This window comes from Streptomyces luteolifulvus (assembly GCF_008806595.1).
In the GTDB taxonomy this organism is placed as follows: Bacteria; Actinomycetota; Actinomycetes; order Streptomycetales; family Streptomycetaceae; genus Streptomyces; species Streptomyces luteolifulvus.
In genome coordinates, this window is sequence record NZ_VZRB01000018.1 from 115344 (window position 1) to 172761 (window position 57418).

At 70.6% G+C, this 57418-nt stretch carries 51 protein-coding genes and 5 tRNA genes (2 of these 56 only partly in view); 35 read left to right on the top strand and 21 right to left on the bottom strand.

The window, feature by feature from the left end; genetic code table 11:
- A protein-coding gene (locus F7R91_RS24590; protein WP_150951293.1) for a lectin crosses the window boundary here: on the bottom strand, window positions 1-588 show its 5' portion. It extends 1290 nt beyond the left edge of the window; the window shows 588 of its 1878 coding nt (coding positions 1-588); its start codon is at window positions 586-588; the stop codon falls past the left edge of the window.
- A 249-nt stretch (window positions 589-837) separates the two neighbouring features.
- Between F7R91_RS24590 and F7R91_RS24595 the strand changes: the two genes are divergently transcribed.
- Together F7R91_RS24595 and F7R91_RS24600 are read left to right on the top strand one after the other, a co-directional pair.
- Window positions 838-3867 carry a glycoside hydrolase family 3 protein gene (locus tag F7R91_RS24595; RefSeq protein WP_150951294.1) on the top strand — a complete coding sequence of 1010 codons (3030 nt, stop codon included), beginning with the start codon at window positions 838-840 and terminating at the stop codon, window positions 3865-3867.
- 74 nt (window positions 3868-3941) lie between these two features.
- Window positions 3942-5303 carry a hypothetical protein gene (locus F7R91_RS24600; RefSeq protein ID WP_150951295.1) on the top strand — a complete coding sequence of 454 codons (1362 nt, stop codon included), beginning with the start codon at window positions 3942-3944 and terminating at the stop codon, window positions 5301-5303.
- A 90-nt stretch (window positions 5304-5393) separates the two neighbouring features.
- On the opposite strand, the gene F7R91_RS24605 is transcribed toward F7R91_RS24600, so the two are convergent.
- Window positions 5394-6176 (bottom strand): serine protease, encoded by a 783-nt coding sequence (locus tag F7R91_RS24605; RefSeq protein ID WP_150951296.1) that lies wholly within the window; start codon window positions 6174-6176, stop codon window positions 5394-5396.
- Between the two features lie 212 nt (window positions 6177-6388).
- On the opposite strand from F7R91_RS24605, the gene F7R91_RS24610 reads away from it, so the two are divergent.
- Window positions 6389-7018: a YdeI/OmpD-associated family protein gene (locus F7R91_RS24610; RefSeq protein ID WP_150951297.1), complete on the top strand. Its 630-nt coding sequence runs from the start codon at window positions 6389-6391 to the stop codon at window positions 7016-7018.
- On the opposite strand, the gene F7R91_RS24615 is transcribed toward F7R91_RS24610, so the two are convergent.
- Complete coding sequence (locus F7R91_RS24615) at window positions 7005-7628, bottom strand: YceI family protein (RefSeq protein WP_150951298.1); 624 nt, start codon at window positions 7626-7628, stop codon at window positions 7005-7007. The two genes, F7R91_RS24610 and F7R91_RS24615, sit on opposite strands and share 14 nt — an antisense overlap.
- A 497-nt stretch (window positions 7629-8125) precedes the next feature.
- On the opposite strand from F7R91_RS24615, the gene F7R91_RS24620 reads away from it, so the two are divergent.
- Together F7R91_RS24620 and F7R91_RS24625 are read left to right on the top strand one after the other, a co-directional pair.
- Window positions 8126-9658, top strand: coding sequence for an acyl-CoA carboxylase subunit beta (locus F7R91_RS24620; RefSeq protein ID WP_191971616.1), 1533 nt, complete (start codon window positions 8126-8128; stop codon window positions 9656-9658).
- A 65-nt stretch (window positions 9659-9723) separates the two neighbouring features.
- A complete protein-coding gene (locus tag F7R91_RS24625; protein WP_150951300.1) occupies window positions 9724-9912 on the top strand; it encodes an acyl-CoA carboxylase subunit epsilon in 189 nt (62 codons plus the stop codon).
- A 144-nt stretch (window positions 9913-10056) separates the two neighbouring features.
- Here the strand turns inward: F7R91_RS24625 and F7R91_RS24630 are convergent, their stop codons facing one another.
- The 8 genes from F7R91_RS24630 to F7R91_RS24665 form a co-directional block, all read right to left on the bottom strand.
- On the bottom strand, window positions 10057-10638 hold the full coding sequence (locus F7R91_RS24630) for a GTP-binding protein (RefSeq protein WP_009314218.1): 582 nt from the start codon (window positions 10636-10638) through the stop codon (window positions 10057-10059).
- A complete protein-coding gene (locus tag F7R91_RS24635; protein WP_150951301.1) occupies window positions 10619-11200 on the bottom strand; it encodes a DUF742 domain-containing protein in 582 nt (193 codons plus the stop codon). The genes F7R91_RS24630 and F7R91_RS24635 overlap by 20 nt, the downstream gene beginning before the upstream one ends.
- Before the next feature lie 96 nt (window positions 11201-11296).
- On the bottom strand, window positions 11297-11710 hold the full coding sequence (locus tag F7R91_RS24640; protein WP_030948713.1) for a roadblock/LC7 domain-containing protein: 414 nt from the start codon (window positions 11708-11710) through the stop codon (window positions 11297-11299).
- A gap of 10 nt (window positions 11711-11720) precedes the next feature.
- Window positions 11721-14984, bottom strand: a complete 3264-nt coding sequence (locus F7R91_RS24645) for a sensor histidine kinase (protein ID WP_150951302.1) — start codon at window positions 14982-14984, stop codon at window positions 11721-11723.
- 373 nt (window positions 14985-15357) lie between these two features.
- The gene (locus F7R91_RS24650) at window positions 15358-15933 is read right to left on the bottom strand and encodes a GTP-binding protein (protein ID WP_015657619.1); all 576 of its coding nucleotides are present in this window, start codon (window positions 15931-15933) and stop codon (window positions 15358-15360) included.
- Window positions 15914-16309: a DUF742 domain-containing protein gene (locus tag F7R91_RS24655; RefSeq protein WP_016432454.1), complete on the bottom strand. Its 396-nt coding sequence runs from the start codon at window positions 16307-16309 to the stop codon at window positions 15914-15916. Before F7R91_RS24655 ends, F7R91_RS24650 begins: the two co-directional genes overlap by 20 nt.
- Window positions 16310-16420: 111 nt before the next feature.
- Window positions 16421-16834: a roadblock/LC7 domain-containing protein gene (locus F7R91_RS24660; RefSeq protein ID WP_037654657.1), complete on the bottom strand. Its 414-nt coding sequence runs from the start codon at window positions 16832-16834 to the stop codon at window positions 16421-16423.
- 9 nt (window positions 16835-16843) lie between these two features.
- A complete protein-coding gene (locus F7R91_RS24665; protein ID WP_150951303.1) occupies window positions 16844-20509 on the bottom strand; it encodes a sensor histidine kinase in 3666 nt (1221 codons plus the stop codon).
- A gap of 602 nt (window positions 20510-21111) precedes the next feature.
- On the opposite strand from F7R91_RS24665, the gene F7R91_RS24670 reads away from it, so the two are divergent.
- The 9 genes from F7R91_RS24670 (at window position 21112) to F7R91_RS24710 (ending at window position 25035) form a co-directional block, all read left to right on the top strand.
- On the top strand, window positions 21112-21300 hold the full coding sequence (locus tag F7R91_RS24670; protein WP_150951304.1) for a hypothetical protein: 189 nt from the start codon (window positions 21112-21114) through the stop codon (window positions 21298-21300).
- A 91-nt stretch (window positions 21301-21391) separates the two neighbouring features.
- Window positions 21392-22168 carry a fumarylacetoacetate hydrolase family protein gene (locus F7R91_RS24675; RefSeq protein WP_150951305.1) on the top strand — a complete coding sequence of 259 codons (777 nt, stop codon included), beginning with the start codon at window positions 21392-21394 and terminating at the stop codon, window positions 22166-22168.
- Window positions 22161-23645 (top strand): glutamate--tRNA ligase, encoded by a 1485-nt coding sequence (gltX, locus tag F7R91_RS24680; protein WP_150951306.1) that lies wholly within the window; start codon window positions 22161-22163, stop codon window positions 23643-23645. The genes F7R91_RS24675 and gltX overlap by 8 nt, the downstream gene beginning before the upstream one ends.
- Window positions 23646-23751: 106 nt before the next feature.
- Window positions 23752-24483 (top strand): HAD family hydrolase, encoded by a 732-nt coding sequence (locus tag F7R91_RS24685; RefSeq protein ID WP_150951307.1) that lies wholly within the window; start codon window positions 23752-23754, stop codon window positions 24481-24483.
- 90 nt (window positions 24484-24573) lie between these two features.
- Window positions 24574-24645 (top strand) — tRNA-Gln (locus F7R91_RS24690).
- Window positions 24646-24667: 22 nt separating this feature from the next.
- A tRNA-Glu gene (locus F7R91_RS24695) sits at window positions 24668-24740 on the top strand.
- A 29-nt stretch (window positions 24741-24769) separates the two neighbouring features.
- Window positions 24770-24842 (top strand) — tRNA-Glu (locus F7R91_RS24700).
- Between the two features lie 20 nt (window positions 24843-24862).
- A tRNA-Gln gene (locus tag F7R91_RS24705) sits at window positions 24863-24934 on the top strand.
- A 28-nt stretch (window positions 24935-24962) separates the two neighbouring features.
- Window positions 24963-25035: transfer RNA gene (locus tag F7R91_RS24710), tRNA-Glu, on the top strand.
- A gap of 247 nt (window positions 25036-25282) precedes the next feature.
- On the opposite strand, the gene ndgR is transcribed toward F7R91_RS24710, so the two are convergent.
- Window positions 25283-25999, bottom strand: a complete 717-nt coding sequence (gene ndgR / locus F7R91_RS24715; protein ID WP_150951308.1) for an IclR family transcriptional regulator NdgR — start codon at window positions 25997-25999, stop codon at window positions 25283-25285.
- 206 nt (window positions 26000-26205) lie between these two features.
- Between ndgR and leuC the strand changes: the two genes are divergently transcribed.
- The 4 genes from leuC (at window position 26206) to F7R91_RS24735 (ending at window position 29526) form a co-directional block, all read left to right on the top strand.
- A complete protein-coding gene (gene leuC / locus F7R91_RS24720; protein ID WP_150951309.1) occupies window positions 26206-27636 on the top strand; it encodes a 3-isopropylmalate dehydratase large subunit in 1431 nt (476 codons plus the stop codon).
- Between the two features lie 5 nt (window positions 27637-27641).
- Entirely contained in the window at window positions 27642-28235 is a 594-nt protein-coding gene (gene leuD, locus F7R91_RS24725) for a 3-isopropylmalate dehydratase small subunit (RefSeq protein WP_150951311.1), read from the top strand.
- Window positions 28236-28501: 266 nt separating this feature from the next.
- Complete coding sequence (locus tag F7R91_RS24730) at window positions 28502-28732, top strand: SCO5555 family protein (protein ID WP_150951312.1); 231 nt, start codon at window positions 28502-28504, stop codon at window positions 28730-28732.
- Window positions 28733-28869: 137 nt separating this feature from the next.
- On the top strand, window positions 28870-29526 hold the full coding sequence (locus tag F7R91_RS24735) for an HU family DNA-binding protein (RefSeq protein WP_150951314.1): 657 nt from the start codon (window positions 28870-28872) through the stop codon (window positions 29524-29526).
- A gap of 72 nt (window positions 29527-29598) precedes the next feature.
- Here F7R91_RS24735 and F7R91_RS24740 read toward each other — a convergent pair whose 3' ends face one another.
- Both F7R91_RS24740 and cofC read right to left on the bottom strand, forming a co-directional pair.
- On the bottom strand, window positions 29599-29802 hold the full coding sequence (locus F7R91_RS24740) for a hypothetical protein (protein ID WP_150951316.1): 204 nt from the start codon (window positions 29800-29802) through the stop codon (window positions 29599-29601).
- A 50-nt stretch (window positions 29803-29852) separates the two neighbouring features.
- On the bottom strand, window positions 29853-30536 hold the full coding sequence (gene cofC / locus F7R91_RS24745) for a 2-phospho-L-lactate guanylyltransferase (RefSeq protein WP_150951318.1): 684 nt from the start codon (window positions 30534-30536) through the stop codon (window positions 29853-29855).
- Between the two features lie 144 nt (window positions 30537-30680).
- On the opposite strand from cofC, the gene F7R91_RS24750 reads away from it, so the two are divergent.
- The 3 genes from F7R91_RS24750 to F7R91_RS24760 all read left to right on the top strand — a co-directional run bounded on the left by F7R91_RS24750 (window position 30681) and on the right by F7R91_RS24760 (window position 33711).
- Complete coding sequence (locus F7R91_RS24750; protein ID WP_150951320.1) at window positions 30681-31457, top strand: lysophospholipid acyltransferase family protein; 777 nt, start codon at window positions 30681-30683, stop codon at window positions 31455-31457.
- Window positions 31454-32464 (top strand): NAD(P)H-dependent glycerol-3-phosphate dehydrogenase, encoded by a 1011-nt coding sequence (locus F7R91_RS24755; RefSeq protein WP_150951322.1) that lies wholly within the window; start codon window positions 31454-31456, stop codon window positions 32462-32464. The genes F7R91_RS24750 and F7R91_RS24755 overlap by 4 nt, the downstream gene beginning before the upstream one ends.
- 71 nt (window positions 32465-32535) lie before the next feature.
- On the top strand, window positions 32536-33711 hold the full coding sequence (locus F7R91_RS24760) for a D-alanine--D-alanine ligase family protein (protein WP_150951323.1): 1176 nt from the start codon (window positions 32536-32538) through the stop codon (window positions 33709-33711).
- A 50-nt stretch (window positions 33712-33761) separates the two neighbouring features.
- On the opposite strand, the gene F7R91_RS24765 is transcribed toward F7R91_RS24760, so the two are convergent.
- Together F7R91_RS24765 and F7R91_RS24770 are read right to left on the bottom strand one after the other, a co-directional pair.
- A complete protein-coding gene (locus tag F7R91_RS24765; RefSeq protein WP_150951325.1) occupies window positions 33762-34262 on the bottom strand; it encodes a DUF3515 domain-containing protein in 501 nt (166 codons plus the stop codon).
- Between the two features lie 20 nt (window positions 34263-34282).
- Window positions 34283-34516: an Lrp/AsnC family transcriptional regulator gene (locus F7R91_RS24770; protein WP_013000441.1), complete on the bottom strand. Its 234-nt coding sequence runs from the start codon at window positions 34514-34516 to the stop codon at window positions 34283-34285.
- Window positions 34517-34722: 206 nt separating this feature from the next.
- Here F7R91_RS24770 and F7R91_RS24775 point away from each other — a divergent pair, with 206 nt between their 5' ends.
- Together F7R91_RS24775 and thiD are read left to right on the top strand one after the other, a co-directional pair.
- Window positions 34723-35688 (top strand): thiamine-phosphate kinase, encoded by a 966-nt coding sequence (locus F7R91_RS24775; RefSeq protein ID WP_150951327.1) that lies wholly within the window; start codon window positions 34723-34725, stop codon window positions 35686-35688.
- Complete coding sequence (thiD, locus tag F7R91_RS24780; protein WP_150951329.1) at window positions 35685-36485, top strand: bifunctional hydroxymethylpyrimidine kinase/phosphomethylpyrimidine kinase; 801 nt, start codon at window positions 35685-35687, stop codon at window positions 36483-36485. Before F7R91_RS24775 ends, thiD begins: the two co-directional genes overlap by 4 nt.
- Window positions 36486-36638: 153 nt before the next feature.
- Here the strand turns inward: thiD and rpmB are convergent, their stop codons facing one another.
- A complete protein-coding gene (gene rpmB / locus F7R91_RS24785; protein ID WP_004924906.1) occupies window positions 36639-36824 on the bottom strand; it encodes a 50S ribosomal protein L28 in 186 nt (61 codons plus the stop codon).
- A gap of 256 nt (window positions 36825-37080) precedes the next feature.
- Here rpmB and F7R91_RS24790 point away from each other — a divergent pair, with 256 nt between their 5' ends.
- The gene (locus tag F7R91_RS24790; RefSeq protein ID WP_150951331.1) at window positions 37081-38853 is read left to right on the top strand and encodes a DAK2 domain-containing protein; all 1773 of its coding nucleotides are present in this window, start codon (window positions 37081-37083) and stop codon (window positions 38851-38853) included.
- Between the two features lie 383 nt (window positions 38854-39236).
- On the opposite strand, the gene F7R91_RS24795 is transcribed toward F7R91_RS24790, so the two are convergent.
- Entirely contained in the window at window positions 39237-42182 is a 2946-nt protein-coding gene (locus F7R91_RS24795; protein WP_150951333.1) for a tetratricopeptide repeat protein, read from the bottom strand.
- Entirely contained in the window at window positions 42179-44050 is a 1872-nt protein-coding gene (locus tag F7R91_RS24800; protein ID WP_150951335.1) for an HSP90 family protein, read from the bottom strand. The genes F7R91_RS24795 and F7R91_RS24800 overlap by 4 nt, the downstream gene beginning before the upstream one ends.
- A gap of 166 nt (window positions 44051-44216) precedes the next feature.
- On the opposite strand from F7R91_RS24800, the gene F7R91_RS24805 reads away from it, so the two are divergent.
- The 8 genes from F7R91_RS24805 to mutM all read left to right on the top strand — a co-directional run bounded on the left by F7R91_RS24805 (window position 44217) and on the right by mutM (window position 52688).
- Window positions 44217-47441, top strand: coding sequence for a helicase-related protein (locus tag F7R91_RS24805; protein ID WP_150951337.1), 3225 nt, complete (start codon window positions 44217-44219; stop codon window positions 47439-47441).
- Between the two features lie 106 nt (window positions 47442-47547).
- A complete protein-coding gene (gene rsmD, locus F7R91_RS24810; protein ID WP_150951339.1) occupies window positions 47548-48135 on the top strand; it encodes a 16S rRNA (guanine(966)-N(2))-methyltransferase RsmD in 588 nt (195 codons plus the stop codon).
- Between the two features lie 26 nt (window positions 48136-48161).
- Window positions 48162-48641, top strand: coding sequence for a pantetheine-phosphate adenylyltransferase (gene coaD, locus F7R91_RS24815; protein WP_191971614.1), 480 nt, complete (start codon window positions 48162-48164; stop codon window positions 48639-48641).
- A gap of 98 nt (window positions 48642-48739) precedes the next feature.
- Window positions 48740-49813, top strand: coding sequence for a cell division initiation protein (locus tag F7R91_RS24820; protein ID WP_150951343.1), 1074 nt, complete (start codon window positions 48740-48742; stop codon window positions 49811-49813).
- 179 nt (window positions 49814-49992) lie between these two features.
- Window positions 49993-50649, top strand: a complete 657-nt coding sequence (locus tag F7R91_RS24825) for a YceD family protein (RefSeq protein WP_150951345.1) — start codon at window positions 49993-49995, stop codon at window positions 50647-50649.
- A 2-nt stretch (window positions 50650-50651) separates the two neighbouring features.
- A complete protein-coding gene (gene rpmF / locus F7R91_RS24830) occupies window positions 50652-50825 on the top strand; it encodes a 50S ribosomal protein L32 (protein WP_003951102.1) in 174 nt (57 codons plus the stop codon).
- A gap of 7 nt (window positions 50826-50832) precedes the next feature.
- Complete coding sequence (gene rnc, locus F7R91_RS24835; RefSeq protein ID WP_408056059.1) at window positions 50833-51630, top strand: ribonuclease III; 798 nt, start codon at window positions 50833-50835, stop codon at window positions 51628-51630.
- A gap of 197 nt (window positions 51631-51827) precedes the next feature.
- The gene (gene mutM, locus F7R91_RS24840) at window positions 51828-52688 is read left to right on the top strand and encodes a bifunctional DNA-formamidopyrimidine glycosylase/DNA-(apurinic or apyrimidinic site) lyase (RefSeq protein WP_150951347.1); all 861 of its coding nucleotides are present in this window, start codon (window positions 51828-51830) and stop codon (window positions 52686-52688) included.
- On the opposite strand, the gene F7R91_RS24845 is transcribed toward mutM, so the two are convergent.
- Both F7R91_RS24845 and F7R91_RS24850 read right to left on the bottom strand, forming a co-directional pair.
- Window positions 52661-53062: a winged helix-turn-helix transcriptional regulator gene (locus tag F7R91_RS24845; protein ID WP_150951349.1), complete on the bottom strand. Its 402-nt coding sequence runs from the start codon at window positions 53060-53062 to the stop codon at window positions 52661-52663. The genes mutM and F7R91_RS24845 overlap by 28 nt on opposite strands.
- 97 nt (window positions 53063-53159) lie before the next feature.
- Window positions 53160-54257: a CAP domain-containing protein gene (locus tag F7R91_RS24850; protein WP_150951350.1), complete on the bottom strand. Its 1098-nt coding sequence runs from the start codon at window positions 54255-54257 to the stop codon at window positions 53160-53162.
- 165 nt (window positions 54258-54422) lie between these two features.
- Here F7R91_RS24850 and F7R91_RS24855 point away from each other — a divergent pair, with 165 nt between their 5' ends.
- The 3 genes from F7R91_RS24855 to F7R91_RS24870 form a co-directional block, all read left to right on the top strand.
- The gene (locus F7R91_RS24855; RefSeq protein ID WP_150951352.1) at window positions 54423-54704 is read left to right on the top strand and encodes an acylphosphatase; all 282 of its coding nucleotides are present in this window, start codon (window positions 54423-54425) and stop codon (window positions 54702-54704) included.
- A gap of 384 nt (window positions 54705-55088) precedes the next feature.
- Window positions 55089-55292: a hypothetical protein gene (locus F7R91_RS24860; protein ID WP_016432419.1), complete on the top strand. Its 204-nt coding sequence runs from the start codon at window positions 55089-55091 to the stop codon at window positions 55290-55292.
- Window positions 55293-55534: 242 nt separating this feature from the next.
- Window positions 55535-57418, top strand: the start of a protein-coding gene (locus tag F7R91_RS24870) for an AAA family ATPase (RefSeq protein ID WP_150951354.1). The gene runs 2250 nt beyond the window's last position; 1884 of the gene's 4134 nt are visible here — the first part of the coding sequence; its start codon is at window positions 55535-55537; its stop codon lies beyond the right edge, outside the window.

Consider the following 57418-nt stretch of genomic DNA (forward strand, 5'->3'; position numbering starts at 1 on the left):
CGCGGTCCACGGGGAGGCCATGACGGTGAGGGACGGGTTCAGCCGGAGGGCCTGCTCGGTCAGGGGGACGACGTCCGCGAGGTCGTGCGCGATCGAGAACCCGGACAGGGAGGGGTCGGTCTGCCCGGCCGGCATGTCGTCGTACGTGTACCCGTACCGCGCCAGATCCGACCCGCCCATCGGATTGCGCAGGAACGACAGCCCGATCCCGTCCGTCGGCGAGAACAGCTTCCGCATGGCCGTGTCCCGGGTCGTCTGTGACAGCGCCCCGCCGCTGTTCATCAGCCAGGCCGCAGTGTCCGTGAAGGACGCTCCGCCCCCGGTGAAGGTCTGGTAGCGGGTGTTCTCGTCGACGGTGATGTTCTCTCCGCTGCCGCCCGCGCCCGCCTGGAAGGCGAACGGTGTCTGGGCCTGCAGCCCGCGGACCACATGCCGTCCGCTGTCGTCGTCGGTCGTGGTCAGCCAGGTCGTGACCTGCTCGCCGGCCGCCTGTGCGGTGCCGGCGGCGGTCGTCAGGCCGGCGGACAGTCCGCCGACGGTGAGCAGCCCGGCCAGCGCGAGCCGGACGGTCCGCAGAGCTCTCCTCATGGTGCGCCGCCCTTCGGGAGGTGGGGGGATGGGGGCGTTGCGAGGCGTGAGTAAATGACGGCTGAGTGACCGCGTCAAGAGGGTGGGCGTTCATTTCCTGAAACAACAACACCCCTGATCCGCCTGGACGTTACGTCTGTAGCAGCTCTGACGTGAAGTCTTGACGGCTGGGCGGGGGCCCAGTTAACTCACGCCGTGAGCTAAGTCATGAGTGGAACCCGTGGACTCACGAGAGCCGAGGGAAGGTCCATGCGAAGAACCGCCCTGCTCGTCTCCGCCGCCCTGCTGACCGCACTGCTCCCCCTGGCGTCCGCCCAGGCGGCCGCCGCCGACGATCCCGCCCCCGTGCCCGTCGACCGCTTCGAGGGCGAGGTGCCCTTCGCAAGCCAGCCGGCCGAGGGCATCTTCACCTGGGGCAGCGACAGTGACGACCCGCCCGCCCTTCAGCTGACCGCCCGCGCCGACGCCCCCGAGGGCGGGAAGGTCCTCACCGGCAGCTACGACATCAGCGGCTGGGGCGGCTTCACCCACGACTACGCCGCCGACGCGCCCGCCCACGACTGGTCCGCCCACCAGGGCATCCGCTTCTGGTGGGACGGCCGCAACAGCGGCAGGAAGATCGCCTTCGAGCTCAAGGACGGCGGCGCCCACGGCGAGGCCTCCGAGCTCTGGACGACCTCGTTCACCGATGACTTCACCGGCTGGAAGCAGCTGGAGATCCCCTTCACCGACTTCGTCTACCGCACGGACTACCAGCCCGTCGGCGGCATCGACCACGTCCTCGGCCTCACCCGGATGTGGGGCTACGCCGTCACCCTCCCGACCGGCGTCAAGGGCGAATTCGCCATGGACGGCGTCGAGTTGTACGGCAAAGCCGACCAGTCCCTGCGCGCCCGGGTCACCACCGACTCCGCCGTCCACCCCGTCGACGAGGGCCAGGCCGCGGCCGTCCGGTTCACCGTGGCCACCACCGGCGGCGCCGCGATCGACGAGCCCGTGACCGTCACCTACGAAACCACCGGCGGCACCGCAGAGTCCGGCACGGACTACACCCCGGTCACCGGCACCCTCACCTTCCCCGCCGGCACACCCTCCGGCACCTCCCGCACCCTGCACGTCCCCACCCTGAAGGACAAGGCCGCCGAGCCCGCCGAGACGATCCCGCTGAGGCTCACGGTCACCGGAGCCAAGCCTCCGGCCGAGACCCCGCAGATCGTGATCGACGCGCACGGACTGCCGTATCTGAACAGCAAGTTGCCGGTCAGGAAGCGCGTCGCCGATCTGGTCTCCCGGATGTCCCTGGCGGAGAAGGCCGGCCAGATGACCCAGGCCGAGCGCGGCGCCGTCGGCACGCCGGGCGACATCGCCACGTACGGCCTCGGTTCGCTGCTCTCCGGCGGCGGCTCCACCCCGACGCCCAACACCCCCGAGGGCTGGGCGAAGATGATCGACTCCTTCCAGCTCAGAGCACAGGCGACGCGCTTCCAGATCCCGCTGATCTACGGTGTCGACGCGGTGCACGGCCACAACAACCTGGTCGGCGCCACGGTCCTGCCGCACAACATCGGCATCGGCGCCACCAGGGACCCCGGCCTCGCCCGGAAGGCAGGCGCGGTGACCGCCGCCGAGGTCCGCGCCACCGGCATCCCCTGGGACTTCGCCCCCTGCCTCTGTGTCACCCGCGACGAACGCTGGGGCCGCTCCTACGAGTCCTTCGGCGAGGACCCGGCCCTCGTCGAGTCCATGGAGACGATCATCCAGGGCCTCCAAGGCGCCCGCAGCGGCAAGGACTTGGCCGACGGCGACAAGGTCCTCGCCACCGCCAAGCACTTCGTCGGTGACGGCGGCACCGCGTACGGCTCCTCCTCCACCGGCACCTACACCATCGACCAGGGCGTCACCAGGGTCACCCGGCAGCAGCTGGAGGCCGTCCATCTGGCGCCGTACCGGGAGGCCGTGGAGCGCGGGGTCGGCTCGGTCATGCCCTCGTACTCCTCCCTCGACCTCCTCGGAGACGGGCGGGGCCCCGTCAAGATGCACGCCCGCGCCGACATGATCAACGGGCTGCTCAAGGACCGCATGGGCTTCGACGGCTTCGTCATCAGCGACTGGGCCGGCATCGACCAGATCCCCGGCGATTACGCGTCGGACGTCCGTACAGCGGTCGATGCGGGCGTCGACATGATCATGGTCCCGTACGCCTACCAGGACTTCCACGCCACGCTCGTCGACGAGGTGAAGGCCGGACGCATCAGCGAGGGGCGCGTGGCCGACGCCGTGTCCCGCATCCTCACGCAGAAGTTCCGGCTCGGGCTGTTCGAGAAGCCGTACGCCGACACCGGCGGCGCCTCGCGGATCGGTTCCGCCGGACACCGGGCCGTCGCACGCGAGGCGGCCGCCGAGTCGCAGGTCCTCCTGAAGAACTCCGGCGGCGTCCTGCCGCTGAAGAAGGCGCAGAAGGTGTACGTCGCCGGTTCCAACGCCGACGACATCGGCAACCAGAGCGGCGGCTGGACGGTCACCTGGCAGGGCTCCTCCGGGGACATCACGCCCGGCACGACGATCCTGGAGGCGATGCGGAAGAACGCCGCGCACCTGACGTACTCCAAGGACGCCTCGGCGCCCACCGACCGCTACGACGCCGGTGTGGTCGTCGTCGGTGAGACCCCGTACGCCGAGGGCGTCGGCGATGTCGGCAACGGGCACGACCTGGAGCTGTCCGCCGGGGACAAGGCGGCCGTCGACAGGGTGTGCTCGGCCATGAAGTGCGCGGTGCTGATCGTCTCCGGGCGCCCCCAGCTCATCGGCGACCGGCTCGACGGCATCGACGCCCTCGTGGCCTCCTGGCTGCCGGGCACGGAGGGCGACGGCGTCGCCGACGTCCTCTACGGGAAGCGGCCCTTCTCGGGACAGCTCCCGGTCACCTGGCCCAGGTCCCTGGCCCAGCTGCCGATCAACGTCGGCGACGCCGCGTACGATCCGCAGTTCCCGTACGGCTGGGGCCTGACCACTCTCGGCAAGGTGCCGCACGGCGGCGCGACGACACTGAAGGTGCTCGCCGCCGCGGCCCGGGCGGCCGAGCGGGCCGGCGCGCGGGAGGCGGGCCGTGCGCTCGTCACCAGGGCACGGCTGATCGTCCAGCAGCGGGCCGGGCAGCACATCACCGCGGCGGTGGCGAAGCCCTTCGCCGACGCGGACCATCTCCTGCTGAGCGGGCGGTACGGGGCGGCCGTGGACAGGCTCACGGCGGCCTACCGGGCGGCGCCCCGGGAGAGCTGAGGCAGCGGCTCAGGCAGCACCCCTCCCATCAGCAATAATGTCCATCTTTGGGAGGCTTCGGGTAACTTCGAACCATGAAGGCCGTCCTCCGGACCCGAAGCCTCCCGGGGTTGCTGCTGGCCCTGGTGCTCGCGGCCCTGACCGTACTGTCGGTGGGCCCCACACCCGCCTCCGCCGACACCAGCGTCTCCACTGTCGCCCAGGCGCTCCGCAAGAGCCCGGTCTACATCGACCCGGCCGCGAGCGAGCAGCTGTCCTCCGCGGACGCCGGCAACCTCGCGCAGCAGATCAAGGACGCCGACAAACCGCTCTTCATCGCGGTCCTTCCCGCCGGCTATCCCACGGAGGACCTCTTCACCAAGCTGCGCACCGCGACCGGCATCACCGGCCTGTACGCGATCCGCCTCGGCGACCGCTTCGACGCCCGGGCCGATGCCGTCGTGATGCCGCCCACCGCCGTGCGGAACCTCGTCACCAGCGTCCAGGGCGAGGACGCCAAGGCCCAGCTCAACGACTTCACCGACAGCGCGGTCACCAACATGGGCGGTTCGGCTCCCTCGACCTGGAACACCTCCGACACCAGCGGCGGGGTGTCGACCACCGCGCTGATCACCGCGGGCGTGGTGCTGGTGGCCGGCGGTGCGGGCGCCTACGGCCTGGTCCGGCGCAACCGTCGCCGCCACGAGCGGGAACAGCGGGCCGCGCTGGAGAGGCTGCGGGTCGTCGTCGACGAGGACATCACCGCCTTCGGCGAGGAACTGGACCGGCTCGACTTCCACCCTGCCGAACCGGGCGCCGACGACGCCATGCGCGCGGACTACGAGCGGGCGCTCGACTCCTATGACCAGGCGAAGACGTCCATGGCCGAGGCCGCCAGACCCGAGGACGTGCGAGGCGTCACCCAGGCCCTGGAGGACGGCCGCTTCTCGCTCACCGTGCTCGCCGCCCGCCGCGAGGGCAGGCCGCTGCCCGAGCGCCGGCCGCCCTGCTTCTTCGACCCGCGCCACGGCCCGTCGGTCGCCGACGCCCCCTGGACACCACCGGCCGGCGCACCCCGCGAGGTCCCGGTCTGCGCCGCCGACCGCACCCGCCTGGCCGACGGCCGCGATCCTGTGATCCGCGAGGTCGACACCGACTACGGACGCCGCCCGTACTGGGACGCCGGTCCGGCCTACGGCCCCTGGGCGGGCGGCTACTTCGGCGGCGGCATCCTGCCCGGTCTGCTCGTCGGCACATTGCTCGGCAGCATGATGGCCACCCCGGCCTACGCCGCCGACTACGGCTCCGGATACGGCGACTTCGGCGCCTACGAAGGCGGCGACCTGTCCGGGGCGGACTTCGACTCCGGTGACTTCGGAAGCTTCGGAGGCGGCTTCGACGGCGGCGGCGGAGGGGACTTCGGCGGGGGAGGCGGCTTCGACGGAGGCGGGTTCTGAGGGGGCTGCGAACGGGCACGGGCCCGGCGCGGGGCGGCGCCGGGCCCGTGGACGTCGTACGAGAAGGTCCCGCGTCCTGCGAGGTGTGCGTCAGAGCGTCGACGCCGCCGAGGCGATGGCCGAGGCGAACGTGGAGACCTCGCTGTAGACACCGGGGGCGTTGGGCCGGGCGCACCCTATGCCCCAGCTGACGATACCGACCTGGATCCACGCACCCGCGTTGTCCCTGCGGAACATGGGGCCGCCGGAGTCGCCCTGGCAGGTGTCGACCCCGCCCGCCGTGTAGCCGGCGCAGATCTCGTCACTGGCGACCAGACCGCTGTAGCCGCTGTAGGTGCGGCAGGTGGCGTCGCTGACGAACGGCACGGTGGCCTTGAGGAGGTAGCGCTGCTGGGAGCCGCCCTCGCGGGCCGCACCCCAGCCGGCGACGGTGAAGGTGCCGTTGTTGTACTGCGGGGTGGTGGCGATCTTCAGCGTCGGCAGATTGATGGGCTGGGCGAGCTTGATGAGCGCCCAGTCCTTGCCGTTGCCGTTGTAGCCGGGGGCCCGGTAGACCTTGGTGGACCGCACCTGGACCCGGCCGTTGGGGGACTGGAGGTCCACGACACCGGCGGTGGCGGTGATGCTGGTGTTGTTGCCGGTGGCGCCCACACAGTGCGCGGCGGTGAGCACGATCTGCTGGGTGTAGAGGGCGCCGCCACAGCCCATGGAGAGCCGGACCATGAAGGGGAACTCGCCCTGCGCGGCGCGGGTTCCGCCGACGACGGGCGACGGGGCGGCCTGTGCGGCCGATACGGGCTGAAGACTGGCGATCGCGAGTGCGGCGGCACCGAGGGCCGCGCATCTCTTGAGAGCCGTGAGGAGTCTCTTCAACGTGATGCCTTCCGTGGGGGGTTGGCTAATGACACGCGCATGCCAACGGCGGCAGCAAAGAGATGCCCATTGGCTGGCATGGGCAGGTCAAAATCAGTTGCTGGATTATCTGAGCGCCTCACGCACTCGCACAAGAGGGGCGATTCAGCCAGGCGAGACCCGGACCGGTCATGAGGACAGAACCTGGCCTACTTCGGTCCTACGGTCGTTCCATGTCCGACACCGACAGGCACCCCACCGACCTGCCCGAACCGCGGGCCTTCGCCTCCGTGGACGAACTGGACGCGTGGCTCACCGGCCATCCGGCCCCCGGTCCCGGCCTCTGGGTGAAGGTGGCCAGGAAAGGGGCGGGCGTGGACTCCGTCACCGCCGGGGATGTCAACGACGTCGCCCTCTGCCACGGCTGGATCACCGGCCGGCGCAGAGGGCTGGACACGTCGTACTTCCTGCAGAGGATCACCCCGCGCAGGCCCCGCAGCGTCTGGTCGGCGGTCAACGTGCGGCGCGTGGGGGAGCTGACCGCGGCCGGCCGTATGCGCCCCGCCGGGCTCGCCGAGGTCGAGGCGGCGAACGCGGACGGGCGAGGGGCTGCCGCGTATGCGTCGCAGAAGGAGGCCGTCGTTCCCGAGGACCTCGTCGCCGCCCTGGAACGCAGTCCCCGCGCCAGGGCGGTCTTCGACGGGCTCGGCCGGACCGACCGGTACCTTGCCATGCTCGGCCTGCTCCGGGCGCGCACCGCCGAGAGCCGCAGGGCTCAACTGGCGGCGGCGGTCGCCAGGTTGGAGTCGGCGGGGGCGCCGCACGCTCACCCGGCGAGGCCGCCGAAGGTCACGCGTTCCTGATCGCCGAGATGTCGAAGTTCAGCTTGATCTTGTCGGAGACCAGGACCCCGCCCGTCTCCAGCGCGGCGTTCCAGGTCAGGCCCCACTCGGAGCGCAGGATCTCCGCCCTGCCTTCGAAGCCGACGCGCTCGTTGCCGAAGGGGTCCTTCGCGGCGCCGTTGAACTCGAGGTCGATGATGAGCGGCCGGGTGGTGCCGAGGATCGTCAGGTCACCGGTGATGCGGTAGTCGTCGCCGCCGAGGGCCTCCGCCTTGGTGGAGCGGAAGGTCATCGTGGGGAACTCTTCCGTCTTGAAGAAGTCCGCGCTCTTCAGGTGGCCGTCGCGGTCCGCGGAACCCGTGTCGATGCTGTCCATCTTGACGTCGATGGACGCCGTGGACTGCGCGGGATCGGTGCCGTCGAGGTGCAGCGAACCGCTGAAGTCGAGGAACTTGCCCTTGACGTTGGTGACCATGGCGTGGCGCGCGACGAAGCCGATCGTGGTGTGGGCGGCGTCGATCGAGTAGTCGCCGGTCAGCGCGGCGAGCTCGGGGCTCACACCCGCGGGCGCCGCGGCGGTGTCGGTCGTGACGGTGGTGTCGGTCGTGTTCCTGCGGCCGAAGAGACCCATGGTGTGCTCCCAGAGAGAGGAGGTTGAATGTTCAACGAGCTCAACAGGGGCGACGGTAAACCTATTCCCGTTCAACTTTCAACTTCATCGGGAACTTCATCGAGAACTTCGTACGGAACTTCACCGGGCCTTCGCCCGGGGCTCCCCTGACGCCGGGGTTCCGCTACGCTCTGGGCGGCCCGTCCGCCGACTGCGTCTCCGCGTCACTCCGGGGAGGGCATCTGCCACCCGGGGATATGAGGCGGCTCCCGGCCGACGGCTTTGTGCGACCCCCACAAGCCAGACGCCCTCTGAGCAGTCGGAACGCCTGCATACCGCTGTGGTTCTGTTCAGTGGTACCAGGAAAACGGGCCGGAGACTGTACGGAGTCAACGGCTCGCTTTCCTTGCTCCACTTCGTAAGGTCGCTACATGACCGTTTTGGAAGAGGCGCCGGGTGAGGCGACGAGCGAGTCGACGGGTGAGCCGGCGGTAGAGCCGGCGGACGCGCGCGGGCGAGTGGCCGAGCTGCACGAGATCCGTGCCCAGGCGCTGGCCGGGCCGAGCGAAAAGGCGACCGCCGCGCAGCACGCCAAGGGCAAGCTGACCGCGCGGGAGCGGATCGAGCTGCTGCTTGACCCGGGCACCTTCCGCGAGGTCGAGCAGCTGCGCCGGCACCGGGCGACCGGCTTCGGCCTGGAGGCCAAGAAGCCGCACACCGACGGTGTCATCACCGGCTGGGGCACGGTGGAGGGCCGTACGGTCTTCGTCTACGCCCATGACTTCCGCATCTTCGGCGGCGCACTGGGCGAGGCCCACGCCACCAAGATCCACAAGATCATGGACATGGCCATCTCGGCGGGCGCGCCCCTGGTGTCCCTGAACGACGGCGCCGGCGCCCGTATCCAGGAAGGCGTCTCGGCCCTGGCGGGCTACGGCGGCATCTTCCAGCGCAACACCAAGGCGTCCGGGGTCATCCCGCAGATCAGCGTGATGCTCGGCCCGTGCGCGGGCGGCGCGGCCTACAGCCCCGCCCTCACGGACTTCGTGTTCATGGTCCGCGAGACCTCGCAGATGTTCATCACCGGCCCCGACGTGGTCAAGGCCGTCACCGGTGAGGAGATCACCCAGAACGGCCTCGGCGGCGCCGATGTGCACGCCGAGACCTCCGGTGTGTGCCACTTCGCGTACGACGACGAGGAGACGTGCATCGCCGAGGTGCGCTACCTCCTGTCCCTGCTCCCGCAGAACAACCGGGAGAACCCGCCGCGCGTGGAGTGCACCGACGCCGTGGACCGCCGCAGCGATGTGCTGCTGGACCTGGTCCCGGCGGACGGCAACCGCCCCTACGACATGGCCAAGGTCATCGAGGAGATCGTCGACGACGGCGACTACCTCGAAGTCCACGAGCGCTGGGCCCGCAACATCATCTGCGCGCTGGCCCGTCTGGACGGCCAGGTGGTCGGCATCATCGCCAACCAGCCGCAGACGCTGGCCGGGGTCCTCGACATCGAGGCCTCGGAGAAGGCCGCGCGATTCGTCCAGATGTGCGACGCGTTCAACATCCCGATCATCACTCTTCTGGACGTCCCCGGCTTTCTCCCGGGCGTCGACCAGGAGCACGGTGGAATCATCCGCCACGGCGCGAAGCTGCTGTACGCCTACTGCAACGCGACCGTTCCGCGGATCTCGCTGATCCTGCGCAAGGCGTACGGAGGTGCCTACATCGTCATGGACAGCCAGTCCATCGGTGCGGACCTGACGTACGCGTGGCCGACGAACGAGATCGCGGTGATGGGCGCGGAGGGTGCCGCCAACGTCATCTTCCGCCGCCAGATCGCCGAGGCCGAGGACCCCGAGGCCATGCGGACCCGCATGGTCAAGGAGTACAAGTCAGAACTCATGCACCCGTACTACGCGGCCGAGCGCGGCCTGGTGGACGACGTGATCGACCCCGCGGAGACCCGTGAGGTGCTGATCCAGTCGCTGGCGATGCTGCATACCAAGCACGCCGACCTGCCCTCCCGCAAGCACGGCAACCCCCCGCAGTAATCCAGCGGATCCGCGGTAACCCAGCGGTTCCCCCGCGGAAACCTCTCTCACGGAGACTGAGACCTATGAGCACTCCTGACATCCGCGTCGAGAAGGGCCACGCCGAGCCCGAGGAGGTCGCCGCCATCACGGCCGTCCTGCTGGCCCGCGCCGCGGCCGCCCCGTCGGCCCCGGTCCACCGCGGCCGCCTCAAGGCCGGCTGGCGCCGCCTGGAACGCGAGCCGGGCTTCCGCGCCCCGCACAGCTGGCACTGAGCCAATACGAACAAGGAGGGCCCCTCTCGAGAGGGGCCCTCCTTCAGTGCGCCCAAAAGGGGCGCGGGGAACTGCGCGATCAGCCACAGAGCTGCCGCAGACGGCCGACAACCGCCCGGGGCAGCCCAGTGGCCGCACATCCAATTACCGCAACCGCGCCATCAGCGCATGCTCCACGAGAGTGATCAGCGCGGACTTGGCGTCAGCCCGATGCCTCGCATCCGTCGTGATGATCGGCGTGTCCGGACCGATCTGAAGGGCCTCCCGGACCTCGTCCGGGTTGTACGGCTGCTGCCCGTCGAACCCGTTGAGCGCGATGACGAACGGCAGCCCGCTGTTCTCGAAGTAGTCGACCGCGGGGAAGCAGTCGGCCAGACGCCGGGTGTCGACCAGCACGATGGCACCGATCGCGCCGCGCACCAGGTCGTCCCACATGAACCAGAAGCGGTCCTGGCCGGGCGTGCCGAACAGGTACAGGATCAGGTCCTGGTCCAGGGTGATACGGCCGAAGTCCATGGCGACCGTGGTGGTCGTCTTGTCTCCGGTGTGGGTGAGGTCGTCGATGCCCGCCGAAGCAGACGTCATGACGGCCTCCGTGCGCAGCGGGTTGATCTCCGAGACGGCGCCGACGAACGTGGTCTTGCCCACGCCGAAGCCGCCCGCCACCACGATCTTCGCGGAGGTGGTGGAGCGGGAAGGACCGCCGCTAGAGCTTGCGAAGTCCACTGAGCACCCTTTCGAGCAGTGTCACGTCTGGCTGGCCGCCGGCGTTCTCGTCGCCGCCGGGCTGATGGATCGCGACCAGTCCCGCCTCCGCCAAGTCGGCGACGAGAATTCTGGCCACGCCGAGAGGGATCGTCAGCAGGGCCGAGATCTCGGCCACCGACTTGATCTCCCGGCAGAGATTGCAGATCCGCTGATGCTCGGGCAGCTGGCCCTGCATCTGGTGCGGTTGCGCGGTGGTGTGCACCAGCGCCTCGATGGCGAGCTGGTAGCGCGGCCTGGTGCGGCCGCCCGTCATGGCGTACGGGCGCACCAGGGGGTTGTTCGCGGCTGCGGCGGGTGCCGGCTCAGGGGTACGGCGCTGCGGCTGCACGGGCTGGATGCGCGGCGCGGGCGGCTGGTCGTACGGCGAGGGCCCGGGGCCCTGGGGGGCGTACGGCTGCCGCGGCTGGCTCGGTGCGGAGGGGAAGTTGTAACGGTTCGGGTTCCGGGAACCGTCGCCCTGGCCCTGTCCGGGACCGTACGACCAGTTGCCCGAGGGCGAACCGCCTGGGGGTGTTGCCACTTTCTCTCCTCCTCCGACTGTGCCTGGCACCCATGACCTTGATGCCGCGTCCCGAAACCTTACGGCCCCGGGACGCCAAAACGCACCGTCCGGCCGTTAGTTGAGCAGGCTCCCCTGGAGCTCCGCACGCAGATCGGGCGTCAGGACCGTACCGGCACGGTCCACCAGAAGCGCCATCTCGTACCCAATGAGGCCGATGTCCGCCTCCGGGTGTGCGAGAACCGCGAGCGACGAACCGTCGGAGATGGACATGAGGAAGAGGAATCCCCGCTCCATCTCCACAACCGTCTGGTTCACGCTGCCGCCCTCGAAGATGCGGGAGGCGCCTGCCGTCAGAGACGTCAGACCTGAGGCGACGGCCGCGAGCTGGTCGGCGCGGTCGCGCGGAAAGCCTTCGGACATCGCCAGAAGGAGTCCGTCGGCGGAGACCACCACCGTGTGGGACACCCCGGGGGTGTTGTCCACGAAGTTGGTGATCAACCAGTTCAGGTTCTGTGCCGCCTGGCTCATCGGGCTCACACTAACGCTCCTGGTTGTAGGTGCTGTCAGGACCGAAGCCCTGGTCGTTCGTTTCACTGCCTGCGGTGCGTCCCCGCTGGACACCCCGGCGCAGGTTGCTCAGCCTGCCCCGGACGTCCTCGGGAGCGCGGGAGACCTGTGGGCCTCCCTGTGGGGTCGACGTGGCGGCTCCCTCGACCAGGTTGGCCTTGGGCACCCGCCGCGGCAGGCCGGAGGAGGTCACCCCGCCCGCCTTGGGCTTGCGGAGCTGCGAAGCCTGCTGCCAGCGCTCGTCGTTCGCCGAACGCCAGTCGCCGCTGCCGTTCCGCTCCGGCGTGGAGGCCGGCTGCTCCGGGACCGCGGGCCGCGCACCGCCGGTGCCGCTCGCGGCGGATCCCCGGCGCGGAAGCCCGGCGTCCGTCAGCTGGTGGGTGGAGGTGGCCGATCCCGGCCGGTCGAAGCCTACGCGGTCACGCTCCCTCACGTCAGCGGCCTGCGCAGATTCCGTTTCCGGAGCGTAATGGTCCGGGTAGCCGTTCTGGTAGCCGTTCTGCTGGGGCCAGTCGTCCTGGTAGGCACGCTCCTCGAAGCCCGAGTAGGACTCCGGGCCGGCGGCGTGCACGGCCGCGGGCTCCTCCTGGACCGGCTCCGCATACCCGGGCTCCGGATAGCCGCCGTTGGACGGGAAACCGTCGTTGCCCGGCAGGCCCCCGTTCGGCGCGTAGTACGGCTCGTCGTACGACGGCTGCTGCGACTCGTCGTACTCACCGCGCTGCGGCTCCTCGTACGGCGCCTGCTGGTCCTCGTACGGCTGCTGGCGGTCGTACGCGGCCTGCTGGTCCTGGTAGCCGCCGCTGCCGTTGTCGTAGCCGGGCTGCGCATCGAAGCCGTCGGCGTAGGCGGCCTCGTGAGGCTGCTCGGCAGCCCCGCCCTGGGCCTGGGCCTCCAGGGCCGCACGGCGCTCCTCACGCATCAGGGAGCGGCCCACCGGGTCCAGCTCCCGGATGTCGTCCGGGACGTCGGAGTAGCGGCTGTCGTCGAAGCCGAGCTCCGCGGCCGTACGCATCGGCAGGCCGTTGTTGAAGTCCTCGCCCCCGAAGTTCTGCTCCGGGATGATCTGCGAGACCGTGAACTCGTCGCGCTGCTGCGCCTCGCCGCCACCGCCGTGGGTGATCGCGTCGGGCAGCATGACCAGCGAGGTGGTGCCGGCCTGCTCGCCCGAGGGACGCAGCTGGACACGGATGCCGTGCCGGTCGGACAGCCGGCCGACCACGAACAGGCCCATGCGCTGGGAGATCGCGGCGTCCACGGTCGGCGGGTTGGCCAGCTTGTGGTTGATGTCCGCGAAGTCCTCGGCGGTCAGACCGATGCCCTTGTCGTGGATCTCGATCATGACCCGACCGTCGGGGAGACGGGTGGCCGTCACACGAACCTTGGTCTGCGGCGAGGAGAACGTCGTGGCGTTCTCCAGGAGCTCGGCCAGCAGGTGCACGAGGTCGGTCACGGCGCGGCCGTGGATCTCGGCCTCCGGGACACCCGACAGCTCGATGCGCTCGTACTGCTCCACCTCGGAGGACGCGGCGCGCAGCACGTCGACCAGCGGGACCGGCTGGTCCCAGCGGCGGCCGGGCTCCTCGCCGGCGAGGACGAGGAGGTTCTCGCCGTTGCGGCGCATACGGGTCGCCAGGTGGTCCAGGCGGAAGAGGTTCTCCAGCTGGTCCGGGTCGGCCTCGTTGTTCTCCAGGTCGGTGATCAGGGTCAGCTGGCCCTCGATCAGCGACTGGTTGCGGCGCGAGAGGTTGGTGAAGATCGCGTTGATGTTGCCCCGCAGCAGGGCCTGCTCGGCGGCGAGCCGGACGGCCTCGCGGTGGACCTGGTCGAAGGCCCGGGCGACCTCGCCGATCTCGTCCCTGGTGTTGATCGGGATGGGCTGGACACGGGTGTCCACGCGCCCCGGGTCGGTGCGCGAGAGCTGGTCGACCAGCATCGGCAGACGCTGCTCGGCGATGCCGAAGGCGGCGTTGCGCAGCTGGCGCATCGCCCGGCTCATCTGGCGGGCCACCATGCCGGCCAGGATGAACGCGGCGAGCAGGGCGACCACGACGGCGGCACCGGTGATCAACGCGTCCTGCTTGGCGTCGTCGGCGATGCTGGACGCCTCGTTCACCGCCTTGTCGGCCATGTTCGACTCGATCTGGCGGTAGGCGTTGAACTTGAGGGTGTTGACCGCCCACCAGTTCTGCGCGGTGACGCCCTGCTGGGCGAGCGCGGCGCGGTCGGCCGGGTCCGTGGACTTCAGCGTCGCGAGGGCCGCGACCATCTTGGTCGGGTCGGACGGCGGCGGGGTGTACGTCTCGCCGTCGGCGGCGGCCTGCTGCGCGGCCTGCTTGGCCATCGCCGCGCCGTCCGCCTTGATCTTCGTCTTGGCGTCCTCGAGGGCCTTCGCGTCGGCCTCGGTGCCACCGCCGATGTACTCCTCGATGGCGATGCCCTCGAGGTAGGCGTACGAGGACAGGGCGACCCGCTGGCTGGCGAAGCTGCCGTCGCCGGGGCCGGGCTTGACCAGCAGGTGCATACCGATGGAGCGCTCCAGCGACAGCGCCGCCTTGGTGAGCGAGATCGCGTAGACCGTACGGCCGTAGCTGGTGATGTTTCCGGTGCCCAGACCGAGCTCGTTGGCGAACTCCATCAAGGGGTGTGCGATCTTGACGTAGCCCTCTTCGGTCTTCACACCGGTGAGCTTGGGGGAGACGTAGGCGGCCTGGCGCAGTGCCTGGAGCTTGGGCTCCTCGGCGCGGAACAGCTGGAGGCGGCGCTGCAGACCGGCCGTCTGCGGCATGTCCTGCGCGGCCTGGTCGAAGGCGTCGGCAGCCTGGTCCGTCGCCGCGCGGATCGAGGTGACGGTGGCCTTGTCCTTGGCGGACTGGCTCTTGCCCTTCAGCAGCGGAGCGGCGGTGACGTCACGCTCGTTGTAGAGGGCGTCGCCGTAGGCCAGGGAGGCCCGCACCAGACGTGCGGTGCTCTCCGCGTCCTCGGCCTCCTGCCAGGTGTCGATCGACGCCTTCACCTGGAAGCCGCCCATGACGAGGCCGACCAGCACGGGTATGAGCAGGATCGCGTTCAGCCGGGTCGGCACGCGCCAGTTGCGCGGGGAGAGACGGCCGCCGCTGCGAGCTGGGGCGGCCGTCGGCTCCGGACCGGGCACAGGGGCGGGCGCCGCTCCGCGCGGCGGCGGGGTGAAGTTGCCCCGGGCCGACGGCTCGGGACCGTTCTTGCTTCGCCTCACTCGACCAACAACCTCTCGGCGGTCGGCACCTTCTTTGTGCCGCTGTGTCTCAGAGCCCGTGTCATCGACTGGTGAGTACGTCTTTGACTATTGGGCAGTTCACGCATTCCAGCATGTCGGCCTGCACACCACCAAACAGTCGGAGGTGTCCAGTCCACGTGATGTAAGCCCCAGATAAATCGGTCATAAAGAACGAGCCCCGTCAAAAGACGGGGCTTTTGTCGCGGAGCGACACCGGTTGACCGCGACGCGTGGCCATACCACCGGATTCCTCTGCCGAAACGTTATGAACACCGTGGCCGACCGTGTCAAATGACACAGCCGGCTCCGGTACAACTACGACAACTGTCCTATGCCACCACGGATTTGGATGCTATCTCAACCGTGCCATGAGGGCGTGCTCCACCAGCGTGATCAGCGCACTCTTGGCATCCGAGCGGTGGCGGGCGTCCGTCGTGATGATCGGGGTGTCCGGACCGATCTGGAGAGCCTCGCGCACCTCCTCGGGAGCATACGGCTGGTGCCCGTCGAAGCCGTTGAGCGCGACGACGAACGGCAGGCCGCTGTTCTCGAAGTAGTCCACCGCCGGGAAGCAGTCGGCCAGACGCCGGGTGTCCACCAGGACCACCGCGCCGATCGCGCCCCGCACCAGGTCGTCCCACATGAACCAGAAACGGTCCTGGCCCGGAGTACCGAACAGGTACAGGATCAGGTCCTGGTCGAGCGTGATACGGCCGAAGTCCATGGCCACCGTGGTGGTGGTCTTGTCCCCGGTGTGCGTCAGGTCGTCGATGCCCGCACTCGCGGACGTCATGACGGCCTCGGTGCGCAGCGGGTTGATCTCGGAGACGGCGCCCACGAACGTGGTCTTGCCGACGCCGAAGCCGCCGGCCACCACGATCTTCGCGGAGGTGGTCGCCCGTCCTCCGTCAGAGCTTGCGAAGTCCACTGAGCACCCTTTCGAGCAGTGTCACGTCCGGAGCGCCGGTGGTCTCGTCGCCGCCCGGCTGGTGAATGGCGACGAGTCCTGCCTCGGCGAGGTCCGCGACGAGAATCCGGGCCACGCCGAGCGGCATGGCCAGGAGCGCCGACACCTCCGCGACCGACTTGACCTCACGGCACAGATGACAGATGCGCTGGTGCTCCGGGAGCAGTCCCATGAGCGCTGCCGGGTCGGCCGTCGTGCTGATCAGCGCCTCGATGGCGAGCTGATAGCGCGGCCGGGTCCGGCCACCGGTCATCGCGTACGGACGTACCAGCGGCTGGTCGCCCTCATCCTCGTACGGCTCCGCGTACGGATCATGAGAGGCGGTGGGCGGGGTCATGAATCCTCCGGGCGGGACAGCAGGTCGGTCAGTCGTGCCGTCTGACGGGGCCGGTGGGGGGATTGTGGCGGCCGGACGGTGTTTTGGTGAGACGGGTGGTGCCGGGGCCGATCAGTGAAGCAGACTGCCCTGGAGCTCAGCGCGCAGGTCGGGCGTGAGTACCGCGCCCGCGCGGTCGACCAGGAGCGCCATCTCGTAGCCGACGAGGCCGATGTCGCACTCGGGGTGTGCGAGCACAGCCAGCGACGAACCGTCGGAAATGGACATGAGGAAGAGGAATCCGCGCTCCATCTCCACGACCGTCTGCGCCACCGTGCCCCCCTCGAAGATCCGGGATGCCCCGGCGGTCAGCGAGGTGAGGCCGGACGCGACGGCCGCGAGCTGGTCCGCACGATCGCGCGGAAAGCCCTCCGACATCGCCAGCAGGAGACCGTCGGCGGACACGACGACGGTGTGGGACACCCCGGGGGTGTTGTCCACGAAGTTGGTGATCAACCAGTTGAGGTTCTGTGCCGCCTGGCTCATCGGGCTCAACTAACGCTCCTGCTGGTGAGTGGGGCTCGGGAAGCTGCCCGTCTGACCGGTGCCGGCCTGACGACCCTGCGCGATACCCCGACGGAGATTGGTCAGCCGGCCCCGTACGTCGTCAGGCGAACGCGAGACCTGCGGACCGTTTTGGTGCTGTTGCTGCTGAGCCGTGCCCGGAACGAGGTTCGCCCGGGGCACCCGGCGCGGCAGGCCGGAGGTGGTGACGCCGCCCGCTGCCGGCTGCCGTGTGCGCTCTGCCTGCCGGACGAGATCGTCGTTCGGCGAGCTGCGCCAGGCGGTGGCGGCGGAACGCTGAGGGGCAGCGGGAGCCTGTGGCTGCTGCTGCTGCTGCTGCGGGGCCGGGGCGGAGGCCGGGGCCGCGGACCCGTGGCCGTTCTGCTGGCCGCGGAACCAGTTCGTCTCCAGCGTGTCGTACAGCGGCGTACGACCGTCGCCCGGGCCGGTCGCCGGCGGCAGCGCCTCGGGCTCCGGGCGGGCGGGCCGCTGCGGCGGACGCGGCGGGACCGGGGGGACCGGCGGCCGCTGCGCGCCGTTGGCCTGCGGGTACTGACCCGTGGTGGCGGGGTTCTGCCGACCGGGCACGGAGTGCTGCCCGGTGGAGCTGCTGTCGTAGCCCTGGACCGGGAACTGGCCGGTGGAGCTGCTGTCGTAGGCCGCCGGGCCTGTGAACTGCCCCGTGGACGACGGACCGGGCTGCCCGGCGGGCGCTCCGAAGACGTCCGGACGGACGAACTGGCCCGTGTTCTGCGGGTCGTTCCCACCGGGACGCGGAGCGTCGTAATCGGGGCGGGGAAAGTCCGATGTGGTGGAGCCGGCACCGGGGCCCTGGCGGCCGTCGCGCCCGCTCGCCGGCATCTCCGCGGTCGAGGCCGGGCCGTTCCGGTCGTCGATGCGCGGCATCCGGGAGGTCTGGGCCGGGTCCTGCTCGTCGTGGCCGCGCGGGGTGTCGAGCGAGGTGCGCGGCACCGGGGGCTGCGCGTTCTCGTCGCTCCAGCTGGGCGTGCGGGGCTGTGCGTTGCCGCCCGGCAGCTCGGCGCGCGGACCACCGCGGCCCGGCAGCACCGGCCGGCGCCCGCGGCGGGTGCCGCCGCTCTGCTCGGCACCCGCGCTCGGTGCCTGCGGAGGCACCGGACGGCTGCCGCCGAACATGTCCTGGCTCTGCGTCGCACCCGTGGACTGCATGCCCTGCGACTGACCGAAGCCGGCGCCGGCCTGAGTAGGACGGCCCTGGGGGGCTGCCGGGGCCTGCGGCCCCCGCGCTCCGCCCTGGGCACCCGGACGGCCGCCCGCACCGGGCAGCGCGGCGCGCGGACCCTGGCCGGCACCGAGGCGGCCACCGCCACCCGCGCCGAGGGCCGGGCCGCCCGGCGCACCGGCGCCGAGGGAACCGCTGTTGCTCGCCTGGCGACGGGCCGCGGCGGCACCGGCGGCGGCCTGCGCGGCGGCCGCGCCGCCCGCGGACGGCGCACCCTGGCCGGGCTTGCCCGTGGGCTTCTTGCCGCCCTGGGCGACGTCGACGGGCAGCATGACCAGCGCGGTCGTACCGCCGGAGTCGGACGGGCGCAGCTGGATGCGGATGCCGTGCCGCTGCGACAGACGACCGACCACGAAGAGGCCCATGCGGCGGGAGACGGAGACGTCCACGGTGGGCGGCGACGCGAGCCGCTCGTTGATCGCCGCGAGGTCCTCGGGGGAGAGGCCGATACCGGTGTCGTGGATCTCGATCAGGACGCGGCCGTCGGGCAGCGCGTGACCGGTGACCTTGACCTTGGTCTGCGGCGAGGAGAAGGAGGTGGCGTTCTCGAGCAGCTCGGCGAGCAGGTGCACGAGGTCGTTGACCACGCGGCCGGCGACCTCGGTGGTCGGCACGGCGGCCAGCTCGATGCGCTCGTACTGCTCCACCTCGGACGCGGCGGCGCGCAGGACGTCGACCAGCGGGACCGGGCGGGTCCAGCGGCGGCCGGGCTCTTCACCGGCGAGAACGAGAAGGTTTTCACCGTTACGGCGCATACGCGTCGCGAGGTGGTCGAGCTTGAACAGCGAGGACAGCTGGTCCGGGTCGGCCTCGCGGGACTCCAGCTCGGAGATCAGCGACAGCTGGCGCTGGATCAGACCCTGGGAGCGGCGCGAGAGGTTGGTGAACATCGCGTTGACGTTGCCCCGCAGCAGGGCCTGCTCGGCGGCGAGGCGGACCGCCTCGCGGTGCACGTCGTCGAAGGCCGCGGCCACCTGGCCGATCTCGTCCCGGGAGTGCACACCGACCGACTCCACGGACGTGTCGACGTCCTGCGGGTCGGACTCGGACAGCTGCTTGACCAGCTCCGGCAGACGGTCCTGGGCGACCTTGGTGGCGGTCTCCTGGAGGCGGCGCAGCGAGCGGATCATGGACCGGGCGACGATGAAGGCGCCGACGAGCGAGACACCGAGCACGATCAGGATCAGGACACCGGAGATGATCGCCTCGCGCTCGGAGACGGAGCGCAGCTCACGGGCCTTCTGCTCCATGTCCTCGAGCAGCGTGCGCTCGATCTTCTCCATCTGCTCGATCTTGGTCGAGCTGTCGTCCGTCCAGTCCTTGTAGGAACGCTTGTCGAGGGACGACAGACCGGTCGCCGAGCTCAGTGCGCGGTCGGCGTAGGTGTCGGTGGACTCGATCGTCGCGTTGCCCTCTTCGATGGGCTTGAGGAGCTCGGCGGCGGACGCGTCGCCGTAGATGCTCTTGAAGCTGGCCAGCTCGGAGTCCTGGCTCTCGAGCGCCGAGTCGGCGTACAGCCGGTCGTTCTCGGTCAGGTTGCCGAAGGTGGTGTCGTTCGCGGGCAGGGCCGCGGCGAGCACGGCGCGCTGGACGGACGCGTACTCCTTGGCGGAGGAGAAGGCGGCCAGGGCACGCGTGCGCTGGATCATCTCCGGGTTGCTGGTCGCCTCCGCCATGTCCTGCGAGAGGCTGAGCAGGTTGGTGATCAGCCGGTGGTACGACTCCACGGTCTGGGTGGAGTTGTCCTTGGCCTGGTAGGCGCCGTTGCGGATCTTGGAGAGGGTGCCCAGGTCGGTGACCAGGCCCACCAGGCTCTCGCGGACGCCCTGGAGGTTGCCGTTGCTGACGTTGGCGTCGATTTCCTCGGCGGCGTTGTTGAAGTTGTCGACCGCGCGGTCCGTCTTGTCCCGGTAGCTCTTGACCGTGTAGTCGCTCGTCGCCTTCGCGCCGTGCGCCAGCGGACCGGCCGACTGGTCGCGCTCCTCCTGGAGCGCGGCCGCAAGCTCGGTGGCCTGCTTGGTCATCTCCGTCAGCAGCTTCATGTTGTCGAGCTGCTGGATGTCGTCCATGGAGTCGCCGATGCGCAGTGCGCCGAGCGAGGTGGCCGCGACCACCGGGAGCGCGAGCAGCGAGACCAGACGCGTGGAGATGCGCCAGTTGCGCAGGGCTATGCGCGAGCCGGGGCCCGTGGGGCCCTTCGGCGGCTTGACGGTCGGAGTGGGTGCCGCGGTGGGACCCGCAGACGTGGACGCGCCCGGACGCCCGGAGCCACCGCCGTCGCCGGACGGGGTCGGGCCCTGGTTCTGGGCGTGCTGGGGCGAGGAACCGCGGTCGGTCCCGCCGTGCGGCTCCGGCTCCGCCGAAGCACTGCCATCCCTCTTGAAACGTCCCTGCACTAGCGTCGCAACCTCTGGACCAGGCGTCCTTCCGGTTGAACGGAAGGACGGGTGTCGGCGTATTAGGGGGCGCCCTGAATGCGCCCCCCGGTGGTCGTGAGTGACCGGCGCTGGTTCCCCCCATCTCGCCGCCACTCGGCGCTGTTTGCGCCCCCTGCGCGCCGGCTCGATCCTGCAGCGGTCCGTGGAATTCCAGCACAGTGCCGGATCTCCAACAAGGCCGTTGGCCCCAACCGTGACCTACGTGACAGTACGTGAGTGTTGGATTACAGGAAGTAGAAAAGGATTCCATCGATAACGGACATATGGCCGCGAGGTGTTCGGACCAGGGAAGTGTCCCAGTCGACATGATCAGGATCGGAATGAGTGCTTCAGGGGCGGAATGCCCGTTTCGCTGCCATGAAGTACCGGTCTGAATTGACCGGTTTGTCGGTAGGTCCGTGAGCAAACTCACATGCTGATCATGGGGTCTTCATCGCTGGGGCCGGGAATTGAATGTTTAGCCTGACGCTTTACAAGACAGAACCATCTGCCAATCCGCGCCGGAATTCGCCCCTTTGGGGTTATTCGGCGCCCGCACCACGACAGGGTCGAGTACAACCGTGAAGACGACGATGATGTTCCGCACGATAGCCAACCCTCGGCGCACGACGCTGGCGCACCTTGAGGACGCCGCCGATCTGCAGACCCTGGACCAGCAGGAACACTCCGTCGATCTTCCCCTGCAGACCGCCAACCCCCGGCGCACCGTCCTGGTGGACGTCCCGGCCGCCGCGGGCACGGCGCAGTAGAGCGCGCGGCGGCCGGCGCGCCCCTCCGAGCGATAGCCTGGGGCCTCAGACTCCAGCAGCTCAGTGACTCAGTGAGGGGCGCCAGGATCCCGTGCGCATCGCCAGATTCTCCATCGACGGGAACGTCGCCTTCGGCGCGGTCGAGGGCGACAGGCCGGACGAACTCGTCCTCGACATCATCAAGGGCATCCCGTTCGCGGACTTCGAGCTCTCCGGCACCAAGGTGCCGCTGAACAAGGTCAGGCTGCTGCCCCCGGTGCTCCCCAACAAGGTCGTGGCCTTCGGCCGCAACTACGCGGAGCACGCCCAGGAACTGGGCAACGAGGTGCCCGACGCCCCCTTCGCCTTCTTCAAGCCGTCCACCTCGGTGATCGGCCCCGGCGACGAGATCCAGTACCCCTCCTTCTCCGAGGAACTGCACCACGAGGCCGAACTGGCCGTCGTGATCGGGCGCATGTGCCGTGAGGTCCCGCGCGACCGCGTCAAGGACGTGATCCTGGGCTACACCTGCGCCAACGACATCACCGCCCGCGACGTCCAGCGGCGCGAGAAGCAGTGGGCGCGGGCCAAGGGCTTCGACACCTCCTGCCCGCTGGGCCCCTGGGTGGAGACGGACCTCGACCCCTCCGACCTGACCATCCAGCTCACGGTCAACGGGCAGCAACGCCAGCTCGGCCGCACCAGCGAGATGATCCACTCCGTCGAGGACCTGATCGTCAACATCACCGAGGCCATGACGCTGCTCCCCGGCGACGTGATCCTCACGGGCACCCCGGCAGGCGTCGGGCCGCTCACCGTCGGCGACGAGGTCGCCGTCACCATCGAAGGCATCGGCACTCTCACCAACAAGGTAGTCAAGCGTGGCTAGCGCACCCGCCTCCCCCGTCCGCGTCCGTTTCTGTCCGTCGCCCACCGGCAACCCCCATGTGGGCCTGGTCCGCACGGCCCTGTTCAACTGGGCCTTCGCCCGGCACCACCAGGGCACGCTGGTCTTCCGCATCGAGGACACCGACGCCGCCCGTGACTCCGAGGAGTCGTACACCCAGCTGCTCGACGCGATGCGCTGGCTGGGCTTCGACTGGGACGAGGGCCCGGAGGTCGGCGGCCCGCACGCGCCCTACCGCCAGTCCCAGCGCATGGACCTCTACAAGGACGTCGCGCAGAAGCTCCTGGACGCCGGCCACGCCTACCGCTGCTACTGCTCGCAGGAGGAGCTCGACACCCGCCGCGAGGCCGCCCGCGCCGCCGGCCGGCCCTCCGGCTACGACGGCCACTGCCGCGACCTCGCCCCCGGGCAGGTCGAGGAGTACAAGGCTCAGGGCCGCACGCCGATCGTCCGCTTCCGCATGCCCGACGAGACGATCACCTTCACGGACCTGGTCCGCGGTGAGCTGACGTTCACGCCGGAGAACGTCCCGGACTACGGGATCGTACGAGCCAACGGGGCGCCCCTCTACACGCTCGTCAACCCGGTCGACGACGCCCTGATGGAGATCACCCACGTCTTGCGCGGCGAGGACCTGCTCTCCTCCACCCCGCGCCAGATCGCGCTCTACAAGGCGCTGACCGAGCTGGGCATCGCCAAGCAGATCCCGGCCTTCGGCCACCTGCCGTACGTGATGGGCGAGGGCAACAAGAAGCTGTCGAAGCGGGACCCGCAGTCGTCGCTCAACCTCTACCGCGAGCGCGGCTTCCTGCCCGAGGGCCTGCTCAACTACCTCTCCCTGCTCGGCTGGTCGCTCTCCGCCGACCAGGACATCTTCGCCATGGATGCGATGGTCGCGGCCTTCGACATCGCGGACGTCAACCCCAACCCGGCGCGCTTCGACCTGAAGAAGTGCGAGGCGATCAACGGCGACCACATCCGCCTGCTCGACGTGAAGGACTTCACGGAGCGCTGCCGGCCGTGGCTCCAGCCGCCGTTCGCCCCGTGGGCGCCGGAGGACTTCGACGAGACCAAGTGGCAGATGATCGCGCCGCACGCGCAGACCCGGCTGAAGGTCCTCTCGGAGATCACCGACAACGTCGACTTCCTGTTCCTGCCCGAGCCGGTCTTCGACGAGCCGAGCTGGACCAAGGCCATGAAGGAGGGCAGCGACGCCCTGCTCCGCACCGCCCGCGAGAAGCTCGACGCGGCCGACTGGACCTCCGCGGAGTCCCTGAAGGAGGCCGTCCTTGCCGCCGGCGAGGCCCATGGCCTCAAGCTCGGCAAGGCCCAGGCCCCGGTCCGCGTGGCCGTCACCGGCCGCACGGTCGGCCTCCCGCTCTTCGAGTCCCTGGAGGTCCTGGGCAAGGAGCGGACGCTGGCCCGGATCGACGCGGCGCTGGCGAAGCTCGCCGCCTAGGGCAGGCCCTAGAGGTCCCTACGACGGTGAGGCGGCACCCGGCCCGGGTGCCGCACCTTCGTCGTTCCGCCGGACGCGCCCCCCGTCCCCGCGTTACCGTCGGATCATGAGCATCCTCGCCGTGGTCTGGGACGTGGACGACACCCTCTTCGACTACACCACGGCAGATCGCGTCGGCATGCGGGAGCACCTCCTGGCCGAAGGCCTGCTGGACGGACACGGCACCGTGGAGCGGGCCGTCGCGCACTGGCGGGAGATCACCGACCGGCAGTGGGCGCGCTTCTCGGCCGGGGAGGTCTCCTTCGAGGGGCAGCGCCGCGACCGCGTCCGCGTGTTCCTCGGCCAGGAGCTCACCGATGACGAGGCCGACGACTGGTTCGGCCGTTACATGCGTCACTACGAGGCCGCCTGGGCGCTCTTCCCGGACGTCCTGCCCGTCCTGGACGCCCTCGCCGCCAGCCACCGGCACGCGGTGCTGTCCAACTCCAGCCTCCACGTCCAGGACCGCAAACTGCGCATGCTCGGTGTGCACGACCGCTTCGAGGCCATCCTGTGCGCCGCGGAGCTCGGGGTGTCCAAGCCGGAGCCCGGGGCCTTCCACGCGGCCTGCGACGCCCTGGAGCTGGCCCCGCACCACGTGGCGTACGTCGGCGACCACCCGGAGATCGACGGGCGGGGCGCCGCGGACGCCGGACTGCTGTCGGTGTGGATCGACCGGGACGGTGTGTACGCCGGGGCCGGCGCGCCCGCGGGCCCGCGCCGGATCGCCTCCCTCGCCGAACTCCCCGCGCTCCTCGGCTCGGATACCCGTTTTGGAGCGCCGTCCACCTTCGGGTAATGTTCTTCCTGCGCCGCCGGGGAGCGGGCCGAAAGGCCGGAACCGGAGGCGCAAGCTAGAACAAGAGCCTCTCAGAGGCTTGCGTTTCAGTGGCCTATGGTGTAATTGGCAGCACGACTGATTCTGGTTCAGTTAGTCTTGGTTCGAGTCCAGGTAGGCCAGCTCGCAGAGCTCATCTGCACTCGCCCCCGTTGTGTAGCGGCCTAGCACGCTGCCCTCTCAAGGCAGTAGCGCCGGTTCGAATCCGGTCGGGGGTACTGATTCCGATCTTCTCGGGATCGCTAGGGCCCCCGTTGTGTAGCGGCCTAGCACGCCGCCCTCTCAAGGCGGTAGCGCCGGTTCGAATCCGGTCGGGGGTACAAACTGGTCTAAACCACAATGGTCTATGGTGTAATTGGCAGCACGACTGATTCTGGTTCAGTTAGTCTTGGTTCGAGTCCAGGTAGACCAGCTCGGATCTGCGGAAACGCAAGATCCTCGCCCCCGTTGTGTAGCGGCCTAGCACGCCGCCCTCTCAAGGCGGTAGCGCCGGTTCGAATCCGGTCGGGGGTACATCCGGCGAAGGCCCTCCACCTCGGTGGGGGGCCTTCTGCCGTTCCCGGGGTCACTCGAAGCTGCACCTCCGTGCCGACTCCGGCTCCTGCGCCGGCCGGTGCATCAACCGGCCGTACGACACGATCAGTTCGGGGGTCCAGTCGTAGGCCTCGCGGCCGCGCACAGTCAGGTGACGGGGGAGCGGGGGACGGGGCGGGCCGGCCGCGGCGTTGAGGCCGGTCCTCCCCGTGACGTTCCCGGAAGGTCAGCCCGCGCGGCGCAGGGCCTCGGACAGACGGGCGGCCGCGTCGATGACCGCCTGGGCGTGCATACGGCCCGGGTGGCGCGTCAGCCGCTCGATGGGCCCGGAGACGGACACGGCGGCCACCACGCGGTTGGAGGGGCCGCGCACGGGCGCGGAGACGGACGCGACGCCCGGCTCGCGCTCGCCGATCGACTGGGCCCAGCCCCGGCGCCGTACACCCGACAGGGCCGTCGCCGTGAAGCGGGCGCCCTGCAGGCCCCGGTGCAGGCGCTCCGGCTCCTCCCAGGCCATCAGGATCTGGGCCGAGGAGCCCGCCTTCATCGTGAGCGTCGAACCGACCGGGACCGTGTCCCGCAGTCCGGACAGGCGCTCCGCCGCGGCGACGCAGATGCGCATGTCGCCCTGGCGGCGGTAGAGCTGCGCGCTCTCGCCGGTGACGTCACGGAGGTGGGTGAGCACCGGGCCCGCCGTGGCGAGGAGGCGGTCCTCGCCGGCGGCCGCGGCCAGCTCGGCCAGTCGCGGGCCGAGAATGAAACGGCCCTGCATGTCACGTGCCACCATGCGGTGGTGTTCCAGAGCCACGGCCAGCCGGTGGGCCGTGGGTCGTGCCAGTCCGGTCGCTGCGACCAGACCCGCGAGGGTGGCCGGACCGGACTCCAGGGCGCTCAGGACAAGGGCTGCCTTGTCCAGAACGCCGACGCCGCTACTGTTGTCCATGAAACGATACTTGCGTCTCACTCTGTGAAACGCAAGTTCAATTTTCCGTGGAACACGCCACTCTGGAAGAACACGAAGGCACAGCGGCCCGCGGATCAACGGGCCCGGCGGCGGACGGCCCGGACCACGAGCCGAACGGCAGGCAGCCGCCGCTTCCTCAAGATCTAGTTTGGACCGGTGGACGTTTGCCGGCCGGAGGGACAGCGATGGGTAGGACACTCGCGGAGAAGGTCTGGGACGACCATGTCGTCCGGCGCGCCGAGGGCGAGCCCGACCTCCTCTTCATCGATCTGCACCTGCTGCACGAGGTGACCAGCCCGCAGGCCTTCGACGGTCTGCGCCAGAACGGCCGCCCGGTGCGCCGTCTCGACCTCACCATCGCGACCGAGGACCACAACACCCCGACCCTCGACATCGACAAGCCCATCGCCGACCCCGTCTCGCGCGCCCAGCTGGAGACGCTGCGCAAGAACTGCGCCGAGTTCGGGGTGCGCCTGCACCCGCTGGGCGACGTCGAGCAGGGCGTCGTCCACGTCGTCGGCCCCCAGCTGGGCCTGACCCAGCCCGGTACGACGGTCGTCTGCGGCGACTCGCACACCTCCACGCACGGCGCCTTCGGCGCGCTGGCGTTCGGCATCGGCACCTCCCAGGTCGAGCATGTGCTGGCCACCCAGACGCTGCCGCTGGCCCGCCCCAGGACCATGGCCATCACCGTCGACGGTGAGCTGCCCGAGGGCGTCACGGCCAAGGACCTGATCCTGGCGATCATCGCCCGGATCGGTACCGGTGGCGGCCAGGGCTACATCCTGGAGTACCGCGGCTCCGCCATCGAGCAGCTCTCGATGGAGGCCCGGATGACCGTCTGCAACATGTCGATCGAGGCCGGTGCCCGCGCGGGCATGATCGCCCCGGACGAGACCACCTTCGCGTACCTCAAGGGCCGCCCGCACGCCCCCGAGGGCGAGGACTGGGACGCCGCCGTCGCGTACTGGAAGACGCTGAAGACGGACGAGGACGCCGAGTTCGACGCCGAGGTCGTCATCGACGCCGCCGCACTGTCGCCGTTCGTCACCTGGGGCACCAACCCGGGCCAGGGCGCGCCGCTTTCGTCCGCCGTCCCCGACCCCGCTTCGTACGATGACGCTTCGGAGCGCCTGGCCGCCGAAAAGGCCCTGGAATACATGGGGTTGGAGGCCGGACAGCCGCTGCGGTCCATCACCGTGGACACCGTCTTCGTAGGCTCGTGCACCAACGGCCGTATCGAGGACCTGCGCGCGGCCGCCGCGATCGTCAAGGACCGCAAAATCGCCGACGGGGTACGGATGCTGGTCGTCCCGGGCTCCGCTCGGGTCGGTCTGCAGGCCGTTTCGGAGGGCCTGGACGTCGTCTTCAAGGAGGCCGGCGCCGAATGGCGGCACGCGGGCTGCTCGATGTGTCTGGGCATGAACCCGGACCAGCTGGCCCCCGGTGAGCGCTCCGCGTCCACCTCCAACCGCAACTTCGAGGGCCGGCAGGGCAAGGGCGGTCGTACGCACCTGGTGTCGCCGCAGGTCGCCGCCGCGACGGCGGTCCTGGGCCACCTGGCCTCCCCGGCCGACCTGTCCGACGCCGAGACCCGTACGCCCGCTGGAGTCTGAGAGTCATGGAAGCATTCACCACGCACACCGGCCGGGCCGTCCCGCTGCGCCGCAGCAACGTCGACACCGACCAGATCATCCCTGCTCACTGGCTCAAGAAGGTGACACGGGACGGCTTCGAGGACGGACTGTTCGAGGCCTGGCGCAAGGACGAGACCTTCGTTCTCAACCGGCCCGAGCGCCAGGGCGCGACCGTCCTGGTCGCCGGACCCGACTTCGGCACCGGCTCCTCCCGCGAGCACGCCGTGTGGGCGCTGCAGAACTACGGCTTCAAGGCCGTGATCTCCTCCCGCTTCGCCGACATCTTCCGCGGCAACTCGCTCAAGAACGGCCTGCTCACGGTGGTTCTGGAGCAGAAGACCGTGGACGCGCTGTGGGAGCTGACCGAGCGGGACCCGCAGGCCGAGGTCACGGTGGACCTCGAGGCCCGCGAGGTGCGCGCGGAGGGCATCACCGCGTCCTTCGAGCTCGACGAGAACTCCCGCTGGCGGCTGCTGAACGGGCTGGACGACATCTCCATCACCCTCCAGAACGAGGCCGACATCGCCGCGTACGAAGCGAAGCGGCCCTCGTACAAGCCGCAGACCCTCCAGGTCTGATCCCTCAGGCGTCACAACGGGTCGAGTTTCGGCCACGCACCACCCCCTCTGTACCCCCGGTCAGCCCGATCGGGGGTACAGCCGTGTCTGCACCCGAACGGACCCCTGCCGAGCCGGGCGCGCCTTCAACTTCCCACGTTAGAGGGGTTGTTGCCGGGGTACGCGAGCTCTGTGGGCCTCGCTTCTGCGGGCGCCGACGAGGCTGTCGGAGGCGGCAGTTGCCCCCTGCGCAGGCGACAACTCGCCCCAGATGGCACAATCTGTGCATGGAACACGACGGCCAACTCGAGCTCTATGCGGCGGTCGCGGTCCGACTGAAGGAAGCGCACGCAAGGGTGCGCGCACTGCAAGTCCCGGAGGGCGTACGGATGGCGCTGACCCGGAAGCTGCTGGTCATTACGGCCGCGGCCAAGCACGATCTCGCCGATGCGACAAGGCGTCTGGAGCGGTTCACGGAGGACCTCGACCAGGGGCGATTCCCCGAAGAGGAACGCTGAACAAGTCCGGGACAACCGAGTCGGTTGCGGCGCATGGGTGATAAGCCCGTTTCGTGTTTGATTTGCGGTATATATCTGCCTAACGTGCGAAAAAGCTTGAACACTTTCGTTCTGGCGATGTCTCCGAAGGGGAAGACGTGAACAAGGCGCAGCTCGTAGAAGCGATTGCCGACAAGCTGGGCGGCCGCCAGCAGGCCGCCGAGGCTGTCGACGCGGTCCTGGACGCCATCGTCCGCGCGACCGTCGCCGGGGACCGGGTGTCGGTCACCGGCTTCGGCTCGTTCGAGAAGGTCGACCGTCCGGCGCGTTACGCCCGCAACCCCCAGACGGGCGAGCGGGTTCGGGTCAAGAAGACCTCCGTGCCGCGCTTCCGTGCCGGCCAGGGCTTCAAGGACCTGGTCAGCGGCTCGAAGAAGCTCCCGCGCGGCGGTGAGGTCGCCGTCAAGAAGGCCCCCAAGGGCAGCCTGACCGGCGGTGCCGCCGCGACGGTCAAGAAGGCCGCGGCCAAGAAGACCACCGCGAAGAAGGCGGCCGCCGCGAAGAAGGTCACGGCGAAGAAGGCGCCCGCGAAGAAGACGACGGCCGCCGCGAAGAAGGTCACGGCGAAGAAGGCGCCCGCCAAGAAGACCACGGCGGCCGCCGCGAAGAAGACCACGGCGAAGAAGACCACCGCCAAGAAGGCGACGGCCAAGAAGGCCCCGGCGAAGAAGGCGACGGCCAAGAAGGCCCCCGCCAAGAAGTCGCCGGCCCGCAAGACCACCACCGCCAAGAAGGCCACGGCCCGCAAGAAGTAAGGGCACAGGGGCACTCACGCGCCGGGCCGGACTCCCCAGGGAGTCCGGCCCGCGGCGTGTCCACAGGGGGTTCTACAGGGTCTGCAGCGTCACCAGGACGATCCGGCGGCTGTCCTCGGAGCCCTCCACCTCGATCCGCACCCGCTGCCCGGGGCGCAGCAGCCTCAGCCCGCCCGCGTCGAACGCGGCGGCGTCGAAGGGGACGGGGGTGCCGTCGTCGAGCAGCACACTGCCGCTGCGCGTCCCAGCGTCGTACGTGTATGCGGTGGCCTGCATGGCGGCAGCCTACTGCCCCGGGACGGGGCCTGCCCGGGGCGTCAGGCCGGTCACACGGGGGCGGGCCCGCCCGTCTGCGGAGTTGTCGCACCGACCGGCCGGGCCGGCCCCGGCAGACGTGCCACCGCGGCCGCCGTGCGCGGGCCGACCCCGAGGGCCAGCGCGGCCCGCAGGTCCTCGCCCGTGTCCACGTCCTGGCGTACGGAATCCACCGCGCCGAGCCCGATTTCCACGGCGCCGGACGCGCGATGGCGGGCCCGCGAATCGGGACCGAACGACGGGAGCAATTCCCGGCCCGGAGCGGCGGCCAGCAACGTGGTCCCGATTGCGGCCGCATCCGGAAGAAAAGCCCGCGGGAATTCCGCCGCCGCATCCAGTACCCGGGCCAATTCCAGGGGACGCAGCGCCGGGAGATCGGCGTTCAGCGCCGCCACGGCGGCCTCGGGCCGCAGAGTCCGTACGGCCGCCGCCGCGTGGGCCAGCGCCGCGTTCAGGCCGCCCCGCGGCTCGTCGGGGACGATCCGGGCACCGAGTGCCGCGAGCTCCCGTCCGGCCAGCACGTCGTCCGTGACGACCGCCACATCCCGCACCGCGGCGCAGGCCAGCGCGGCCGCCACGGTGTCCTGGGCGAAGGCGAGGGCGAGGCCCCGGCGCACTCCGTCGGCGGCGGTGTCCGAGAGCCTGCTCTTGGCCCGCGCCAGGGGCTTCAGGGGAATCACCAGGGTCCACTGCACGAGCGTTCCGTCCTTCTCTTGTCGCCGCCATTGTCGCCCGGCCCATCGGGAGGCGGCGCGACCGGGGCGTACGGTGTTCTCGACAGACCGGCGGCCCGGGGTGACACTTGTGCGGCCCCCCAGGCCCTAGAGGAAGGTGTCCGCGTGCCCCGCCGCAGAATCGGGTTCTGGTACCGCTTCGCAGCGGTCCTCTGCAAACCACCGCTGGTGGTTCTGCTCAAGCGGGACTGGCGAGGAATGGAGAACATTCCGGCCGAGGGCGGATTTATCACCGTGGTGAACCACAATTCGCACGTCGATCCCTTCGCGTACGCGCACTATCAGTACAACACCGGCCGTGTTCCGCGATTCCTGGCGAAGAGCGGCCTTTTCAAGAAGGGATTCGTCGGTGCCGCGATGCGCGGCACCGGACAGATCCCCGTCTACCGCGAGAGCACCGACGCGCTCAGCGCGTTCCGCGCCGCGATCGACGCCGTGGAGCGCGGTGAGTGCGTCGCCTTCTACCCCGAGGGCACCCTCACCCGCGACCCGAACGGCTGGCCCATGACCGGCAAGACCGGTGCCGCGCGCGTCGCTCTGCAGACCAAGTGCCCGGTGATCCCGGTCGCCCAGTGGGGCGCCAACGAACTGCTGCCGCCGTACGCCAAGAAGCCCAACCTCCTTCCGCGCAAGACCCACCACGTGCTCGCCGGCCCGCCGGTGGACCTGGACCGGTTCTACGACCAGGAGATGACTCCGGAGCTCCTGAAGGAGGCGACCGAGGTCATCATGGCCGCCATCACCCGCCATCTCGAAAAGATCCGTGGCGAGAGGGCGCCCGAGACGGCGTACGACCCCCGCCGGGAGCGGATCGAGCAGCGCCGCAAGACCCGCGCGCAGACGCAGCCGAAGGCAGGGCAGGAAGAGGGGCGGAGCAAGTGAGCAAGCCGGTCAGGGCGGCCGTCTTCGGGACCGGATCGTGGGGCACCGCGTTCGGCATGGTCCTCGCCGACGCGGGATGCGAGGTGACCCTGTGGGGGCGCCGTCCCGAGCTCGCGGAAGCGGTCAACTCCACACGTACGAACCCGGACTACCTCCCCGGCGTGGAACTCCCGGAGAATCTGCGGGCCACGACGGACGCCGCCGAGGCCGCGCGCGGAGCCGACTTCACCGTCCTTGCGATCCCCTCGCAGACACTGCGCGGGAACCTCGCCGAATGGACCCCGCTGCTCGCGCCGGACACCGTCCTCGTCTCGCTGATGAAGGGCGTCGAACTCGGCTCCGCCATGCGGATGAGCGAGGTGATCGAGGACGTCGCCAAGGTCGGCCGGGACCGTATCGCCGTCGTCACCGGGCCCAACCTCGCCCGTGAGATCGCCGCCCGGATGCCGGCCGCCGCCGTGGTGGCCTGCACCGACGAGGCCGTGGCCCAGCGCCTTCAGTCGGCCTGTCACACGCCGTACTTCCGCCCGTACACCAATACCGACGTGGTGGGCTGCGAACTGGGCGGCGCGGTCAAGAACGTCATCGGTCTCGCCGTAGGAATCGCGGACGGCATGGGACTGGGCGACAATGCCAAGGGCTCGCTCATCACCCGGGGCCTCGCCGAGACCACCCGGCTCGGTCTGGTCATGGGCGCCGACGCGCTCACGTTCTCCGGACTCGCGGGCCTCGGCGACCTGGTGGCGACCTGCTCCTCGCCGCTGTCCCGCAACCACACCTTCGGCACCAACCTCGGCAAGGGCATGACCCTGGAGGAGACCATCGCGGTCACCAGCCAGACCGCCGAGGGCGTCAAGTCCTGTGAGTCGGTGCTGGATCTGGCCCGCCGGCACGGCGTCGACATGCCCATCACCGAGACGGTCGTCGGCATCGTGCACGAGGGCAAGCCGCCCGTGGTCGCCCTCAAGGAGCTGATGTCGCGCAGCGCGAAGCCCGAACGACGCTGAGCGACCACCCCCTTTTGGGCCCTGCGCCCACGCTGACTCGGGGCTCTGCCACCGGGTACTCTCAACGCGATATGAGCACCGAGAACCTCCCCCAGAGCCCCGAGCAGCAGACTCGCAAGCCGCGTGTGGCCGTCGTGTTCGGCGGCCGCAGCTCCGAACACGGGATCTCCGTGGTCACCGCCGGCGCCGTACTGCGCGCCATCGACCGGACGAAGTACGACGTCCTGCCGATCGGCATCACCCAGGACGGCCGCTGGGCGCTCACCGCCGACGAGCCGGACCGCATGGCGATCACCGACCGCCGTACGCCCAGCGTCACCGAGCTCGCCGAGTCGAGCGAGGGCGGTGTGGTGCTCCCCGTCGATCCCGCGAACCGCGAAGTCGTCTACAGCGAGCCCGGATCGGTGCCCAAGGCCCTCGGCGAGGTCGACGTGGTCTTCCCGGTGCTGCACGGCCCGTACGGCGAGGACGGTACCCTCCAGGGCCTCCTGGAGCTCTCCGGCGTCCCGTACGTGGGTTCCGGCGTGCTCGCCTCGGCCGTCGGCCAGGACAAGGAGTACATGAAGCGGGTGTTCACCTCCTTCGGGCTGAAGGTGGGCCCGTACGTGGTGATCCGGCCGCGCGAGTGGCAGCAGTCCGCGCCGAACGGGGACGAAGGTGCCGCCGCCCGCAAGAAGATCGTCGACTTCGCCGGCGAGCACGGCTGGCCGCTCTTCGTGAAGCCCGCGCGCGCGGGTTCGTCGATCGGCATCACCAAGGTCGACGACCTCTCCGGTCTCGACGAGGCGATCGCCGAGGCACAGCGGCACGACCCGAAGATCCTCGTGGAGGCCGCGCTGCGCGGCCGCGAGATCGAGTGCGGGGTGCTGGAGTTCGAGGACGGCCCGCGCGCCTCCGTCCCCGCGGAGATCCCGCCGCCGGACACGCACGCGTACTACGACTTCGAGGCGAAGTACATCGACTCGACCCCTGGCCTCGTCCCGGCCCCGCTGACCCCCGAGGAGACGGCCCGGGTGCAGCAGCTCGCGGTGGATGCCTTCGAGGCGGCCTCCTGCGAGGGCCTGGTCCGCGCGGACTTCTTCCTCACGGAGGACGACGAGTTCGTGATCAACGAAATCAACACGATGCCGGGCTTCACCCCGATCTCGATGTACCCGGCGATGTGGCAGGCGAGCGGGGTGGAGTACGCGGAACTGGTGGACAGGCTCATCCAGGCGGCACTTCGCAGGTCGACGGGACTGCGCTGACCCCGAGCGGCGCGGAGACGAAGGACGACCCGGCGGAGACGAAGGACGGCCTAGTGGGCGATCCCCTTGGGGATCGCCTCCTTGATCGCCGCAGCCAGATCGACGAGCACCCCCGAACTGTCCCGCCCCTGCGGCACCGACACCTCGACATACACGGACCGATTCGCCGTGGTGAACCGGTACGCCCCGTCGTCCCGCTTCTCCATCAGCCAGTCGACCCCGTTCACCCCACCCCCGACCGCATCCGGATCGGACCCCGCGGCGACCTGAGGATCAACCATCTTCCGCGGCTGTACGACACCGCAGCGCAGTATGATCTCCGGGCTTCCCCAGCCCGCGGTCAGCGCGGACGCGGGCTCGGGATCCCGGCGGCCGAGACCGTCGACCTCCCGCGGCAGCACACCGTCCAGATTCCGGCACAGCTTCGCGGCCTTCGCGTCCGGGCTGGGAACCGCGGTCGGCCCGCTGTCGTCTGCTGAGGAGCAGCCTGCGGCGGTGATCAGCAGGACGAACGCGGGCAGACCGTAGGGCCGGTGACGGAAGAAGTTCACCGGCCAAGGGTAGACGGGGGCTACAGATGGACCACAGGGCAGGTCAGGGTGCGGGTGATGCCGTCCACTTGCTGGACCTTCGCGACCACCAAGCGGCCCAGGTCGTCGACGGTGTCGGCCTGGGCGCGCACGATCACGTCGTACGGTCCTGTCACGTCCTCGGCCTGGACGACTCCAGGGATCTTGCTGATCGTTTCGGCGACGGTCGACGCCTTGCCGACCTCCGTCTGGATCAGGATGTACGCCTGTACCACGGAACCTCCAGGGCGGCCACGAGGATCATGTGGGGAAAAGGAACGCCACCGTATCGCGTTGCCGCTCGTCGCGGGGAGACCCGCGGCACCCGGGGCTCCCGCGCCGGGGTGCGGGAACGACAGAAGTTGACGGTCACCTCGACCGTAGCGAGGGCAGAGATGACGCGCGAGCGGGCACGGACAGGGACAGAAGGGGCGTAAGGGCAATGAAGGGCACTGTTGGTGAGCTCGGGGAGTTCGGGCTCATCAGGGAGCTCACCTCCCGTCTCACCACCACCCCGGCGGTCCGGGTCGGTCCCGGCGACGACGCCGCGGTGGTGGCCGCACCCGACCGCAGGGTGGTGGCGAGCACCGACATCCTGCTGGAGGGGCGGCACTTCCGCCGGGACTGGTCCACGGCCTACGACGTGGGGCGCAAGGCGGCCGCGCAGAACCTCGCGGACATCGCCGCCATGGGCGCCGTACCGACCGCCCTGCTGCTCGGCCTGGTGGTCCCCGCCGAACTCCCGGTGGCCTGGCCGACCGAGCTGATGGACGGGCTGCGGGACGAGTGCCAGGTCGCGGGCGCCTCCGTGGTCGGCGGCGACGTCGTGCGCGGCGACACGATCATGGTGTCGATCACCGCGCTCGGCGATCTGCGCAACCACGAGCCCGTGACCCGGGCGGGTGCCCAGCCCGGCGACCTCGTCGCGGTGACCGGCTGGCTGGGCTGGTCCGCCGCCGGGTACGCGGTGCTCTCCCGCGGTTTCCGCTCGCCGCGCGCCTTCGTCGAGGCACACCGGCGCCCCGAGCCGCCGTACCACGCGGGGCCGGCCGCCGCGGGGCTCGGTGCGACCGCGATGTGCGACGTGAGCGACGGACTGATCGCCGACCTCGGGCACATCGCGGAGGCCAGCAAGGTCCGGATCGACATCCGCTCCGGCGCCATAGACATCCCGACCCAGATGAACGACATCGGGCAGGCCGTCGGTGTCGACCCGATGCAGTGGGTCCTCACCGGCGGAGAGGACCACGCGATCGTCGCGACCTTCCCGCCGGACGTGAAGCTGCCGGCCCGCTGGAAGGTCATCGGCGAGGTGCTCAACCCCTCGGCGCTGCCCCAGGTGACCGTCGACGGGGCTCCGTGGACCACGAAGGGCGGCTGGGACCACTTCGGGGAGATCGAGTCATGAGCGCTCCGCCGAGGGTGCTGACGGTCGCGGGCTCCGACTCCGGCGGGGGCGCCGGAATCCAGGCCGACCTGAAGACGATGCTCGCGCTCGGCGTGCACGGCATGAGCGTCGTCACGGCGGTCACCGCGCAGAACTCCCTCGGCGTACAGGGGGCTTGGGAGCTGCCGGCGGAGGCGGTCGTCGCCCAGTACCGCGCCGTCGTGGACGACATCGGCGTACAGGCGGTCAAGACCGGCATGCTCGCCTCGGCCGAACTGGTGGAGGCCGTCGCCGAGTTGATCCGGGGGACGGACGCGCCGGCCGTCGTGGATCCGGTGGGGGTCTCCAAGCACGGGGATCCGCTGCTGGCCGCTTCCGCGCTCGATTCGGTGCGGACGAAGCTGCTGCCGGCCGCGACCGTCGCGACACCGAACCTCGACGAGGTGGCCCAACTGACCGGCGTGCGGGTCGAGTCGGAGGAGCAGTTGCGGGAGGCCGCGGCGGCCGTGCTGGCGTACGGGCCGCGCTGGGTTCTCGTCAAGGGCGGTCATCTGCCCGGTGACGCCGTGGACCTGCTCACCGACGGCGCCGAGGAGCACTGGCTGCGCTCCCCCCGCTACGACAACCGGCACACGCACGGTACGGGCTGCACCCTCGCGTCGGCGATCGCCTCACAGCTCGCCAAGGGGCAGACCGTGCCGGAGGCGGTGGCGGCGGCCAAGGAGTACGTCAGCGGGGCGATCGCGGCCGGGTTCGCCCTCGGCGGGGGGATCGGGCCCGTGGACCACGGCTGGGCCCTCGGAAGGGGGTCCCACTAGTCCGGCGGCTCACGGCCGCGGGTAGGGCTGGGTGCGGCCGGGTGCAGCCCCGTGTACGGCCCGGGTACGGCCGGGGACGGCAAAAAGCCGGTCCACCCGAGGTGGACCGGCTCAGTGCAGCGAACCAGCAGTGGCCGCGCGCTTAGCTGTGCGTCAGCGCGAGACCTTGCCGGCCTTGATGCACGAGGTGCAAGCGTTCACGCGCTTCGGCGTCCCGCCGACCACGGTACGCACACGCTGGATGTTCGGGTTCCAGCGGCGGGGCGTACGGCGGTGCGAGTGCGAGATGTTGTTGCCGAAGCCCGGCCCCTTGCCGCAGACGTCGCAGTTGGCAGCCACGGGTCACTCCAAAGACTTCAGATGCACTTACGGTTGATCCCGGCATGCCGGGATCAAGATCGAGAATCCACGATCCGAGTGGCGTTGCCAGGGGGAGAGCCCGATCTGGATCGGGCAACCGGAGCAGCATACAACGACTCCTCCAGTGCAACGAAACTACCATGGCTGCTCAGGGGCCCGCTCCAGGCCCTCTTCCGGCCGACACCGCCCCGGGGTCTACGCTGCGTCCCACGGCCGGCAGCTCAAGGAGGCGCAGGTGGCGCAGGTGCCGCAGACATTCTTCGATGCTCTCGCGGTGCGCACCTGGTGCGGCCTCGCGCTCGAGGCGCTGGGACGCGCGCGTGAGGAGATCGACGCGATCAACGTCTACCCCGTCGCGGACGGGGACACCGGCACGAACCTGTACCTGACCGTGGAGTCGGCCTTCACTGCCGTCGAGGCGGTGTTCGCGGGGTACGAGGTCGTCGCCGGCGTGGTCGTCTCCGAGGCGGTGTCCGGGGAGCGCTGCGACGGCGCGGCGGCGCCGGGCGGCGAACCGTCGCTGTCCGACGCCGTCAGGGCGATGGCCCACGGAGCGCTCATAGGGGCGCGCGGCAACTCCGGGACGATCCTCGCGCAGCTGCTGCGGGGCATGGCGCAGGTCTTCGCCGCCGACGGTGAGGCCGCTCACACCGACGGACGGGGCCTCAGGCTCGCCCTGCGCCACGCCGCCGACGCCGCCCGGCAGGCCGTGGCCCACCCCGTCGAGGGCACGGTCCTCACGGTGGCGTCCGCCGCCGCCGACGCGGCCACCGGGGCCGAGGGGGACTGCGGGACGGTCGCGCGCGCGGCCTACGAGGGGGCCCGCGCGGCCCTCGCCGCCACCCCGGGTCAGCTGGCCGTCCTGGAGCGCGCCGGAGTGGTCGACGCGGGCGGCCGGGGGCTGGTGGCGGTGCTGGCGGCGCTGGTGGAGACGCTGACGGGGGAGGCGGCGGTGCTCGCCGGGGTACCGCACGTGCACGGCCTCCGCCACGAGGCCGGGGCGTCCCACGCGCGCGTGGACGCGACCTCGGGGGAGGCCGGCTCCCGTGACTGCGCGGACGGCCCCACCGCCCCCGAGGCGGGCGGCCCCGCCTTCGAGGTGATCTATCTCCTGGAGGCCGACGCCGCCGCCGTCGACCGGCTGCGGGCGCGGCTCGACGCCCTTGGGGACTCGCTCGTCGTGGTCGGCGGCGACGGGCTGTGGAACGTCCATGTGCACGTCGACGACGCCGGCGCCGCGGTGGAGGCCGGCGTCGAGGCGGGACGGCCGTACCGGATCCGGATCACGCACTTCGGCGCGGGCGATGTGCACACCACCGGTGCCGAGCGGCCCCCGCGCGAGCGCGCTCAGCGTGCCGTGGTGGCTGTGGTGCCCGGCGAGGGCCTCGCCGGGCTCTACACCGAGGCGGGGGCGACCACCGTCCTCGCACGGCCTGGGGAGGCCCCGGCGAGCGGGGAGCTCGTCGAGGCCGTACGGCGGGCCCACGCGCGCGAGGTGGTGCTGCTGCCCAACGACGCCGACCTGCGGCACACCGCGGCAGCGGCGGCCGAGCAGGCCCGTACGGAGGGCATCCGCGTCGCGCTGATCCCGACGCGCTCCGCGGTACAGGGGATCGCGGCGCTCGCCGTGCACGCGCCGGAGCGCCGCTTCGACGAGGACGTGGTGGCGATGACCTCGGCCGCGGGCGCCACCCGCTACGCCGAGGTCCTCGTCGCGGAACGCGAGTCCTGGACCATGGCCGGCATCTGCCAGGCCGGCGACGTGCTGGGCCTCATCGAGGGCGATGTGGCCGTGATCGGGTCGGACGTCACCGCCATCGCGGAGACCGTCCTCGACCGCATGCTCTCGGCGGGCGGCGAGCTGGTCACCCTCGTCCTCGGCGACGAGGCCCCCGAGCCGATCGCCGACCACCTCGAAGCCCGCGTCCGCGAGTCGTACCTCGCCGTCGACACGATGGTGTACCGGGGCGGCCGCCAGGGGGCCCTGCTGCTGATCGGCGTGGAGTAGACCCCGACCCCGGCGCCGCGTCCGCCCGCGGCGCTACTCCACCACCTCCACCACCTCGTCGAGCAGTTGCCGTGGCTTGGCTCGCCGGGTCTGTGGGGCCTCTTTGTCGGTGTGAGTCTCCGTTGCTGCGCGCGTGCGTGTGCTTGGCGGGTTCGGCGGGGCGGGTGGCATGCCCCGCTGCTCTGTGGCGTCGCGAGGACCCATGTCATCGGTCGGCCGCGTGCTGCGTCACGTCGTCGAGCAGTTGCCGTGGCTTGGCTCGCCGGGTCTGTGCGGCCTCCTTGGCGGTGCGGGCCTCCGTTGGTGCGCACGCGTGTGTGCCTGGTGGCTTCGGCGGGGCGGGTGGCATGCCCCGCTGGTCATCGAGGCCGCGCGGACCCATGTCACTGGTCCGCCGCCTGCTGCGTCACGTCGTCGAGCAGCTGCCGTGCCTCGGCTCGCCGGGTCTGTGCCGCCTCGTCGTCGGTGTCGGCGTACGCCTCCAGCACCGTACGCGCGCGTGTGGCCGCCCCGGTGGGGCGGCCGAGGTCCGCCTCCAGCCGGGCCGCGGCGAGCTCGGCGGCGGTTCGGCTGTTGCGGGCGTCCGCCCCGAGGGACGCGAATACCCCGATCGCCTCCGTCGTCCGGGACAGGGCCTCCTCCAGCGCCGCGCGGATCGCCTCGTCCTCCGTCTCCTCGGGGGCCGAGCGGATGAGCAGATCGCCGAACTGGCGGTGTGTGTGTCCGAGCTCGGTGGCCAGCAGGTGCCGCGCCTCCTCGTCGTCCGCTGCGGCCAGTGCCGTCTCGCACTCCCGGACCGCTCCCGCCATCAGCTCCCGTGCCGCGGCGGGCCCGTCCCCCGTGCTCAGCGCGAGCCACGCGCGGGCGCGCAGCGACCGGACGAGGCCGTGGACGTCGCCGAGCGAGCGCCACAGCTCGCCCGCGCGCGTGTAGGCCCGGTCCGCCTCTTCGGGCAGCCCCGCATGCCCGAGGGACTCGGCGGCGAGATGGGCGAGCGTCGCGTGGTCCTGCTGTTCGGGCCAGTGCCGGGCGGTCTCGGCGGCCTGCAGCCTGCGCTCGGCGGCCGCGCGGTGCTCGCCGAGCTCGCTCAGGCAGTCGCCGAGCCACCACTGCGTCTGGACGATCGCGCCGTCGCCGTGCGTCTCGGCGGTCAGGTCGGGCAGCGCCGACTCCAGTACCTCCGCGGCCTCGGCCCACCGCCCCTGCCGCAGCAGGAAGCCGCCGAGCTGGTGCCGCGCCCAGGCGCCGAGCGTGGGCCCCTCTCCGGCCTCGTCGGCCCAGTGGGCGGCCTCCAGGGCGTGCTCGGTGGCCTCCTCGGACCGGCCCCGGCCGCCGACGACCTCGGCGAGCTGCAAGTGCAGTTGTGCCCGTCCCGTCGCCTCCAGCTGCGGCCCCCCGTGCTCAAGGGCCGCCCGCAGCGCCCGCTCCGCCTCGGCGATGTCGCCGAGATGATGCGCGAGCCCGGCCAGCCGGGCCTCGTACTCCACCGCGAACCACGGCAGCCCCGCGCCGACGAACGCCGCCGCCGCCCGCGCGAACAGCTCCGCCGCCGTCTCCAATGCCCCGTCGCGCACCGCCAGATCCGCGAGCATCGCCTGCGCCTCGGCGGCCCGGGCGGCGAGCCGTACGTCGTCCCCGACGTGGCCCTCCACCAGGGCCAGCACCTCGCGCACGGCCGACTCGGCGTCCGCAAGGACGGCCTCGTCGTCGGTGTCGTCGGTGTCATTGGAGTAGGCGGCCTCGTGCACCCGCCGCATCAGGATCCGCGCCCGGCTCATCAGCACGGACGCGGTCTGCCGTACGCCCGTGCCGTCCTCGGCGTAGAGCGCCAGGACGCTGTCGTAGGGCTCGGCCACGGCCGCCAGCGCCTCGTCCACCCGCCCCGCCAGTGCGCGTATGTACGCCGCACGCGTGCGTGCCGCCAGGGACTCACCGGGGTCGCCCGCCTCCGCGTACAGCTCGGCGGCACGCTCGAACAGCTCGATGCCCTCGGGGCCGCGGTCCATCGCGGCGTGGTCGGCGATCTCCGCCCGAACGCGCGCGTCGAGCTCGACGCCCTCCGCCGCCCGGGCGACCGCCGCCCACGCCTCGACGGCGTTCGGCCGGAGCGTGTCCGACAGCCGGCGTGCCTCGGCGAGCAGCGCGGCCAGATCCGCTTCGTCCGCCGTGGCCACGGCGGCGGGAACGGCCACGGGAGGAGGCGAGGCGGCCGTCCGCGCCGATCGCACCCCCAGCGGCAGCCGCTCCGCGAGCGGCCGCTGTCCCATCCGCGCGCGGGTCCGCTCACTGATGTGCGACGTGCCGTTGCGCTCGTCGAAGCGGGCCGCCAGCGCGAGCGCCTCCGCGCGCGCGTGGGCGGCGAGTTCCCGCGCGGTCCACGCCCGGCCGGCCGGACCGGGCACCTGCCGGTCGACCGGCCCCAGCTCGGTCAGCCGGTCCATGAGCAGGGCCGTCACGGCCATGAACTCCAGCTTGCTGTGCGGATTGCCGTCGTCCGTGAAGTACGCCGGCCGCTCCGCGAGCAGCTCCAGACCGCGCGCCTCGTTGCCGGTCAGCGCACAGAACTCGACATGGTCCGCGTACGCGCCGCGCATGCTCTCCATGGCCCGTACGAGCCGGAAGCCCCGCAGATGGCTGGCGCGTGCCTCGTCGGCGCGGCCCAGCCGCAGCAGGGGAAGCAGCGAGGCCGCGAGCACGGTGTGCGGTTCATGGGCGCAGCTGAACTCGCCCTCCAGGACCGGCCGCCACCGTGCGAGCGCCTCGGTGTCCCGCCCGCGCTCCGCCTGCCACCAGCCCTGCCCGTGCAGCTCGCACGCGTGGCAGTCGGCCATGCCGTCCCGGTCGGCGGCCAGCCAGGCGCCGTACGCCCGCTCCGCCCGGTCGATGTCCCCGACATGGGCGGCCACGCTGAACTCGGCGCTGCGCACGGCCCGTTCGGAGTGCCCGGCGAGCCGGTAACGGTGCTCCATCTCGCCGAGCCACTTCTCGATGGAGGCGAGCGGCACATGCGGCTGGTCCAGCATGCCCGAGGACATCCACTTGAAGACCCAGTGCAGCGAGTGCACCTCGTACTCGTCGAAGTCCTCGGGCCGCTCGTCCCACAGGCGCAGCAGGCGCGCGAAGGGGACGAACATCTTGTCCTTCTCGGAGCTGTAGTTGTAGACCTTCAGCTGGTGTCCGAGCGCCTCGATCACCGCCAGCGGGATGTCCAGCCGCTCGGCCTCGGCGAGCAGTTGCTCCGCCCGCGCGTTGCGGGCCGGACCCTCCGGCTGCTCCGAGTTCTCCCCCATCGCCCGGCGCAGCGCGTCGAAGTCGGTGATCCCGCTCATCGGCGGTCGTCCTCCCGGGAGTCGGGGTCGCTGTGGGTGGCCCATTCCAGAAGGCCGAGGAACGCCCGGTTCAGCAGCGCGGAGTCGGACGGGCGCAGCGGGCGCTGCGCCATCAGCAGGGCCTGCCCGTACAGGGACTCCGTGGCGGTGCCGATCAGCTCCGGGTCGCCGAGTGAACTGATCCGCCGGATCAGCGGGTTGAGATGGTTGAGCACCAGACGCGCGCGCGGGGCGCTGCCGCGCAGTGAGCCGAGGATGCCCGCCCACAGGTCGTCGGCCTGCTCCTCGGCCTCGGCGCGGGCCTGTTCGTGCCGGGCCGCCCGGTCGTCCAGATGCAGCGCGGGCACGGACAGCGGGTGGAAGGCCCGCAGGACGACATCGCAGCCCAGTGGGTCGAGCTTCGCCCGCGCGGCCGCCAGGAAGCCGGACAGGGCCAGCTCCTCGGCCGGGTCGACCGCGTCCAGGTGCGCGGTCACGGTGTCGGAGTCCAGCTCGGCGACCACGGTGCCGGGCCGCACCGACGGCAGCGCCTCGACCAGTTCGCTGTCGTAGGTGTAACCGCCGTTGATGACGCCGACTCCCTGCGCGGAGGCGATCGGCGCGACCTGCCGGTACTCCTCGACCGTCCGCGTGAAGTGCACCACCGGGTGCCGCTGCGCGAACTCCTCCAGGGACAGCCGCCCGTCGGTCGTCTCGAAGGGGAGCCACGGCAGCATCGTGCGCAGCATCTCCCGGTCGTGCCGCGCGAGGGACTTCACGCCCAGGTAGTGCACATGGAGGAAGGCCGCCAGCCGTTCCGGATCGCCCGCCGCGAGCCCGGTCAGCCACGAGCGAATCCTTTCGCCCAGTGCCTCCCGCACACCGGCCAGCATCTCGTCCTCGTACAGCGACTCGCGCGAGGCCGTGGGCCGCAGACTGTCCGTGTCGAGGACACAGCGCACGAAGAACGCCCAGTCGGGCAGCAGCTGTTCGGCCCGCTCGGTCAGCAGCATGCCCTTGAGATGGACGCGATGACCCGCGCGCTGGGCCGGACTCACCGCCGACGGCAGGACGTACGCCACCCCACGGATCCCCGCGAGCGGAACGTCCAGGTCGATCGTGTCCAGCGGAGCGAAACCGAACAGGTCGTGGCAGTGGCGCGCCAGGGCCACCCGCCGCGTGGCGGGGCTCGGATACGGCCGGTCCCAGGGCGCGGGCAGGTCGGTGACCGCCTCCTCGCCGACGCTCACGTCGTACGGCAGCAGCGACCCGAAGTCCCGGGCCAGCGCGAGGACACGCTCCCCGGACAGCCACTCCCCGGCCCCGGCCCGCGCCACCAGGTGCACCGTGGTGCCCGGTTCGGGCCGGGCCTCGTCCGGCAGGGTCCGCACGGTGTACGAACCGTCGTCCGTCGCCGTCCACTCCACGGGCGCCGCACTGGGCGTGCGCGCGCTGCGGCTGACGACCCGGATCCGCTGGGCCACCACGAAGCAGGCCAGCAGCCCGATGCCGAACTGCCCCAGGAAGTCGGAGCGGACCTCCTGAAGGCCGTCGGCGCGCTTGGAGCTTCGCCCGATGGTCGCCAGCAGGCTGTGCACGTCCGACTCGGTGAGACCGATGCCCGAGTCCTCGACGCGCAGGGATCTGCCCGCGCCGCCCACGCCCTCCTCGACGTGCAGCCGCACCCGCGCCGGGGCGTCGGGCTGCTCGGCCCGCCGGGCGGTGATGGCGTCCACCGCGTTCTGCAGCAGCTCGCGCAGATAGACCTTGGGACTGGAGTACAGATGGTGGGAGAGCAGGTCCACCAGGCCACGCAGATCGACCTGGAACGTATGGGGTGACTGGGGTGACTGGGATGCCTGGGATGACTGTGAGGTCTGGGAATCCATCGTGGCGGCGCCGGTGGGGGGACGGGGGACGGCGCGGGGTCGGGCGGTCCCATGTGAGGTGGTGACCGCGGGGATGGCCTGAGGCGCGTCATCCTATGGCCCCAACGAGCCGTCTGACCAGGGGTTTCCCGGTATGTATACGGCAATGTCAGTGTCGTGGTGTGCAATGGATCTCGTGCCCGCACTGGAAGAACCACTGAAGAAGGTGCTCGGCCCCGCCACCGCGAAGGTGATGGCCGAGCACCTCGGCCTGCACTCCGTCGGCGACCTCCTGCACCACTACCCGCGCAGATACGAGGAGCGCGGTCAGCTCACCCACCTCGCCGACCTCCCGATGGACGAGCACGTCACGGTGGTCGCCCAGGTCGCCGACGCCCGCCTGCACAGCTTCGCCTCCGCCAAGGCCCCCCGGGGCAAGGGCCAGCGCCTCGAAGTGACCATCACGGACGGCAGCGGCCGGCTCCAACTGGTTTTCTTCGGCAACGGCGTTCACAAACCCCACAAGGAGCTCCTGCCGGGCACACGCGCGATGTTCGCGGGCAAGGTCTCCGTCTTCAACCGCCGCCTCCAACTGGCCCACCCGGCCTACGAATTGCTGAGAGGCACCGCACAGGACGCGGAGGACACCGTCGAGAACTGGGCCGGTGCCCTGATCCCCATCTACCCCGCCACCGCCAAACTGGAGTCCTGGAAGATCGGCAAAGCGGTCCAGACGGTGCTGCCGAGCGCCCAGGAGGCCGTCGACCCCCTCCCGGACCCCCTCCGCGCGGGCCGTGGCCTGGTCTCGCTCCCCGAGGCCCTCCTCAAGATCCACCGCCCGCACACCAAGGCGGACATCGACGACGCCCGCTCCCGCCTCAAGTGGGACGAGGCCTTCGTCCTCCAGGTGGCCCTGGCCCGGCGCCGCCACGCCGACGCCCAACTCCCCGCGGTCGCACGCAGACCCAGGCCGGGCGGCCTCCTCACCGCCTTCGACGACCGACTCCCCTTCACCCTCACCGAGGGCCAGCGCAAGGTCTCCAAGGAGATCTTCGACGACCTCGCCACGGAACATCCGATGCACCGCCTGCTCCAGGGGGAGGTGGGTTCGGGCAAGGCCCAGCCTCTCGACTCGCTCGTGCTCACACCGGCCGGCTTCCGTCGCATGGGGGACCTGAGCGTGAGGGACGAAGTTGTGGTGCCGGACGGGGAGGTCGCGCTGATCGACGGTGTCTTCCCCCAGGGAGAGCGTGATGTCTGGCGGCTCGTCCTGTCGGACGGGAGCTCGGTCGAGTGCGACGACGAGCATCTCTGGATCGTGGGCACGAGGCGCGGGTGGCACCGCGGCGAGGCGCCCAAGATCATGACCACCCGGGAGATTCGCCTCGACACCTTCGACGCCGACGGATCGTCGAAGTGGTATCTCCCGGCGGCCACCGCGGTCGATCTCGGAGACGACTCCGGGCTTCCGTTCGATCCGTATCTGCTGGGCCTCCTCCTGGGGGAGGGCTCGTTCCGGCACCACGTGCGCCTGTCCGCGATCGACGACGAGATCCACGACTTCGTGGCGACGGCCGTGGCGCCTGAATGCCGCCTGGTCCCGGTGCCCGGTTCGCGGTGTGACGTCACGATCCAGCCGACACAGCACGCCCATGGCGTCCGGAATCCTGTGATCCAGATCCTGCGTGACATGAATCTCTGGGGGGTGGCGCCTCACGGCACCTGCATTCCCGACAAGTTCAAGAACACCTCGATCAAGAACCGTCTCGCTCTGCTGCAAGGGCTCCTGGACACTGCCGGCACGGTCCATCGGGACGGTTTCAGCGTCTCGTTCCGCTCAGCCTCGAGACGGCTCGCGGACGATGTCGCCTGGCTGGTGCGTTCGCTCGGCGGCCGGGCGCGGGTTCTGCCGAAGAAAGCCGCCTTCAGCGTTTCGGTGACCCTGCCTCACGAGTACGCCCCCTTCAGACTCACCCCCAAGGCAGAACGGGTCCGTCCACGGCCGAAGGACCACACCGTCCGGCGCGGAATCCGGGCAGTCGAATACGTGGGGCGAAAGCCCGTCCAGTGCATCAGCGTCGCCCACCCGAGTCATGCCTACGTCACCGACAACTTCACGGTGACCCACAACACGATGGTGGCCCTGCGCGCGATGCTCGCCGTGGTCGACGCCGACGGGCAGGCCGCCCTGCTCGCGCCCACCGAAGTGCTCGCCCAGCAGCATCACCGGTCGGTGGTGGAGATGATGGGGGAGCTGGCCGAGGGCGGGATGCTCGGCGGGGCCGAGCACGCGACCAAGGTCGTCCTGCTCACCGGGTCCATGGGGGCCGCCGCCCGCCGTCGGGCGCTGCTCGATCTCGCCACCGGGGAGGCCGGGATCGTGATCGGCACGCACGCGCTGATCGAGGACAAGGTGCAGTTCCACGACCTCGGGCTCGTCGTGGTCGACGAACAGCACCGCTTCGGCGTCGAGCAGCGCGACGCCCTGCGCGGCAAGGGCAAGCAGCCGCCGCATCTGCTCGTCATGACGGCCACGCCCATTCCTCGGACGGTCGCCATGACCGTGTTCGGCGACCTGGAGACCTCGGTACTCGACCAGCTGCCGGCCGGCCGCTCCCCGATCGCCAGCCATGTCGTCCCGGCCGCCGACAAGCCCCACTTCCTGTCCCGTGCCTGGGAGCGGGTGCGCGAGGAGGCCGGCAACGGCCATCAGGCGTACGTCGTCTGCCCGCGCATCGGGGACGACGAGGACGACCCCAAGAAGGCCGGGAAGTCCCCCGAGGACGAGGCCGAGAAGCGGCCCCCGCTCGCCGTCCTCGACATGGCCGACCAGCTGGCCGGGGGACCGCTGCAGGGCCTGAAGGTCGAGGTCCTGCACGGCCGGATGCACCCGGACGACAAGGACGCGGTCATGCGCCGCTTCGCCGCCGGCGAGACAGACGTCCTGGTCGCCACGACGGTCATCGAGGTCGGCGTCAACGTTCCCAACGCCACCGTCATGGTGATCATGGACGCCGACCGCTTCGGGGTCTCCCAGCTGCACCAGCTCCGCGGCCGCGTGGGCCGGGGCTCGGCCGCGGGCCTGTGCCTCCTGGTCACCGAGATGCCCGAGGCGAGCGCGGCCCGACAGCGCCTGAACGCGGTGGCGGCGACCCTGGACGGCTTCGAACTCTCCCGCATCGACCTGGAACAACGCCGCGAGGGCGACGTCCTCGGCCAGGCCCAGTCGGGCGCCCGCACCAGCCTGCGGGTCCTGGCGGTCATCGAGGACGAGGAGATCATCGCGGAGGCGAGGGAGGAAGCGGTGAGGCTGGTGGCCTCCGACCCGGAGCTGACGGAACTCCCCGGCCTGCGCACGGCCCTGGACGCCCTCTTGGACGAGGAAAGGGAGCAGTACCTGGAAAAGGGATGAACGGGAGCCACCCGGGGGCACGGGGCCGCACCGGACATGCGGCTACCGCCGCGCGGGCGCGACCAGCCACAATGAACGTGAAGCCGCCCACGACCAAGGACCCAAGATGACCCGCGTGATCGCCGGCGCAGCCGGCGGACGCCGCCTCGCCGTCCCCCCGGGAAACGGAACCCGTCCCACCTCCGACCGAGCCAGAGAAGGACTGCTCTCCACCTGGCAGTCCCTTCTCGGCGGCCCCTTGGACGGCGAACGGGTCCTCGACCTCTACGCAGGCTCGGGCGCCGTGGGCCTGGAGGCCCTCTCCCGGGGCGCAAGCCACACCCTCCTGGTCGAGGCCGACGCAAGAGCGGCTCGCACCGTCCGGGAGAACGTCAAGAACCTCGGCCTCCCCGGCGCCGAGGTCCGCGTCGGCAAAGCCGAACAGATCATCCGGTCCCCGGCGCCGGCAGAGCCGTACGACATCGTCTTCCTGGACCCTCCGTACGCCGTCACGGACCACGATCTTCGCGAGATTCTCCTCACACTCCGCGCCGAACGCTGGCTCGCGACGGACGCCCTCGTCACCGTGGAGCGCAGCACCAGAGGCGGCGAATTCCGGTGGCCGGACGGATTCGACGCGATCAGGGCCCGTCGCTACGGCGAGGGAACGTTTTGGTACGGTCGCGCCGCCTCTACGTGCGAAGACGCACGATGACCGGACCGGAGAGCGAGGGATCACAAGTGCGCCGCGCTGTTTGTCCCGGGTCGTTCGACCCGATCACCAACGGACACCTCGACATCATTTCCCGCGCCTCACGTCTCTACGACGAGGTCTACGTCGCGGTCATGATCAACAAGGCCAAGAAGGGCCTGTTCGAGATCGACGAGCGGATCGACCTGATCCGCCAGGTCACCGCCGAGTACGGGAACGTCCGGGTCGAGGCCTTCCAGGGTCTTCTCGTCGACTACTGCAAGCAGCGCGACATCCCCGCCATCGTGAAGGGTCTGCGCGCGGTCAGCGACTTCGACTACGAACTGCAGATGGCCCAGATGAACAACGGTCTGTCGGGTGTCGAGACGCTCTTCGTGCCGACCAACCCGACGTACAGCTTCCTCTCGTCCTCCCTGGTCAAGGAGGTGGCGACCTGGGGCGGCGATGTCTCGCACCTGGTGCCGCCGGTGGTCCTGGAGGCCCTCACCGAGCGCCTCACGAAGAACTGAGGACCTGACGGGCCGTCACTCGGTGTCCGGCGGACACCCCATGGCCGTACAGTCGTCCCGTCCGTCTCCAACACAGCGGCAGAGAGTGGCGAGCACAGGTGGACGTGCAGAAGAAGCTCGACGAGATCGTCGCGATGGTCTCCGGCGCCCGGGCCATGCCCATGTCGGCCTCCTGCGTGATCAACCGCGCGGAGCTGCTCTCGTTGCTGGACGAGGTGCGTGCGGCACTGCCCGACTCCCTCGCCCAGGCCCAGGAGCTGATCGGCGGCCGGGAGCAGATGGTCGAGCAGGCCCGCCAGGAGGCCGAGCGGATCATCGAGACCGCGCGCGCCGAGCGCGGTTCCCTGGTCTCCGGCACCGAGGTCGCCCGCCGCTCCCAGGCCGAGGCCGAGCGCATCCTGACCGAGGCCCGCAAGGAGGCCGAGGACGTCCGGGTGGAGGCCGACGACTACGTCGACTCCAAGCTCGCCAACTTCGAGGTCGTCCTCACCAAGACCCTCGGCTCCGTCGGCCGCGGCCGCGAGAAGCTCCTCGGCACCGGTCCGGGGCCCGACGAGCAGGGGTACGTGGACCCTGAACTGGACGACGCCCCCGAGCGCAGCCACGACCCGGAGACCCTGCGCCGCGACGCCGACGCCTATGTCGACGCCAAGCTCGGCTCCTTCGAGGCGGTCCTCGCCAAGACCCTGGAGGCCGTCGGCCGCGGCCGCCAGAAGCTGCACGGCCGGATCGCCACCGACGACCTCGGCGCCCTCGCCGACGACCACTCCGCCGTCCAGCACTCCAGCGACGCCGACTACCTGGCCGACCTCGCGGCCCTCGCGGAGCAGGACACCCCGGCCGAGCAGCCCGCCCCCCAGGACTACGCCCAGCAGCAGCCCGCCTACGGCTACCAGCAGCCAGACCCCTACAGCGCCGGCTACCCCCAGCAGGGCTACGCCCAGCAGCAGGACGCCTACGGCTACCAGGCCGCCGACCCCTACGCGTACCAGGGCTACGACGGCGGGCAGGCCGGCTACGACCACAACACCCAGAACACCGCGGACCACGCACAGCAGGCGTACGTCCCGCAGCAGCCGGCGCACGCCCTCGACGAGACCAGCCTGTTCGACACCAGCATGATCACCGCCGAGCAGTTGCGGGCCTACGAGCAGGGGCGCGGCAACAGCTGAACTGCGGCCGCCGCCCCCTGGAGGCCGGTCCGGCGAGCCCCGAGCGGACACCGGATTGGGTCCTCGGCCGAAGGTCCAGTATCCTGGCTCTTCGGTCGCGTGTACGTCCGCGATCAACGCTGCCCGCGAACACCGACGGCGGCGTCCCCTGAGCTCAGAAGATCGAAAGCAGGAATGGCGTGAACGCCCGCCTCGACCACCGCAACCCTCTCGTGTTCGACACGCACGAGCTGGGGCGGCGTCCTGGTGCGCTGCAGCGCCTGACCCGCGAGATCGACGCTCCCAAGGATCTCGGGATCCGGGAAGTGATCGAAGTGCCGGACGGCGCTCCGGTCGAGCTCGAACTCCGGCTCGAGTCGGTCATGGAAGGGGTGCTCGTCACAGGCACCGCCCGTGCACTGGCCGAGGGGGAGTGCGTAAGGTGTCTGGAGCCGGTCGAGCTGGAGCTCGAAGCGGACTTCCAGGAGATGTTCTCGTACCCTGACGCCGACGACCGGGGCCGCGTGAAGGCGGAACCGGCCGACGACGCCGAGGGATCCGCAGAAGACGAGGACAGGCTCTTTCTCGAGGACGGCCTGTTCGACCTCGAACCCGTGCTGCGGGATGCGGTGGTGCTCGCACTGCCGATGCAGCCGGTGTGCCAGGACGACTGCCCCGGCCTGTGCTCCGAGTGCGGAGCCCGGCTGGCGGACGACCCGGACCACCACCATGACGCCGTCGACATCCGTTGGGCGGCACTGCAGGGACTCGCCGGTTCACTCGGAGACGGCGAGAAGGACGAGATGAGCGGCGACGGGCCCGGATCAGCGCGCGCCGCCGAGAAGCAGGAGAAGTAGCCGTGGCTGTTCCGAAGCGGAAGATGTCGCGCAGCAACACGCGCCACCGCCGGTCGCAGTGGAAGGCTGCGGTCCCCACTCTGGTTGCGTGCGAGCGCTGCCACGAGCCCAAGCAGCAGCACATCGCGTGCCCGTCGTGCGGCACCTACAACAAGCGCCAGGTCCTCGAGGTCTGAGCGGCTGGTGAGAGGCACTGTGTCCACGCCGAAGAAGAACTCGGACAACACGGCCTCGTCCCACACGCTGTTGGAAGGGCGGCTCGGGTACAAGCTCGAGTCCGCCCTTCTGGTGCGTGCGCTGACCCACCGCTCCTACGCATACGAGAACGGCGGTCTGCCCACCAACGAGCGCCTGGAGTTCCTCGGGGACTCCGTCCTCGGCCTCGTGGTCACGGACACGCTGTACCGCACCCACCCCGACCTGCCCGAGGGCCAGCTGGCCAAGCTGCGGGCCGCGGTGGTCAACTCGCGTGCGCTGGCGGAGGTCGGTCGCGGCCTCGAACTCGGCTCCTTCATCCGGCTCGGCCGCGGTGAAGAGGGCACGGGCGGCCGGGACAAGGCATCCATCCTCGCCGACACCCTCGAAGCGGTGATCGGCGCGGTCTATCTCGACCAGGGTCTCGACTCGGCGGCGGAGCTGGTGCACCGTCTGTTCGACCCGCTGATCGAGAAGTCCTCGAACCTCGGAGCCGGACTGGACTGGAAGACCAGTCTCCAGGAGCTCACCGCGACCGAAGGACTCGGCGTGCCCGAGTACCTGGTCACGGAGACCGGCCCCGACCACGAGAAGACCTTCACTGCTGCCGCCCGCGTCGGAGGCGTCTCGTACGGCACCGGCACCGGCCGCAGCAAGAAGGAGGCGGAGCAACAGGCCGCGGAATCCGCGTGGCGGTCCATCCGGGCCGCGGCGGACGAGCGCGCCAAGGCGGCGGCCGAGAAGGCCGCCGAGGACGGCGAGGACCCGTCGTCCGTCTCCGCCTGACCGAAACAGCCCGCGCCCGTCCCGGAGCCTGAGTGAGGCGAAGGGGCGCGCCGGTGAGGGGACGGTGAACGTGTGAAGGCCCGCAGGGCTGAGCACGATCGCCGTCCCATGCACCGGCACGAAGCGCCCCGAAGGCGAACGTTTGAGACGGAGCCGCCGGGCGCGGGGCTCATACACCGGCTTTCACGGGGGATCCCATGCCCGAGTTGCCCGAGGTCGAGGTCGTCCGGCGCGGACTGGAGCGGTGGGTCGCCCACCGCACCGTCGCCGAGGCCGAGGTGCTGCATCCGCGTGCGGTACGCCGTCATCCCGCCGGCGCCGACGACTTCGTACACCGTCTGAAGGGCCACCGCATCGGCACCCCCGGCCGCCGCGGCAAGTACCTGTGGCTGCCCCTGGAGGACACGGAACAGTCGGTCCTGGCGCACCTCGGCATGAGCGGCCAGCTCCTGGTCCAGCCGCAGGCGGCGCCGGACGAGAAGCACCTCAGGATCCGCGTGCGGTTCGCGGACGACGTGGACCTGGAGCTCCGCTTCGTCGACCAGCGCACCTTCGGCGGCCTGTCGCTGCACGACAACACCCCGGACGGACTGCCCGACGTCATCGCGCACATCGCCCGCGACCCCCTCGACCCGCTGTTCGACGAGGAGGCCTTCCACCAGGCCCTGCGCCGCCGGCGCACGACGATCAAACGGGCCCTGCTCGACCAGTCGCTGATCAGCGGCGTCGGCAACATCTACGCGGACGAGGCCCTCTGGCGCGCCCGCGTCCACTACGAGCGCCCGACCTCGGGATTCACCCGCCCGCGCACGCTCCAACTGCTGGGCCACGTACGGGACGTGATGAACGCGGCCCTCGCCGTGGGCGGCACCAGCTTCGACAGCCTGTACGTCAACATCAACGGCGAGTCCGGCTACTTCGACCGCTCACTCGACGCATACGGGCGTGAGGGCCTGCCGTGCCGCCGCTGCGGCACGCCGATGCGCCGACGCCCCTGGATGAACCGCTCCAGCTACTTCTGCCCGAGGTGTCAGCGGGCGCCGCGCGTGTCGTCGTAGCGCTCCCGCGCCTGAAGAACGTCGTCCATGCGGCCCTCCACGAAGTGGATGAGGGTCAGCAGCCGCTCGGCCACCCCGCGGCCCAGCGGCGTCAGTTCGTAGTCCACCCGGGGCGGGTTGGTCGGCTGTGCCTCGCGGTGCACCAGGCCGTCCCGCTCCAGGGCGTGCAGGGTCTGGGAGAGCATCTTCTCGCTCACCCCGTCGATACGGCGGCGCAGCTCGTTGAAGCGCAGGGAGCCCTCGTACAGCGCGCCCAGGGCGAGTCCGCCCCAGCGCCCCGTGACGTGCTCCAGCGTGCCGCGTGAGGGGCAGGCCTTGGCGAATACGTTGTACGGGAGGTTCTGCTCCCCCGTGCGCTCCTGCATGGTCTCCATACCTGAAGCGTACTTGAGCGCAGCGCTGACCGACAGGTTGCACTAACTGTGGGTTAGCGCTTTCCCATCATTAGTATGCTGGGCGCCTGACTGCTGGCTAGTAGCCGAAGTCCTGCGTCCACCAAGGGCCGCCCGGCCCGAGGTGTACGCCGACGCCCAGCGTCTTGAAGTCGCAGTTCAGGATGTTCGCCTTGTGGCCCGGGCTGTTCATCCAGGCCTCCATCACCGACGCCGCGTCGGACTGCCCGCGGGCTATGTTCTCGCCGCCCAGGCCGGCTATCCCGGCCTTGTCGGCCCGGTCCCACGGGGTCGCGCCGTTCGGGTCGGTGTGGTCGAAGAAGCCCCGTGCGGCCATGGCGTTGCTGAAGTCCTCGGCCAGATCGGCCAGGGCACTGTTGGCGGACACCGCGCTGCAGCCGACCTTCGCCCGCTCCTCGTTGACGAGCTTGAGGACCTCGGCGGCGGCCTTCTTCTCCGCCGACACGGTCACGGGCCCGCTGCTCTGCCGCGGAACCTTCGTCGGCTTCTTGTCGGGCGTCGTCGTCGGCTTCTTGCTGGGGGTCGTCTGCGGCTTCTTCGACGGCGTCTTGGTCGGCGCGGCGGTGGAGGCCGAGGCGGACGGCGTGGGCGAGGCGGAGCGCTGGACGTCGCGGCTCGTCGACGAGCCGTCGTCGCGCCTCTCGGCGCTGCCGGAGGTGCCGCCCTGCTCGGTGGCGGCGTTGGTCGGCGAGCCCGCGGCCGCCACGTTGTCGCCGCCGCTGTTGCTGCTGCCGCCGAGCTTGTAGTTGTCGAGGCCGGGGACGCCGCCCGTGGCGACCGCGACCGTTCCGAGGGCGACCGCGGCGGAGACCCCGAGCAGGCCGGTGCGGACCGGCGTCACGGCCTTCTTCCTGGGGCGGCGGTGCGACCCCCCGCGCCGCGGACCGCCGTCGGGCGTGAAGCCGGCGCGGTCGCCGAAGACCGTCCGGTAGTCCTCGTCCGTCGCGAAGAGGTAGGCGGCACTGCGCGCGGCCGCTTCCTCCTGCGCCGGGGTGTTCAGGTAGGGGGCGATGCCGAGCGTGGGGCCGTCACTGCTGTCCGAGCCGTACGAGTGGAGCGGATCGTGGCCGCCCGTGTACGAGCCGTAGCTTCCCGTGACCCCCGTGGCGCGGCCCGTGGCGGCGCGGCCGGCGGCGGAGCGTCGGTGGCGTCCCATGTCCTTGCCTTCCTGGTCCTGGCGGTCGACGCGTCCCCCCCCCCCGGGCCAACCCAACCCACTCGATCGAGTGAGTTTCATATGAGATTCATTGGGGGTGGACGGTACCGCATGGCGCCAGAGGAGGAAGTGCCCGCGGAGACATTGGGCGGTTAGGTTGCACTCATGAGCGAGGATGTGCGACTGGTCGCCTGGGTGCGTGGAAGCGTCCAAGGTGTGGGTTTTCGCTGGTTCACGCGCGCCAAGGCGCTTGAGATCGGCGGCCTGAGTGGTTTTGCTCTCAATTTGGACGACGGACGGGTCCAAGTGGTCGCCGAGGGCACGCGCGGGGGCTGCGAAGGACTCCTCGACTGGCTCCAGGGCGACGACACGCCCGGCCGCGTCGACGGTGTCACCGAGATCTGGGACACACCCCGCGGGGGCTACGACGGCTTCGCCATCCGATGAGCCGGCTCCGTGAAACGGCCCGGGCGGAAGCGGAGGGCCATGCCACCGGCACCTGCCCGAAGCGAAAAGGGCCTGGTGGTTGCCAAGAACGGCTTGCGCTGGCAAGCTCCGCACCGTAAGGATGATCGCCACGCCCCGAGGGTCCCGCAGGAGTCGTCGCGCCGCCGTTTCCCGGCCGTGTGACCGCGGGTTGCCCGCCAATACGGGGTGTGATCGTGTTGACCGTCAAACTTTTTGGTGAGACGCTGAAAGCACCCCGCGCACCTTAGCTGTTTGGCATGGATCAACGGCATCACGAACTCAAGAGTGTCAAGCACCGCGGGTGCGAATCCCTCACGACCCACACCGCTTCGGTCGGTCACTCAGTGTGGAGGACCATCCATCATGGCAAAGGCGCTTCTCGGTTACGTCGGCGGCTCCGACCCTCGACTCCTCGCCGAGATGCGACGGCTCCAGCAGCGCGTACAGGACCTGGAATCCGAGCTTGTACGGATCCAGGCGGAGAACGACGCGCTCGCGGCTGCCGCTTCTCACGACAGGATCATGGAGAGCATCGACGCACACCAGGCGGAGCCTGCGCTCACCTGATCACTGCATCGCTTCACGACAGCTACGCAGTGGTTGGGCGGCCCGTATCAACCGCTAAGTTGTCAGAGTTGCAAGGGACGCTCCGGCGTCCCTTCTTTCTTGCCCCCGTCTTCGCGGCCCCCCGCTTTTCCTGCCCCCGCGCATCCTTTCACTCTCTTTAACGTCTGGTGTGCCCTGCACGTTCATCGGTGAAACCGCGGGTTCATGGAGTGAGACACCCCCGGAAGGTAGAGTCCAGCGGCGTGCACCTCAAGGCCCTGACCCTCCGTGGGTTCAAGTCGTTCGCCTCGGCGACCACGCTCCGGTTCGAGCCGGGCATCACGTGCGTCGTCGGACCGAACGGCTCGGGCAAGTCCAACGTCGTGGACGCGCTCAGCTGGGTCATGGGCGAACAGGGCGCCAAGTCGCTGCGCGGCGGCAAGATGGAGGACGTCATCTTCGCCGGCACCACCGGCCGCCCCCCACTGGGCCGCGCCGAGGTGTCCCTGACCATCGACAACTCCGACGGTGCCCTGCCCATCGAGTACGCCGAGGTCACCATCACGCGGATCATGTTCCGCAACGGCGGCAGCGAGTACCAGATCAACGGCGACACCTGCCGACTGCTCGACATCCAGGAACTCCTCTCCGACTCCGGCATCGGCCGCGAAATGCACGTCATCGTCGGCCAGGGCCAGCTCGACTCCGTGCTGCACGCCGACCCCATGGGCCGCCGCGCCTTCATCGAGGAGGCGGCCGGTGTCCTCAAACACCGCAAGCGCAAGGAGAAAGCGCTGCGGAAGCTGGACGCGATGCAGGCCAACCTCGCGCGCGTGCAGGACCTGACGGACGAACTGCGCCGCCAGCTCAAGCCGCTCGGCCGTCAGGCGGCGGTCGCCCGCAGGGCCGCCGTGATCCAGGCGGACCTCCGCGACGCCCGGCTGCGGCTGCTCGCCGACGATCTCGTACGGCTGCGGGAAGGGCTCAAGGCCGAGATCGCCGACGAGGCCGCCCTCAAGGAACGCAAGGAAGCTGCCGAGCAGGAGCTGAGGAAGGCCCTCCAGCGCGAGGCGCTTCTGGAGGACGAGGTACGGCAGCTCACGCCGCGCCTCCAGCGCGCCCAGCAGACCTGGTACGAGCTCTCGCAGCTTGCCGAACGGGTGCGCGGCACGGTCTCGTTGGCCGACGCGCGCGTGAAGAGCGCCACGTCCACGCCTCCCGAGGAGCGGCGCGGGCGCGACCCCGAGGACATGGAGCGCGAGGCCGCGCGGATCCGGGAGCAGGAGGCCGAGCTCGAAGCGGCCCTGGAGGCGGCCGAGCGGGCGCTCGAGGACACGGTCGCCCACCGCGCCGAGCTGGAACGCGAACTCTCCCTCGAAGAACGGCGCCTGAAGGACGTCGCCCGGGCCATCGCCGACCGCCGTGAAGGCCTGGCCCGGTTGAACGGCCAGGTCAACGCGGCCCGTTCGCGCGCGGCCTCCGCCCAGGCCGAGATCGACCGCCTCGCCGCCGCGCGGGACGAGGCCCAGGAGCGGGCGGTCCGGGCCCAGGAGGAGTACGAGGCGCTCAAGGCCGAGGTCGACGGCCTCGACGCCGGCGACGCCGAACTCGCCGAGCGGCACGAGGCGGCGAAGCAGCGGCTCGCCGAGGCGGAGGCCGCCCTCACCGCCGCCCGCGATGCGGCCACCGCGGCGGAACGCAAGCGCGCCGCGACCCAGGCCCGCCATGAGGCACTGGCACTGGGCCTGCGCCGCAAGGACGGAACCGGGGCACTGCTGGCCGCGAAGGACCGGCTCGGCGGACTGCTCGGCCCGGCGGCGGAACTGCTGACCGTGACGCCCGGCCACGAGGTCGCACTGGCCGCGGCCTTCGGCGCGGCGGCGGACGCGATCGCGGTGACGACACCGGCATCGGCGGCGGACGCGATCAGACTCCTCCGCAAACAGGACGCGGGCAGAGCGGCACTGCTCCTGGCGGGCGCGCCGGAGGACCCGAAGGCCGTCGGCAGGGCCGACGCAACGGGCGCAGAAGCCTCGGCGGAACCCGCCACCACCCCCCACACCCGCACAGGAGACGCGCCGCACGCCGCCGACCACACAAGCAGGAACGCGTCGGCGCATCCGGCACCGGACGGCTACCGCCCGTCC

Excerpts from the sequence above, each read along its gene's own strand:
- F7R91_RS24610 (WP_150951297.1), top strand. The coding sequence starts at position 6,389 with ATGTCCGACACCGACAGGCACCCCACCGACCTGCCCGAACCGCGGGCC.
- thiD (WP_150951329.1), top strand. The coding sequence starts at position 35,685 with ATGAGCGCTCCGCCGAGGGTGCTGACGGTCGCGGGCTCCGACTCCGGC.
- F7R91_RS24595 (WP_150951294.1), top strand. The coding sequence starts at position 838 with ATGCGAAGAACCGCCCTGCTCGTCTCCGCCGCCCTGCTGACCGCACTG.
- F7R91_RS24640 (WP_030948713.1), bottom strand. The coding sequence starts at position 11,710 with ATGAGCCAGGCGGCACAGAACCTGAACTGGTTGATCACCAACTTCGTG.
- F7R91_RS24660 (WP_037654657.1), bottom strand. The coding sequence starts at position 16,834 with ATGAGCCAGGCGGCACAGAACCTCAACTGGTTGATCACCAACTTCGTG.
- leuC (WP_150951309.1), top strand. The coding sequence starts at position 26,206 with ATGGGTAGGACACTCGCGGAGAAGGTCTGGGACGACCATGTCGTCCGG.
- F7R91_RS24795 (WP_150951333.1), bottom strand. The coding sequence starts at position 42,182 with ATGAGCGGGATCACCGACTTCGACGCGCTGCGCCGGGCGATGGGGGAG.
- rsmD (WP_150951339.1), top strand. The coding sequence starts at position 47,548 with ATGACCCGCGTGATCGCCGGCGCAGCCGGCGGACGCCGCCTCGCCGTC.
- leuD (WP_150951311.1), top strand. The coding sequence starts at position 27,642 with ATGGAAGCATTCACCACGCACACCGGCCGGGCCGTCCCGCTGCGCCGC.
- F7R91_RS24730 (WP_150951312.1), top strand. The coding sequence starts at position 28,502 with ATGGAACACGACGGCCAACTCGAGCTCTATGCGGCGGTCGCGGTCCGA.
- mutM (WP_150951347.1), top strand. The coding sequence starts at position 51,828 with ATGCCCGAGTTGCCCGAGGTCGAGGTCGTCCGGCGCGGACTGGAGCGG.
- F7R91_RS24775 (WP_150951327.1), top strand. The coding sequence starts at position 34,723 with ATGAAGGGCACTGTTGGTGAGCTCGGGGAGTTCGGGCTCATCAGGGAG.
- F7R91_RS24855 (WP_150951352.1), top strand. The coding sequence starts at position 54,423 with ATGAGCGAGGATGTGCGACTGGTCGCCTGGGTGCGTGGAAGCGTCCAA.
- F7R91_RS24740 (WP_150951316.1), bottom strand. The coding sequence starts at position 29,802 with ATGCAGGCCACCGCATACACGTACGACGCTGGGACGCGCAGCGGCAGT.
- ndgR (WP_150951308.1), bottom strand. The coding sequence starts at position 25,999 with ATGGACAACAGTAGCGGCGTCGGCGTTCTGGACAAGGCAGCCCTTGTC.
- F7R91_RS24805 (WP_150951337.1), top strand. The coding sequence starts at position 44,217 with ATGGATCTCGTGCCCGCACTGGAAGAACCACTGAAGAAGGTGCTCGGC.
- F7R91_RS24625 (WP_150951300.1), top strand. The coding sequence starts at position 9,724 with ATGAGCACTCCTGACATCCGCGTCGAGAAGGGCCACGCCGAGCCCGAG.
- F7R91_RS24850 (WP_150951350.1), bottom strand. The coding sequence starts at position 54,257 with ATGGGACGCCACCGACGCTCCGCCGCCGGCCGCGCCGCCACGGGCCGC.
- F7R91_RS24600 (WP_150951295.1), top strand. The coding sequence starts at position 3,942 with ATGAAGGCCGTCCTCCGGACCCGAAGCCTCCCGGGGTTGCTGCTGGCC.
- F7R91_RS24615 (WP_150951298.1), bottom strand. The coding sequence starts at position 7,628 with ATGGGTCTCTTCGGCCGCAGGAACACGACCGACACCACCGTCACGACC.
- F7R91_RS24845 (WP_150951349.1), bottom strand. The coding sequence starts at position 53,062 with ATGGAGACCATGCAGGAGCGCACGGGGGAGCAGAACCTCCCGTACAAC.
- F7R91_RS24800 (WP_150951335.1), bottom strand. The coding sequence starts at position 44,050 with ATGGATTCCCAGACCTCACAGTCATCCCAGGCATCCCAGTCACCCCAG.
- F7R91_RS24655 (WP_016432454.1), bottom strand. The coding sequence starts at position 16,309 with ATGACCCCGCCCACCGCCTCTCATGATCCGTACGCGGAGCCGTACGAG.
- F7R91_RS24685 (WP_150951307.1), top strand. The coding sequence starts at position 23,752 with ATGAGCATCCTCGCCGTGGTCTGGGACGTGGACGACACCCTCTTCGAC.
- F7R91_RS24860 (WP_016432419.1), top strand. The coding sequence starts at position 55,089 with ATGGCAAAGGCGCTTCTCGGTTACGTCGGCGGCTCCGACCCTCGACTC.
- F7R91_RS24760 (WP_150951323.1), top strand. The coding sequence starts at position 32,536 with ATGAGCACCGAGAACCTCCCCCAGAGCCCCGAGCAGCAGACTCGCAAG.